The 57,671-nt window shown below is 57.9% G+C and carries 47 protein-coding genes and 1 tRNA gene (1 of these 48 running past the window's edge); 27 read left to right on the plus strand and 21 right to left on the minus strand.

Annotation, left to right across the window (positions count from 1 at the left end):
* On the plus strand, positions 1-1,463 hold a 1,463-nt coding region (locus H567_RS0103905; protein WP_028320400.1), incomplete at its 5' end, for an MSCRAMM family protein.
* 250 nt (positions 1,464-1,713) lie between these two features.
* On the opposite strand, the gene H567_RS0103910 is transcribed toward H567_RS0103905, so the two are convergent.
* A tRNA-Leu gene (locus tag H567_RS0103910) sits at positions 1,714-1,800 on the minus strand.
* Positions 1,801-1,946: 146 nt separating this feature from the next.
* Here H567_RS0103910 and H567_RS22995 point away from each other — a divergent pair.
* On the plus strand, positions 1,947-2,909 hold the full coding sequence (locus tag H567_RS22995; RefSeq protein ID WP_051184464.1) for a bifunctional riboflavin kinase/FAD synthetase: 963 nt from the start codon (positions 1,947-1,949) through the stop codon (positions 2,907-2,909).
* Positions 2,910-3,042: 133 nt separating this feature from the next.
* Positions 3,043-4,101, plus strand: a complete 1,059-nt coding sequence (locus H567_RS0103920; protein ID WP_051184465.1) for an FAD:protein FMN transferase — start codon at positions 3,043-3,045, stop codon at positions 4,099-4,101.
* Here H567_RS0103920 and hflX read toward each other — a convergent pair.
* From hflX to dnaJ, 9 genes are all read right to left on the minus strand, one after another.
* Positions 4,067-5,677 carry a GTPase HflX gene (hflX, locus tag H567_RS0103925; RefSeq protein WP_244155418.1) on the minus strand — a complete coding sequence of 537 codons (1,611 nt, stop codon included), beginning with the start codon at positions 5,675-5,677 and terminating at the stop codon, positions 4,067-4,069. The two genes, H567_RS0103920 and hflX, sit on opposite strands and share 35 nt — an antisense overlap.
* Positions 5,678-5,999: 322 nt before the next feature.
* On the minus strand, positions 6,000-7,367 hold the full coding sequence (gene dnaB, locus H567_RS0103930; RefSeq protein ID WP_028320403.1) for a replicative DNA helicase: 1,368 nt from the start codon (positions 7,365-7,367) through the stop codon (positions 6,000-6,002).
* A gap of 36 nt (positions 7,368-7,403) precedes the next feature.
* Positions 7,404-7,865, minus strand: coding sequence for a 50S ribosomal protein L9 (gene rplI, locus H567_RS0103935; protein WP_028320404.1), 462 nt, complete (start codon positions 7,863-7,865; stop codon positions 7,404-7,406).
* Between the two features lie 22 nt (positions 7,866-7,887).
* The gene (locus tag H567_RS0103940; protein WP_028320405.1) at positions 7,888-8,832 is read right to left on the minus strand and encodes a DUF2232 domain-containing protein; all 945 of its coding nucleotides are present in this window, start codon (positions 8,830-8,832) and stop codon (positions 7,888-7,890) included.
* A gap of 70 nt (positions 8,833-8,902) precedes the next feature.
* Positions 8,903-9,160, minus strand: a complete 258-nt coding sequence (rpsR, locus tag H567_RS0103945; RefSeq protein WP_028320406.1) for a 30S ribosomal protein S18 — start codon at positions 9,158-9,160, stop codon at positions 8,903-8,905.
* A 1-nt stretch (position 9,161) separates the two neighbouring features.
* On the minus strand, positions 9,162-9,554 hold the full coding sequence (rpsF, locus tag H567_RS23000; protein WP_051184466.1) for a 30S ribosomal protein S6: 393 nt from the start codon (positions 9,552-9,554) through the stop codon (positions 9,162-9,164).
* A 139-nt stretch (positions 9,555-9,693) separates the two neighbouring features.
* The gene (locus H567_RS29775) at positions 9,694-9,816 is read right to left on the minus strand and encodes a hypothetical protein (RefSeq protein WP_279614966.1); all 123 of its coding nucleotides are present in this window, start codon (positions 9,814-9,816) and stop codon (positions 9,694-9,696) included.
* Positions 9,817-10,129: 313 nt separating this feature from the next.
* Positions 10,130-10,429, minus strand: a complete 300-nt coding sequence (locus tag H567_RS23005; RefSeq protein ID WP_051184467.1) for a chaperone modulator CbpM — start codon at positions 10,427-10,429, stop codon at positions 10,130-10,132.
* 78 nt (positions 10,430-10,507) lie between these two features.
* Complete coding sequence (gene dnaJ, locus H567_RS0103965; RefSeq protein WP_028320408.1) at positions 10,508-11,647, minus strand: molecular chaperone DnaJ; 1,140 nt, start codon at positions 11,645-11,647, stop codon at positions 10,508-10,510.
* A 389-nt stretch (positions 11,648-12,036) separates the two neighbouring features.
* Here dnaJ and H567_RS23010 point away from each other — a divergent pair, with 389 nt between their 5' ends.
* The 6 genes from H567_RS23010 (at position 12,037) to H567_RS0104010 (ending at position 21,151) form a co-directional block, all read left to right on the plus strand.
* The gene (locus H567_RS23010; RefSeq protein WP_051184468.1) at positions 12,037-13,293 is read left to right on the plus strand and encodes a DNA recombination protein RmuC; all 1,257 of its coding nucleotides are present in this window, start codon (positions 12,037-12,039) and stop codon (positions 13,291-13,293) included.
* Positions 13,294-13,528: 235 nt separating this feature from the next.
* Positions 13,529-14,881, plus strand: a complete 1,353-nt coding sequence (locus H567_RS0103985; RefSeq protein ID WP_035253462.1) for a sigma-54-dependent transcriptional regulator — start codon at positions 13,529-13,531, stop codon at positions 14,879-14,881.
* Positions 14,882-15,453: 572 nt separating this feature from the next.
* Positions 15,454-17,487 carry an ATP-binding protein gene (locus tag H567_RS0103990; protein ID WP_028320411.1) on the plus strand — a complete coding sequence of 678 codons (2,034 nt, stop codon included), beginning with the start codon at positions 15,454-15,456 and terminating at the stop codon, positions 17,485-17,487.
* Positions 17,488-17,621: 134 nt separating this feature from the next.
* Positions 17,622-18,899, plus strand: a complete 1,278-nt coding sequence (gene hisS / locus H567_RS0103995) for a histidine--tRNA ligase (RefSeq protein WP_028320412.1) — start codon at positions 17,622-17,624, stop codon at positions 18,897-18,899.
* Between the two features lie 13 nt (positions 18,900-18,912).
* Complete coding sequence (aspS, locus tag H567_RS0104000; protein WP_028320413.1) at positions 18,913-20,715, plus strand: aspartate--tRNA ligase; 1,803 nt, start codon at positions 18,913-18,915, stop codon at positions 20,713-20,715.
* 157 nt (positions 20,716-20,872) lie between these two features.
* Positions 20,873-21,151 carry a PxxKW family cysteine-rich protein gene (locus H567_RS0104010; RefSeq protein WP_028320414.1) on the plus strand — a complete coding sequence of 93 codons (279 nt, stop codon included), beginning with the start codon at positions 20,873-20,875 and terminating at the stop codon, positions 21,149-21,151.
* Positions 21,152-21,616: 465 nt separating this feature from the next.
* Here H567_RS0104010 and H567_RS0104015 read toward each other — a convergent pair whose 3' ends face one another.
* The 5 genes from H567_RS0104015 to xseA all read right to left on the minus strand — a co-directional run bounded on the left by H567_RS0104015 (position 21,617) and on the right by xseA (position 27,111).
* Positions 21,617-22,402, minus strand: coding sequence for a TlyA family RNA methyltransferase (locus H567_RS0104015; protein ID WP_028320415.1), 786 nt, complete (start codon positions 22,400-22,402; stop codon positions 21,617-21,619).
* 17 nt (positions 22,403-22,419) lie between these two features.
* The gene (gene dxs / locus H567_RS23020; RefSeq protein ID WP_035253430.1) at positions 22,420-24,339 is read right to left on the minus strand and encodes a 1-deoxy-D-xylulose-5-phosphate synthase; all 1,920 of its coding nucleotides are present in this window, start codon (positions 24,337-24,339) and stop codon (positions 22,420-22,422) included.
* A complete protein-coding gene (locus H567_RS0104025) occupies positions 24,336-25,244 on the minus strand; it encodes a polyprenyl synthetase family protein (RefSeq protein ID WP_028320416.1) in 909 nt (302 codons plus the stop codon). The genes dxs and H567_RS0104025 overlap by 4 nt, the downstream gene beginning before the upstream one ends.
* Positions 25,237-25,476 carry an exodeoxyribonuclease VII small subunit gene (gene xseB / locus H567_RS0104030; protein ID WP_028320417.1) on the minus strand — a complete coding sequence of 80 codons (240 nt, stop codon included), beginning with the start codon at positions 25,474-25,476 and terminating at the stop codon, positions 25,237-25,239. The genes H567_RS0104025 and xseB overlap by 8 nt, the downstream gene beginning before the upstream one ends.
* 264 nt (positions 25,477-25,740) lie before the next feature.
* Complete coding sequence (xseA, locus tag H567_RS0104040) at positions 25,741-27,111, minus strand: exodeoxyribonuclease VII large subunit (protein WP_028320418.1); 1,371 nt, start codon at positions 27,109-27,111, stop codon at positions 25,741-25,743.
* A gap of 256 nt (positions 27,112-27,367) precedes the next feature.
* On the opposite strand from xseA, the gene H567_RS0104045 reads away from it, so the two are divergent.
* Positions 27,368-28,861: a pyruvate carboxylase subunit B gene (locus H567_RS0104045; protein WP_028320419.1), complete on the plus strand. Its 1,494-nt coding sequence runs from the start codon at positions 27,368-27,370 to the stop codon at positions 28,859-28,861.
* A gap of 198 nt (positions 28,862-29,059) precedes the next feature.
* On the opposite strand, the gene H567_RS26880 is transcribed toward H567_RS0104045, so the two are convergent.
* Positions 29,060-29,590 carry a TraR/DksA family transcriptional regulator gene (locus H567_RS26880; RefSeq protein WP_051184470.1) on the minus strand — a complete coding sequence of 177 codons (531 nt, stop codon included), beginning with the start codon at positions 29,588-29,590 and terminating at the stop codon, positions 29,060-29,062.
* A 127-nt stretch (positions 29,591-29,717) separates the two neighbouring features.
* Positions 29,718-30,002, minus strand: coding sequence for a hypothetical protein (locus H567_RS0104055; RefSeq protein ID WP_028320420.1), 285 nt, complete (start codon positions 30,000-30,002; stop codon positions 29,718-29,720).
* Between the two features lie 212 nt (positions 30,003-30,214).
* On the opposite strand from H567_RS0104055, the gene tmk reads away from it, so the two are divergent.
* From tmk to H567_RS0104110, 11 genes are all read left to right on the plus strand, one after another.
* Entirely contained in the window at positions 30,215-30,904 is a 690-nt protein-coding gene (gene tmk, locus H567_RS0104060; RefSeq protein WP_153306046.1) for a dTMP kinase, read from the plus strand.
* Entirely contained in the window at positions 30,883-31,911 is a 1,029-nt protein-coding gene (gene holB, locus H567_RS0104065; protein ID WP_028320422.1) for a DNA polymerase III subunit delta', read from the plus strand. Before tmk ends, holB begins: the two co-directional genes overlap by 22 nt.
* Before the next feature lie 163 nt (positions 31,912-32,074).
* Positions 32,075-32,908, plus strand: coding sequence for a PSP1 domain-containing protein (locus H567_RS23030; protein WP_035253431.1), 834 nt, complete (start codon positions 32,075-32,077; stop codon positions 32,906-32,908).
* Positions 32,909-32,919: 11 nt separating this feature from the next.
* The gene (metG, locus tag H567_RS0104075; protein WP_028320423.1) at positions 32,920-34,830 is read left to right on the plus strand and encodes a methionine--tRNA ligase; all 1,911 of its coding nucleotides are present in this window, start codon (positions 32,920-32,922) and stop codon (positions 34,828-34,830) included.
* Positions 34,830-35,600, plus strand: a complete 771-nt coding sequence (xth, locus tag H567_RS0104080) for an exodeoxyribonuclease III (RefSeq protein ID WP_028320424.1) — start codon at positions 34,830-34,832, stop codon at positions 35,598-35,600. Before metG ends, xth begins: the two co-directional genes overlap by 1 nt.
* 208 nt (positions 35,601-35,808) lie before the next feature.
* A complete protein-coding gene (locus H567_RS26885) occupies positions 35,809-36,939 on the plus strand; it encodes a glycosyltransferase family 2 protein (protein ID WP_051184471.1) in 1,131 nt (376 codons plus the stop codon).
* Positions 36,940-37,252: 313 nt separating this feature from the next.
* Entirely contained in the window at positions 37,253-38,797 is a 1,545-nt protein-coding gene (locus H567_RS0104090; protein ID WP_028320425.1) for a glycosyltransferase, read from the plus strand.
* Positions 38,798-39,341: 544 nt separating this feature from the next.
* On the plus strand, positions 39,342-40,403 hold the full coding sequence (locus H567_RS29520) for a methyltransferase domain-containing protein (protein ID WP_084516855.1): 1,062 nt from the start codon (positions 39,342-39,344) through the stop codon (positions 40,401-40,403).
* Between the two features lie 67 nt (positions 40,404-40,470).
* Positions 40,471-41,946, plus strand: a complete 1,476-nt coding sequence (locus tag H567_RS0104100) for a glycosyltransferase family 2 protein (protein ID WP_028320427.1) — start codon at positions 40,471-40,473, stop codon at positions 41,944-41,946.
* Between the two features lie 351 nt (positions 41,947-42,297).
* The gene (locus H567_RS0104105) at positions 42,298-43,701 is read left to right on the plus strand and encodes a protoporphyrinogen/coproporphyrinogen oxidase (RefSeq protein ID WP_028320428.1); all 1,404 of its coding nucleotides are present in this window, start codon (positions 42,298-42,300) and stop codon (positions 43,699-43,701) included.
* Between the two features lie 42 nt (positions 43,702-43,743).
* Complete coding sequence (locus H567_RS0104110) at positions 43,744-44,664, plus strand: glycosyltransferase family 2 protein (protein WP_028320429.1); 921 nt, start codon at positions 43,744-43,746, stop codon at positions 44,662-44,664.
* A 115-nt stretch (positions 44,665-44,779) separates the two neighbouring features.
* Here the strand turns inward: H567_RS0104110 and nth are convergent, their stop codons facing one another.
* Positions 44,780-45,442 carry an endonuclease III gene (nth, locus tag H567_RS0104115; protein ID WP_028320430.1) on the minus strand — a complete coding sequence of 221 codons (663 nt, stop codon included), beginning with the start codon at positions 45,440-45,442 and terminating at the stop codon, positions 44,780-44,782.
* A gap of 585 nt (positions 45,443-46,027) precedes the next feature.
* Here nth and amrA point away from each other — a divergent pair.
* The 3 genes from amrA (at position 46,028) to H567_RS23045 (ending at position 50,595) form a co-directional block, all read left to right on the plus strand.
* The gene (gene amrA / locus H567_RS0104125; protein WP_028320431.1) at positions 46,028-46,615 is read left to right on the plus strand and encodes an AmmeMemoRadiSam system protein A; all 588 of its coding nucleotides are present in this window, start codon (positions 46,028-46,030) and stop codon (positions 46,613-46,615) included.
* Between the two features lie 111 nt (positions 46,616-46,726).
* Entirely contained in the window at positions 46,727-49,309 is a 2,583-nt protein-coding gene (gene clpB, locus H567_RS0104130; protein WP_028320432.1) for an ATP-dependent chaperone ClpB, read from the plus strand.
* 212 nt (positions 49,310-49,521) lie between these two features.
* Positions 49,522-50,595, plus strand: a complete 1,074-nt coding sequence (locus tag H567_RS23045) for a ribonuclease Z (RefSeq protein ID WP_084516857.1) — start codon at positions 49,522-49,524, stop codon at positions 50,593-50,595.
* Here the strand turns inward: H567_RS23045 and H567_RS23050 are convergent.
* Positions 50,585-52,405: an ABC transporter ATP-binding protein gene (locus tag H567_RS23050; protein ID WP_051184472.1), complete on the minus strand. Its 1,821-nt coding sequence runs from the start codon at positions 52,403-52,405 to the stop codon at positions 50,585-50,587. The genes H567_RS23045 and H567_RS23050 overlap by 11 nt on opposite strands.
* Before the next feature lie 262 nt (positions 52,406-52,667).
* The gene (locus tag H567_RS0104145) at positions 52,668-53,819 is read right to left on the minus strand and encodes an acyl-CoA dehydrogenase family protein (RefSeq protein ID WP_028320433.1); all 1,152 of its coding nucleotides are present in this window, start codon (positions 53,817-53,819) and stop codon (positions 52,668-52,670) included.
* A gap of 471 nt (positions 53,820-54,290) precedes the next feature.
* On the opposite strand from H567_RS0104145, the gene H567_RS0104150 reads away from it, so the two are divergent.
* The 3 genes from H567_RS0104150 to H567_RS0104165 all read left to right on the plus strand — a co-directional run bounded on the left by H567_RS0104150 (position 54,291) and on the right by H567_RS0104165 (position 57,329).
* Positions 54,291-54,833 carry a helix-turn-helix domain-containing protein gene (locus H567_RS0104150; protein ID WP_028320434.1) on the plus strand — a complete coding sequence of 181 codons (543 nt, stop codon included), beginning with the start codon at positions 54,291-54,293 and terminating at the stop codon, positions 54,831-54,833.
* Positions 54,834-55,276: 443 nt separating this feature from the next.
* Positions 55,277-56,713 (plus strand): thiolase domain-containing protein, encoded by a 1,437-nt coding sequence (locus H567_RS23055; RefSeq protein WP_051184473.1) that lies wholly within the window; start codon positions 55,277-55,279, stop codon positions 56,711-56,713.
* Between the two features lie 22 nt (positions 56,714-56,735).
* Positions 56,736-57,329, plus strand: a complete 594-nt coding sequence (locus H567_RS0104165; protein ID WP_028320435.1) for a Zn-ribbon domain-containing OB-fold protein — start codon at positions 56,736-56,738, stop codon at positions 57,327-57,329.
* A gap of 105 nt (positions 57,330-57,434) precedes the next feature.
* Here the strand turns inward: H567_RS0104165 and H567_RS26895 are convergent, their stop codons facing one another.
* Positions 57,435-57,671, minus strand: partial view of a glycosyltransferase family 2 protein gene (locus H567_RS26895; protein ID WP_028320436.1) — the 3' portion only. Its footprint extends 567 nt past the window's final position; the window shows 237 of its 804 coding nt (coding positions 568-804); the start codon falls outside the window, past its right edge; it ends in the stop codon at positions 57,435-57,437.

The raw sequence follows: 57,671 nt of genomic DNA on the forward strand, positions 1-57,671 counted from the left end.
TCTGCCAGAACATCACCCTCCAGTCAGAACAAGACGCCACCGTCCAGTTCGGCAACTATCAACTCCCTGGTTCCGTCACCGCATTCAAGTTCGAAGACATCGATCAGGACAAGATCCAGGGCACCGACGAGGATCCCCTTTCCGGCTGGGAAATGACCCTCTACTCCGGCTCCGACTGCCAGAGCGGCGAGGAGATCGGATCCCCCGCCAATACCGACACCAACGGCAACGCCCTCTTTGACAACCTCACCCCAGGCGAGTACTCCGTCAAGGAAACCCTGCAGTCCGGATGGGCCGCTTCCACCAGCGTCTGCCAGAACATCACCCTCCAGTCAGAACAAGACGCCACCGTCCGGTTCGGCAATTACCAGCCTGCCACCATCACAGCCTTGAAATACTTGGATGAGGATGCAAATGGGGTGAGGGATACAGATGAATTTGTCATCCCAGATTGGGACATGCAACTTTACGAAGGGCACGGCTGTAATGATCAGAACGCGACAACAACAATCATGACAACTGACATGGAGGGTGTCGCCACTTTTTCGGACCTCTCACCAGGCGAATATTCCATCAAAGAAATCATCCCACCCGATGAAGGGTGGGTTGCCGTCAACGGAACTTGTCGTGACGTAACGTTGGGCCCAGGGGACTCCGTCCAGGTTGAATTCGGTAACCGGATCAGCGTTGGTGAAGTGAAAGGCCGCATCGAGGTGTTGAAGTTTTATGATTTGGACGGCGATGGGATCCAGGGCGACGAAGAACAAGATCTGCCCGGATGGACCATGAAGTTGTACGGCGGCTCTGGCTGCGCACCTGAACCCTCTCTGCAGGAAGCCGAGACCGGCCTCAATGGCACAGTCGCCTTCATAAACCTCGAACCGGGAACCTATTCCGTCCAGGAGGTGCTCCAGAGTGGATGGGAGGCCACCAACGGCACCTGCAAAGACGTCATTATCCCGGAAGAACCTGAAAATCAGACGGTAAGCATCTCTTTCGGCAACCGCGAACTGCGCAGCATCACAGCCCTGAAGTTTTACGACGATAATCTGGACGGCGTGAAACAGAATGATGAGGCCGTTATCGAACAATGGCCTATCACCCTTTATAAAGGGGATTCGTGTGAAGGTGACCCCTTGGCGCAGCTGTCGACCGATGACTACGGCGTCGCCCTCTTCGAAGATCTTTCCCCTGGGACCTACTCCATCCAGGAATTTGTTCCCGACGATTGGGAAACGTCAACCTCCGTTTGTCAGACAATCTCTATCGTGGAGAATAGTGCAGATATTCTTTTCGGAAACAGGAAGAAGGTCACCGATCCAAACGGCCCCCCCGCTCCGCTTCCGGTGCCTACGATGTCCCATTTGGGCCTGACGGTCTTTGCGCTTTTGGCTGGCGGCCTGGGCGCCCTGGCGGTGCGCAGGAAGGGCGCTTCACGGTTCAAGAAAGGCCCCGCAAGGTGATCCTGCTCCAGCACCCATCGGCTCAGAATATCGGTGGGTGCTGGTCTAAACATGTACAGATCCCCTCGCGGGAAGTGGACCGGCTGGTGCTTGACCCCTATGCCGAACCCGCAGAACAACTCCGAAAGGATATCTGGTCAGGAAGGCCTTTCAGTCAAAAGAATCGGAATTTCTTTAGCTTTGAAGGCGGTTTCCAACCAGCCATAAAAAAAGCGCAATCTGTGACAGATTGCGCTTTTTTTATGGCTGGTGGTGCCGAAGGCGAGACTCGAACTCGCACAGGCGTCCGCCTACTAGACCCTGAACCTAGCGCGTCTACCAATTCCGCCACTTCGGCACGCAAGAATGGGGTTGAAAATTTAGATCCTTGATACTATAGTTCCGCCTAAACGTTGTCAACACATTTATGCGGCTCTGACAGGCCGGCTGGGCAATTCGCGAGGATTGGCGCCGGCTTTGCATTTCAGGAACCAAGGAACAGCCATGACCACCCTGTACAGTCTGGACCAATTGGAAAACCCCCTCGTCAACCCTGTGCTGACCATCGGCAACTTCGACGGCGTCCACAGGGGGCATCTCGCCCTTTTCGACGCGGTCAAGAGCCGCGCCCGAGAGATCGATGGGCAGTCGGTCGTTCTCACATTCGACCCGCATCCCATCAAGGTCATGAAACCGCAAAATGCACCCCCGTTGATCACGCCCACAGAGCAGAAGCTTCAATTGATCGAGGTCGCAGGCATCGACGTGATCCTCTGCCTCCGCTTCACCCGGGAATTTGCGTCCCTTTCCGCGGCGGACTTCATCCAGAACATCCTGGTGAGAAAGATCGGCATCCGGGAATTGGTCGTCGGGTACGATTACGCCTTCGGGCGCAACCGGGAAGGGAATACGGCATCCCTGAAGGCTGCCGGTCGAAAATTCGGGTTCAAAGTCCACGTGATGGATCCGATCCGGATCGATTCAACCCTGGTTTCGAGCACCGCGATCCGGCAATTGGTGCAGGCCGGTCAACTGGATGAGGCGAAGAAACTTCTCGGGAGGAATTACCAGATCACCGGCATCGTAAAGACTGGCATGAACAGAGGTGGACGCCTGCTGGGATTCCCCACCGCAAACCTGAACGTGGTCGACGAACTCGTGCCGCAGCGCGGCGTCTACGCCGTGCAGGTGCTCACAGACAGCGGGAGCTATCAAGGCGTAACCAACATCGGGTACAATCCCACCTTCGAAAACAACGCCTTTTCCATTGAAACCCACATCCTCGATTTCAACGAAAACCTGGTCGGCAAGACGATCCGGGTCCGTTTCATCGCGCGCATCCGCCAGGAGCGGAAGTTCGAATCCGTGGCCGCCCTCGCTGAGCAGATCCGGAAGGATATCCTCCAGGCACAGGCGATTTTCGCCCGAAACCATGAGCGATCGGAGACCGAGCCCCCCGCCGCATGAGCGCTTTGGACAGGATTTTTCTTTCTGTTGGATCCTGCGGTTTTCGGTTGCATTGGATCGCTTTTTGGTATAGGTCTTCCCTGTGAGTTTTGCGTGGAAAAGAAATCCTGAAAAGGTGCTGGGAGGAAGCTATATGAAGACGACCAATCTGTCCGCCCTTCAGAAGGGCGTCGACCGGCGTACGTTCCTGAAGCTCTCAGGCATGCTGGGGCTTGGGGCGGCTGCGGTGCCTGTCCTTGCCACCCAAGCCGAGGCGGTCCGTTTCAATCGTGACGAACATAAGGTCTCCATGACGCGCGTCGCCATGGGCACCTTCGTTTCGATGACCCTCATCCATCCTTCCAGGGACGAGGCCCAGGAAGCCATGGGCCGCGCTTTCGACGAGGTTGACCGGCTGAGCCGTGAGCTGAGCCGCTTCGACGGCGCCACAGCCGTATCGCACCTCAATACCGAAGGAACCCTGCGCGATGTGCCCCCCGAACTTGCCGACGTCATTGAACGCTCTCTACGGTATTACCGCCTCAGCAACGGCTGCTTCGACATCACCGTCAAGCCGATCGTCGATCTTTTCCAGGCCTCTTTCGACATGTCGGGCCAGGCTCAGACCCTCGAACCCAACCTGGAAAAGGTCCTGCCTTACATCGGCGCCGACAAGATCCTCTTTTCAGGACGCACCTTGCGCTTTGCCGAACCCGGCATGGGCATCACGCTGGACGGGATCGCGAAAGGCTACATCGTCGACCGGGCATCGGAAGTTCTCACCCGGCTCGGCATCCGCAACCACCTCATCAATGCCGGGGGAGACATCAGGACCTGCGGCGCCAAAGAACACCACAAACCGTGGTCCATCGCCATTCAGGACCCGCAGAAACAGAAGCGCTACCCTGATGTCATCCGACTTGGCGACGGCGCCATAGCCACCTCGGGAAACTACGAGGTCTACTATGACCATGAAAAGATGTTTCACCACATCGTCAACCCGAAGAACGGCCACTCGCCGCTCCAAAGCAGCAGCGTATCGGTGTGCGCCGCCACGACGATGGATGCCGATGCCCTGTCCACCGCCGTCTTTGTCATGGAGCCCGCCCAGGGGCTGCGCTTCATTGAGACCTTGCCTCGGTGCGAAGCCTTCATCCTGACGAAGGCGGATAATAAGTTCAAGACTTCCGGGTGGGGGTGTCAGGCCATATAAGTTTCTCGATCATTTCGACAACCTTGACTAGAGTGGGAGGATGAAGCGCCGACACGGTGCACCCTCCCATTTTTTCGGCCAGGTCCTCCGCCTCCTGCGCCTCCAGGAGATCGGCCTTGTTCAACAGCTTGAGAACCGGCACCTCCTGCAGCGCCAAATCCGCCAGAATACGCTCCACGGTAACCGCCTGCTCCTCGAGCTGCGGATGGGTGATATCCATCACGTGCAGCAGCAGATCCGCATCCTGAAGCTCCTCGAGCGTCGCCGCGAACGCCTCCATCAGACTCTGCGGAAGATCGCGGATGAACCCGACCGTATCGGTGATGATCGCCTCGCGTTCCTCCGGGAAGCGCAGCCTGCGGCTGCTGGGGTCCAGCGTCTCGAAGAGGCGGTTGCGCGCACCAACCGCGCTGTGCGTCAGGGCATTCAGAAGAGTGGACTTCCCCGCATTGGTGTACCCCACGATGGAGATCACCGGCAGACGCCTCGCATTCCTCAAGCGCCTTCGACCGGCGCGCTGCACCTTGATTGCGCTCAATTCCCGGTTCAACGCGGCGATCCGGTCTCTGACCCGGCGACGATTGATCTCGAGCTTGGTCTCGCCCGGCCCACGGCCTCCGATCCCGCCCGTGAGGCGCGACATCGCGGTGTTCTTCGCCGCCAAACGCGGCAGCAGGTATTTGAGCTGCGCCAGCTCCACCTGGATCTTGCCCTCACGCGTCACGGCACGTCGCGCGAAGATGTCCAGAATGAGCTGACTGCGGTCGATGATCTTGAGGTCGGTGTATTTTGTCAGATGATCCACCTGGGCGGGGCTCAATTCCTGGTCGAAGATGATCAGTCCGGCTCCGGTCTGTAGACACTGGAGCACCAGTTCCCCCAGCTTCCCCTTGCGGATCAGAAAACGCGCATCAGCCTCCCGCAGGCGCTGCACCACCTTCGCGACGACATCGAGGCCGTCCGACCTGGCCAGTTCTTCCAGTTCATCGAGATGGCTTTCGGCCTTCCAGCGAGGTCCGGTCGTCACCCCTACCAGCAAGGCCTTTTCCCTCTGGTCCAGGGCATGGCCTCTTTGCTCTCTGACGAGTTCGCCTTCGAGGGATTGAATCATCGCCACGAAGTCGACCCTCAGCTGCCCGATGTCCGGGAGCTTTTCCGTCCTCCATCCCTGCCCGTTCACAGGATGTGGAAGAATATGTGCATAGGTGATCGCTCCGGCAATCCCCCGCTCGTCCACTTCCACACAGGCCATGGCATCCAGCGCAAGCAGCACAAGATCGGAGAGATCCTCCTCGGAAAGCGGCTCCTTCTCCAGGTGCGTATGGATGCAGCGAAGCCCGCACAGACGCCCCGAACCTTCGCGGTAACCGGATAGTTCCGGGATCCAGACATGGCTGTGGTCCCCCACCACCACATGGGACACCTCCCCTTTCCGGGTAAGCAGCAGGGCGACCTGCCGGTTCAGCTCCCGTGAAAGCGACGCCATCTCGCGGACCAGTTCACGCGATATCAACTCAGCCGGCGGCACCCTCCTGCGATAGAGGGTTTGAAGCCGCCGCTGCTGACCGGCCTTCAAGCCGCTTGTCTTGCCATGTATGGGATCGATAGGAGCCTCCATCCGAAAACGGCCGTTCGCGCCCCGGCCTTTCGAATCCAGATCCGCTGGAAACGCCTTGAAGCAAAGGGCCCTTGCACAGAGAAAATTTTGCTGTCCACAGAGGAACATATGAAGCGTGAACTGTCGGAAAATCGGTCAGGCATGCACGACATCCGCTTCACCCTGATCTGAACTCTTTCAGTAAAGGAAGACTGGCTTTGGCGGGATGGTCGCGTCGTTGTCTTCAAGGCCCTCCTTCGGACGGCCGCTGAAGAATCACCGGGAAGAAACAATCCGCCGCTCACTGTATCGGGAGGTCTTCTCCAGCGTAGTTTTCGAAGCGGGTCAACTCTTTCAGGAATGTCAACTTGAAGAAGCCGGTCGGACCGTTCCGCTGTTTGGCCAGGATGATCTCGGCCACGTTCCGGTTCTCTTCGGAATTCGGGTTGTACATCTCGTCACGATAGATGAAAACGATCACATCGGCGTCCTGTTCAATGGCCCCGCTCTCCCTCAAATCAGCCAACTGCGGACGTTTGTTCGGCCGGTCCTCCACCTTCCGGTTCAACTGGGAAAGGGCCATCACCGGCACATTCAGATCTTTTGCAAGCCCCTTGAGCGCCCGGGAGATTTCGCTGATCTCCATCTGACGCGACTCGGCGCTTCGCCGCCCCTGCACGAGCTGCAGATAATCGACGATGACCAGGCCCAGGTCCTGATGTTTCTTGAGCCGGCGGCACTTCGCCTTCATCTCCAGGACGCCGGCAGCCATACTGTCATCGATGAAGATCGGCATCTCGCACAGGCTGCTGGCGGCATGCGTAAGCTTGCCCCACTCCTCATCCTTTAGAAAACCTGTACGGAGCCTGGCGGCGTCGATGCCCGCATCGAACCCGAGCAGCCTGATCCCCAGCTGCGACCGGGACATTTCAAGGGAGAAGATGGCCACGCCTTTGCCGGTCTCTTTTGCGGCGTTGTAACCGATGTTGAGCGCGAGGGCCGTCTTGCCCATACTGGGGCGGCCGGCAACGATGATCAGGTCGGACGGCTGAAGACCAGCGGTCAGGCGATCGAAATCCGTAAAGCCGGTGGGGGTGCCAGTCACATGGCCGGGCTGCTGTGCAACAGCTTCGAGGCGCTTGAAGCTGTCCTTGATCACGTCGTTGAGCGGATGAAACCCTTCTTTGACCTGGGACTCAGCGATGTCGTAGACGGACTGCTCGGCCAGGTCGAGCAGGTCCTCGACCCGCTCCCAATCCTGGAAACAAGACTCTGAAATGGTGGAGCAGTGCCCGATCAGCTTACGCCTGACCGACAGTCCCTTGATGATCTCGGCATGGTGCACGATTCCCGCCGACGTCGAAACGGCCTCGACGAGATCGGCCAGATACCGGGCGCCGCCAATTCGTTCGAGACAATTCTTCCGAGTAAGGATCTGCGACAGGGTGATCAGGTCGATCGGTTCGCCGCTGTCATAAAGCCCGCACATCCCTTCGAAGACGGCCGCATGCGCCTCCCGGTAAAAATCATCCGGTGAAAGGATGTCCACGACCAGATTCATTGCGTCGTTGTTGATCAGGATACCGCCGAGGACCGCCTGCTCGGCCTCCAGATTGTGCGGAGGCACCTTCAAGCTGACCGGCGCTCTTTCCTTTTTGCTCACGGCCATGGGATCCAACTCACCGATCGCGCGTTCAACGCAGGGTTACTCTGCAGAGGTCTTTTCCTCAGGAACCACCGAAAGCTGCAGCATGCCGGTCACCCCGGGATAGATGCGGACCGGGACCTTATAATCACCGACCGACTTGATGGGCTTGTCGAGGAGGATCTTGCGACGATCCACTACAAAGCCTTTTTTCTCCAGTTCCTCTGCGATGTCCATTGCGGTAACCGACCCGTAAAGCTTTCCTTCCTCGCCCGCCTTCTGGGCGAAAGAAAATCCCATGCCCTCGAGCCTTTCCTTGAGTTGAACGGCCTCCTCCTTGGCTCGCAGCCGCCGGAGTTCGATCTTTTTTTTCTGAAGTTCGAAGGCCTTGATATTTTGAGACGTCGCGAGCACCGCTATCCCCCTCGGCACAAGATAGTTGCGGACATAGCCTTTGGCGACATCCACCACGTCCCCTTCCAAACCCAGTTCTTCCAAGTCCTGCCTCAATATCACTTTCATGAACAGACCTCCCTAGCGTGTCTCATGAATTTTCGAGCTCGTTTTTGCGCATCTTCCTGAAATCCATCCACTGATCGAAAAGGCCCAGGAGCGCCAGCAGCACCAGAAAAATCTGCTGCATGAAAATCAGGAAATAGACCCCGGCCCTGGCCCATCCGGGAACCCGATAGCGATTCAAGAAAAAAAGAATAATAGACAATCCATGGAATAAATAAACGGCCATGGCGACGATCAGAACGTTGACCGCCAGCACAGCCAGCGGCCCAGAGCCCAAAAACGTGAGAAACCCCGATACGATGAGGGCCCAGACCAACTGTTCGGGCGCATGCCAACGGTCCAGTGGCGCCGTCCCGGGAAGATCGATCCGGCGCGCCTTGAGGAGCACCCGGCCGGCGATCATGTTGAGCCACACCACGACCCCCATTCCGATCACCATCAAAGAAAAATAGATGCGCGCAAGCAGATCGAACAGGCTCTGCGAAAAGGCCTCCAACTCGCTTTCACCCAAAGCTGCAAGCCCCGCCGACTGGTAGGCCTCGATGCTCGCCTGCATCTGCGCCTCGAGATAGGCCAAAACCATCTCTCCGGGCCCCATGCCGCGCCGGGCCGCCAGGGCCACCAGCAGCGTGATCCCCAGGAGGGCCATCACGCCGGTCGTCAAAAAGATAACGCGCCCCGGGGCATAGCCCTTTTCCGTGAAAGCCGCCAGCATGAACCCGAGGGCGCCGAATTCCACACCGAAAACCGCGATATGGGCCCCTCCCCCCAAATGCGCCGCCAAGGCGATCAAGGCAAGCACCAGCACCGTCAGTTTGAGACCCTGACGGAATCCGAGCTTGATGGAATAGTAAAAGAAGGGCAAGGGGGCCAGGAGGCTGAACAAAGGCCCGAACAGAGGAAGCCAGACCGGCATGGACAGCAAGAGACCGGCCCACCCTGCGCACCCCAGTACGTCTATCGGCTTCATGGGAACTCTGGCGTGTGGTTCCAACAACGTCGGCTTGCTCAGGCGACAGCCCCCGCTTCAGGCCTCTTCGTCAGCGCAGGGTTGACGTCGTGTAAGGCAGCAATGCTATATTTCGAGCCTGCTTGATCGCAACCGTCAGCATCCGCTGGTGTTTTGCACAGTTGCCCGAGATCCGGCGCGGCGTGATTTTTCCCCGTTCGGTGGTGAAATGTCTGAGGGTCTTGACGTCTTTATAATCGATGACAAGGCTGCTGTCGGCGCAAAACCGGCACACCTTCCTTCTGTGGAAGGTCCTCTTGAATCTTCCTCTCTCACGATTGAATGCCATGCTATTCCTCTCCTTCTCCTGATTCCTCTTCGGCTTCCGATTTAGGTGTTTCCTGCGACTTCGTCCGGGCCTCCTCCGCCTGCCGCCTCAATGCCTCGGGATCCGCATCTTCGCCCAGCTTGACGGTCTGGTACTTCAGGACACGGTCATCGAGCCGCATTTCGCGCTGTAATTCTTCCGGGACACGATTTTCCCCGCAGAATCGGAGCAGCACGAAACTCGCCTTGTCAAATTTCTTGACATCATAAGCCAAAGGCCTTCGGCCCCAGTCCTGCACCTCGATCACCTCACCGCTGTGCCTGCCGACGATGTCGACGAACTTTTTGGAAACACTCTGGTAGTCTTCTTCCGCCAGATCCGGGTTAATCAGGTAGAGAGTCTCGTAATACCTCATCCCAAACGGTCTCCTTTCGGACTTCCCCAAAAAGGGGGCATTTTGGTCCCCGCCTCAGGCCAGCTTACAGGCAGGCTGGCTTTGCAGGGACAAGGAGCAATTCAAAAATAGATATTTATATAGGTGAAAGAGTCAGAAGTCAATTAGTTTCCGTCCGGAAATGGTCTTTTTGCCCAATCTCGGCGTCAATCTGCGCGTTTGTTTGGGCGGCGACCTGTAGGCTGCCTCCGCGCAAACGCTTGATTTCCTTGATATTGGTCAAACCGGGACCCGCCGCGAAGCGGTGGGACTGAGCACCCGAAGGGTGTGAAGAAACCGGGACCCGCCCCGAAGCGGTGGGACTGAGCACGCGCAGCGTGTAGAGAAAAATTCTCATTTCCGGCCTGGAAACTATTGCGCTTTCAAAGTTTTATTTCCGGACGGACACCAATCAATTTCAGAAGAGAGAACCCTTGTTCGGAATGTTCGCCGGGAGGTCGCCCATAGGCGCCCTCCCGACGAAGATGTCTTGACGCGGCAGGGAGGACCGTCACCACATAGGCGCCAAACGGGGAGCGCTTACAGCAATTTGAGCCTCATTTCTTGAGTTGTCCGGCCAATTCCTCGAGGATTGCATCGAACTGCCGGCGCATATCGATCATGTTCTGACGCATACGCAAAATGACCTCCACCCCCGGAAGGTTGACCCCCATGTCCTCCATGAAGATCTTCGTCAGCCTGAGGGTTTCCAGATCCCCGGCGCTGAAGAGTTTGGCGGCGCTTCCCTCGGTGCATAGCGGACAGACGATCTCCTCGGATTCGAGTTCGGACAGAAGGTCCTCATCCAGTTCAAAGGCCTCGATCACTTCCGTAATCGTCCAGTATTCTTTGGTCATTGTCGGACCTCTCCCCAAAAATACCAGGTTCAGGCCGCAGATTCCGGTCTGGCCTTCTCGTGCAGCCTTCCTATTCTTTTAAAAGCGAATCCCTTCCCGGATGTCTTCCTGGTAAAAGGACGAAAGGGCCTCCGCGGCCTTCAGGGCCTGCTCGTCATCGGTTTTGGGCACCTTCACCACCAGTTTCAACATCAGATCGCCGTATGCCTTGGTTTTCGGGTTCTTCGCACCCTTCCCCCGCAGCTTGAGGGTCTGCCCGCTCTGGCTGCGCGGCGGCACCTTGACCTTCACCGCCCCCTTGGGAGTGGGAACCGTCACGGTGCCGCCCTTGATCGCCTCCGTCACAGTGACAGGCAGATCCATGTAAAGGTTGTCATCCTCGCGCCTGAGCAAAGGATGAGGCTTGATGTGAACGATGAGGAACAGATCGCCCGGTGGGCCGCCGTCCATTCCCGGCTCTCCCTTCCCGGCAACGCGCACTTTGGACCCTTCTTTCACCCCCTCGGGTATCACGACGCGGATCCGCTCCTCCCCCATCGCCTGTCCGGTGCCGCCGCACTGCGGACACGGCCGTCCGATCTGACCATGCCCTCCGCACTGCGGGCAGGGCTTGGTGAAACGCATGGGCCCTTCGGCCACATTGATCCGTCCGGAGCCACCGCACGCAGGACAGGTGGTCAGCTTGGAACCGGGGTCCATCCCGGAGCCCTTGCACAGAGCGCAGGCCGTCATCTTCTGCATCGACAATTCAGTCTCGAAGCCTTTTAAGGCGGAGATCAGGTCCACTTCCATGGGATGTTCGATATCCCTGCCCCTTCGGGGGCCGCGTCCCTTGAAGGCCTTGCCCCCGCCCCCCAAATCGAAGATATCCCCGAAAATGTCCTCGTAGCTTTGATACCGGCCGAACTCCGGCCCGGCCCGGCCCGCGCCGGCCTGCTGTTTATAGGCTTGCTGCCAGCTTTTGTATTCCCTGGCCTTTCCTGCGTCGAAGCCGGACTGGAGCCCTTCCTCACCGAACTCGTCGTAAAGCTTCCGTTTCTCCGGGTTCCCGAGGCATTCATACGCCTGCGAGATCTCCTTGAAGGTCTGCTCCGCCTCGACATTTCCGGGGTTGATATCAGGGTGCCATTTTCTTGCAAGCTTCCGGTAGGCCTTCTTGATCTCCTCCTGGGTAGCTGTGCGCGAAACACCGAGGATCTCATAGAAATCTCTTGCCATGCAGTCTTACCTCGCGCGTGTCTGGGGACCGAATATGTTAAAAAATCTTAAGGAACCTGCGAGCGGTTGTCAAACAAATGAAGGGCGAAGCCAAACCGGGAATCACGCGGTACGGGATTGAAACGGGAGTTCTTACATCTTACATCTCTGGAAAACTGGCCACGTATTTGGGGTCTACCTCAAATCTCTGAAAAAGTGGTTCCGCGTTTGGGGGCCATCTCAAGCCTGCAGGTTTTCAGACCCTCATTGTTCGGCCGCCAAACAAATCTGAGCCCATCCCCGGCAAACGCATCCGCATCACCGAAAAAACTTGATCTCAGATAATATCGATATATGATTCGATCTTCAGCGAAACGCCGTTCAAAAACCATCTGGAATTTTATCAGCTTATGGTTGCCTTTCATTCCATCGACTGGATCTTTCTCTGCGGCGCCTTGTTGGCCGGTTTCTTCCTTGGCTTAGGCACGGCCGCCGCGATCAAGACGTTCAGGCTCAAATCCGCCCGAGCCATTGCAGAAGAGATATACCGTGAAAACGAAATGCTCCGCCGGGAAGGGCAGGAAACCCTCCTTTCGCAGATTGAAAGCGCCTTCGCCCGGCTTTCGGTGGACGCGCTCGAGCACTCGACCCATGCATTCCTGAATCTCGCCGATGCCCGGTTCAAGGAAGAGAGGACGCTGAGCGGCAGCGAACTCGAGGCGAAAAAGGGCCTGATCGATGTCCAAATCAGCCGGATGTGCGGCGAACTCGACAAGATCACGGAGCTGATCCGGGCATTGGAGCAGGAACGGCATCAAAGCTACGGTGCGCTCGACAGCCGTTTGAAATCCTCCCAGGAGCAGATGCGTGATCTTCTCGAAACGACTCGCGCTCTGCGGGAGGCCCTGGCCAACAACAAAGCCAGGGGCCAGTGGGGAGAAAGAATGGCCGAAGACGTCCTGCGGTCATGTGGCTTAAAAGAAAACATCAATTATTACAAGCAGAAATCGAAAGCGGGCGGCGGATCGCGACCCGATTTCACCTTTCTCCTGCCCCAGGGCCGCCGTTTGAACATGGATGTAAAGTTCCCGCTGAGCAATTACCTCAAGACCCTGGAAGCCGCCTCCGACCTGGAAAAGAATCTGCGCCAGAAAGATTTTCTGAAAGACGTCCGCGCCAGGATCAGGGAGGTCACGACACGGGACTATATCGACCCTGAACAGCACACTCTCAACTATGTCCTGTTGTTCATTCCCAACGAACATATCTATGCACTGATCCACGAACAGGATCCGGAACTGATCGAAGAGGCCATGAGAAGCAATGTCATCCTTTGCTCGCCGCTGACCTTGTTTGCGGTCCTGGCCGTCATCCGCCAAGCCGTCGAGCAGTTCACCCTGGAGAAGACGACTGCGGAAATTCTGACGCTGATGAGCACCTTCAAGCAGCAGTGGGAGCTGTTCTGTGAAAAAATGAGCCTCCTCGGCCGCCGCATCAACGAAAGCCAGAAGGAATTCGAGGCGTTGACGACGACCCGGCGCCGGCGCCTCGACCGATCCCTCGATCGCATCGAGACCCTGCGCGCCGGATATCTGGAAAAAAGCGCGGCGCCCCACGAAATCGAATCCTTTGCAGACTCGCAAGACCGGTCCGAACAGCCTGGCTAGAAAATTTATGGGCAAAGAGGGGAAGCTGGGTTGCACCGGAAAAGCCCTTCCGCATGGAAACCAAGTCGAAAAATCGTGGCACAAAAACGCCGCAGTGACGGGGGATGAGCCAAAGGCGGCAGGGATATGTTTTTCAGCAATCGATTTTTTCTTCGAGTGAAATAGCTCTTACTGCTTGACTCTCATAATTATTCCTGTAAAGAAATAGCATTTCTCACAGATGACAGGGGGCGTGATGGCGGAAAAGCGAAAAGGCAGAGTCTTAATTGTAGATGATGAGAAAGGGATCAGGCAGGCATTGAAGATGGTGCTGCAGGAAGACTACGAAGTCATCCTGGCCGCTTCCGGAGCAGAGGCCGTTGATGCCTTTACGCAAAACGCCTTCGACATTGTCCTCCTCGATATCCTCCTGCCGGATTCAAACGGTCTCGATCTCTTGAAGACCTTCAAAGAGACAGATCCGAACACGGCGGTGGTCATGGTAACAGCGGTCAAAGAGATCAAGACCGCTGTACAGGCTATCAAGGCCGGCGCCTACGAGTACATCATCAAGCCGTTCGTCGTCGATGATCTGCTTGCGGTTCTAGACCGGGCGCAAGAGAAAAAGAAGTTGCTCCAACAGGTGTCCTACCTGAAGCACGAACTCCAGCGCTACCACCTCTTCGAAAAAATGATAGGAAAAGACCCGAAGATGACGGAGGTCTTCGACCTTATCGCGACAGTGGCATCCAGCGACGGAGCAGTCCTGATTCAGGGGGAAAGCGGAACCGGCAAAGAACTCGTTGCCAGAGCCATCCATCATTTAAGCTCTCGCAAGGACCAGCCCTTCGTGGTGATCAACTGTGCCGCCATCCCGGCCTCCCTGATGGAATCGGAGATCTTCGGCCACCAGAAAGGGGCGTTTACAGGCGCCGTATCGAGCGTAATGGGGAAGTTCGAGGTCGCTGACGGAGGAACGGTTTTCCTCGACGACATCGACTGCCTTGAAGTCAGCATGCAGGCCAAACTTCTGCGCGTTATCCAGGAAAAGGAATTCGAACGGGTTGGAAGCAACAAGGTCCTCAAAGCGGATATCCGCTTTGTGGCGGCCTGCAACAAGGAAATGCAGACTTTGATCCAGGAAGGGCGTTTTCGCGAAGACCTTTTCTACCGCTTGAATGTTTTTCCGATCAAACTCCCTCCACTGCGCGAAAGGCGGATCGACATTCCCCTGCTTCTCGAGCACTTCCTCGACTGCCATGCCCAGCGCACCGGAAAACCGGCCAAGCGGTTCTCAGACGAGGCCCTTGCCCAGTTGACGGCCTACCAATGGCCAGGCAACGTTCGCGAACTTCAAAACCTCGTCGAAAGGCTTTTTACCATCACCAAGAGCGATGTCATCGGAGTCGAAAATTTATTCGGGCTCAGCATCGCAGGCAAGCAGCTTCACGACATGACGCTTCGGGAAGCCGTCAATGACTTCGAGAAGGATTTCATCACCCAGGTGCTGGCCCGCGTCCGCGGCAACCGCAAGAAGGCGGCGGAGATACTTGGTATCCATCGGAATACGCTCCTCGCGAAGATCAATGAACTGGGCATCGAAGCTTGAGAGGCTGTGATCATCCCTGCTCCGGGTGCCGCCGCTCAGGGGTGCTCCTTGCAACGAAAATAAACTATTTTCCCTCCGGAAATAGTCTTTTTGCCCACTCTCGGCGACAATCTGCCTATTTGCTCGTGCGGCAGCCTACAGGTGGCCTCCGCGCAAGCACTGAATTTTGCGATGGGACTGAGCACGCGAAGCGTGTGAAGAAAAGTTCTCCTTTCAGGATTGGAGACCGGGTTCTGTCGGTCAATCATTCCCGAAAGGACACCACACGAGATCGGGCCGGTTGCATGCCTATTTTCTTGTACACAGTTTTTCCCTGCATCCGCGGCCTCCCGTCGAAGGGGCGCCTCGTGCAACCCTTACCGAAGCCGGACCGGTCGTGGCCTTTTTCGGCGGCTTTTTCGATGCCGATTTATCACCTGCATCCTGTTGTTTTCAGGCATTGAAATTGCTTGCAGGTAGGACGCAGATCCTGCCGGCCGGCAATCCTCGCGGTTGAGCGTGGCCCCCGGAACCGACGGCAGCCGAGGTGCAAGTTCTTTGATACGTATGGAAAATCTCATCGGGGTGCATGAATGGAAACACAGGCCAGCTGCGTCAACATCAAACCCGTTCTCGAGTATCTGAAGAATGCCACCCCTATCGTTGATATCGCCGAATTCGTCCGGGGCCTCGATCCTGAAATCGACGCCCTCGAAGACCCGATCGAATACCTGACCGACCCCAACAACTGGATCTCGAGCATTGTCCTCGTAAAGATCCATCAACGCGCGCGCACCCTTCTCAAAGACCCTGAAATCTCTTTCAAGATCGCCCGCTTCGCTATAGAGAACAGCTCCCTCGGCTATCTTCAGAAGGTCGCCATAAAAATCTTTTTTTCACCCAAGAACGGCCTCCGGCATATTCAGCGGATCAACGATAAGTTCAGCCGGACCAAGCGCATCGAACTACACGACATGGACAGGAACAGTGCGGTCATACGGCTCCACTGGCTGCCGGAACTGGTGCTCTCGAAGGATATCTGCCTCTACAACCAGGGGCTGTATACGTATATCCCGACCATCTGGGTGAACAAACCCCTCGAAATCAAGGAAACCTGCTGCTACTTCAGAGGTGCGCCTTATTGCGAGTATCATCTTCGCTGGCCTTTCGCATACCGATTGCGTCACTATTTCTCGAGATTTTTCACCTCGAGGGCTATGCTGAAAGAGATCATCACCGAACAGGAGAAGGACAAGGAAATCATCGTCAGGAAATACGAAGAAGTGAATCAACTGAACCTGCAGCTCAGCAGCAAGGTCACCCAGCTTATCGCCATTCAGGAAACAGGGAAGGCCATCCTGAGCATCCTCGAAAAAGATCCGCTTCTGACGGCCGTGATCAATATCCTCGCCAAGGCTTGCAGCATTTGCCGCGCACTCATCATGATCACCGACGATACCGGTGAAAGATTGCATTATCTTCATGCCTGGGGTTTTGAAGGCGAAACGCCGGATTGGATGAAAAATTACACGGTCCCGGTTGAACGGAGGGGCAACATCCTGACCAAGGTCGCCAGGGAGGGTCTGGAATGCCATCTGCCGGAGGTCCGCGGCGAGCAGCTCAAGAAGGAGCGTTTCTTCTCACGGGAAAACAAGCCGATCGCCATCTATGCCTGCCCGCTCATCACGGATGCAAAGGTGATCGGGGTGATCGCCATCGATGCCCCAGCCATCCGCGGGGTGGCCAAGGAAACCCGGGAAACCCTGAAGATCTTCGCCCCCTTTATGGCGATCGCGATCGGAAACGCCAAGCTTTACTCCCGCCTGAAATCCCAGATGGAAGAACTGCGGAACTCCCGGACCCTTTTGAACCAGGCGGAAAAATTCGCCTTTTTGGGACACTTGGCGGCCCTCCTGGCCCATGAGATCAAAAACCCCATGACGGCTATCGGGACCTTTATCCAGATGCTGCCCGAAAAGGCCCACAGCAGTTCCTTCATAGAAGATTTCTACGCGGTCGGGATGGAGGAAGTAGCCCGCATCAACAATCTGATCACCCAACTGCTCGACCTGGCAAGCAGGAAGGAAAGCCACTTCGAACCGGCCGATCTGAACCCCCTCTGCGAAAAGATGGTGACGCTCTTCACGCCCCAGGCGAATGTAAAAAGGATTCGACTGCAGCTCGACCTGGATCCTGAACCCTGCATATTCCCAATGGATGAGGAAAAGATCAGACAGGTCATCCTGAACCTCCTTTCCAATGCCGTCGAGTTCACTCCCAACAATGGAACCATCACACTGAAAACGCGGCGGTTGATTCAGCCCGGACAGCCGCCGGGCTTCCTCCTCGAAGTTCAGGATTCAGGCGCAGGAATCAACCCCGAACTCTTCGGCAGGATCTTCGATCCCTATTTCACCACCAAACACAGAAGCTCCATCCGCCAAGGAACCGGCCTGGGACTGTTCATCGCTCAACGAAACGTCCAGGACCACAGCGGCACCATCGAGGTAGAGAGCCGCCCGGGCCGCGGAGCACGCTTTGTCATCCATCTTCCGGAACATAAAGAAACCCCTTCCCCTGAAACAGTACATTCATCCGCCTTTTTTCAAAAAAGCAATTCCCAATAACCTCCAAAAATGGTATAAAGTAGAGTTTTAAATTTCACGTGAGACCTGCGCGCTCAAGCCTCCTGGCGAAGACGAGCCGCTGTTCGAAACCGGGCGTCCTGTCGTGGCGCCATGTGAAATGGGGGGATTTCCCGTTGGAATTTGCGACCATTAAAGGATTCAAAGATATCCTGCCTGAAGAAATACCTTACTGGCAGGAGACCGAGGCCGTTGCGCGCCGGACATTCCAGGTATCGGGTTTTCAGGAAATCCGCACCCCGTTGATCGAGGCGAAGGAGCTTTTTGCCCGCAGCATCGGCGAGGAGACCGACATCGTTTCGAAGGAGATGTACACCTTCCAGGACAGCAAAGGGCGAGGGCTCTCGCTGCGTCCGGAGGCCACCGCTTCGGTCGTCCGGGCCTACATCCAGAACCGTCTCTACCAACAGGATCCCGTTCAGAAGCTGTTCACCATTGGCCCGATGTTTCGCCATGAACGGCCGCAGAAGGGCCGGTTCCGGCAGTTCCATCAGATCAACGCCGAATTTTTCGGGGACCCCGGGCCCAAGAGCGACGCGGAAATCATCGTCCTCGCCGAATCGCTTTTCCACGCCTTTGGACTGCGGGACCTCACGCTGCTGGTCAACTCCCTCGGCTGCCCGACCTGCCGCCCCGATTTCCGGGCGGAGCTGCAGATCTATCTTCAGGACCGCGAGGACAAGCTTTGTACGGACTGCCGTCGGAGAAGCCACACCAACCCGCTGCGCGTCCTCGACTGCAAAGTACCCGGGTGCCGGGAGACCGTGGCGGACGCCCCCCTGATCCTCGATGTGCTGTGTGATGACTGCCGCAGGCACCTCGAAGGGCTTCAGGAATACCTGGACCTGTCGGGGGTGGAATACACCCGGGCCCCGCGTCTGGTCCGCGGCCTCGATTACTACACCCGGACAACCTTCGAGTTTCAGACCGAGCGGCTCGGCGCCCAGAATGCGGTTGCCGGGGGAGGCCGCTACGACGGACTGGTCCAGCAGCTCGGGGGGCCCGACCTGCCTGCCATCGGTTTTGCGGTGGGAGCCGAAAGGCTGATTGCTCTCCTCCAGGAGCTGCGCCCCTGCCCGGCCGGGAAGCCGGATCTCTTCTTGGCCGCCTTGGGCGAAGCGGCCGAAAAGACCTGCTTCGGCTGGGCAACCGCCTTGCGCAGGGCAGGGTTTTGGGCGGAGATGGGTTACGGCTTCAAAGGGCTCAAGGCCCAAATGAAGAAGGCCGACAAGCTGGGGGTTTCGACCGCACTCATCCTGGGGGAAAACGAGCTCGCCGAAGGGCAGGCCGTCCTCCGGGATATGCAAAGCGGCCGGCAGGAAACGATCGGCACCCGCGATATCGTCCCGCTGCTCGTCAAACGGCTTACCGAAAATCCCATTTCCCGCGCATAAGAGGGCGACAACCATGCAAATCGACTCCATGAGCACCTGGCAGAGAACCCACAGCTGCGGGAAACTGCGTGCATCCAACCACGGCGAAGAAGTGATCCTGATGGGCTGGGTCAACAGCCGCAGGGACCTTGGACAGCTGATCTTCATCGATCTCAGGGACCGGGAAGGAATCACCCAGATCGTCTTCGACCCGCAGGCGGATGCCGAAAGCCATGCCAAGGCGCACATTCTGAGGAACGAGTGGGTCCTGGCCGTGCGGGGCGAGGTCGTCAACCGCCTGGAAGGGCAGGAAAACAAGCAGATTCCCACAGGCGGTATAGAGGTTCGAGCCCTCGAGCTGAAGATCTTGAACCACACCGAAACCCCTCCTTTCCAGGTCGACGGCGCCGTCGACGGTTCGGAGACCCTGCGCCTGAAACATCGCTATCTCGAACTGCGGCGGCCCCAGATGTTGGCCACCTTCAAGAAACGGCACCGCATCGCGGCATTTATCCGCGAATATCTCAACCGGATGGGCTTTCTGGAGGTGGAGACCCCCTTTCTGACGAAGAGCACCCCGGAGGGAGCCCGCGACTACCTGGTTCCCAGCCGTGTCAACCGCGGATGCTTCTACGCCCTTCCCCAGTCCCCTCAGCTTTTCAAGCAGCTCCTGATGGTGGCGGGCTTCGAACGGTACTACCAGATCGTACGCTGCTTCCGCGACGAGGATCTGCGCGCGGACCGCCAGCCGGAATTCACCCAGGTGGACCTGGAGATGTCGTTCGCTACGGAAGAGACGGTCATGTCGGTCTTCGAAGGCCTGATGATCGACCTTTTTCAGGAGGTCCAAGGGGTCGAGATCCCGGCACCCATCGGCCGCATGGACTACCGGGAGGCCATGGAGACCTACGGCACGGACCGGCCGGACCTGCGTTTCGGAATGGAGATCCGGGACCTGACGGAGCACGCCCGCAAAACGGATTTCAGGGTGTTCCGGGACACTGCCGCCGGGGGCGGTGTGATCAAGGCCATCCGGGTGCCTGGAGGAGCCGCCGCCTTTTCGCGGAAAAACCTGGATGAACTGGGAACCCTCGCCGTAGAATGGGGGGCAAAAGGCCTGGCCTGGGCCAAAATCACTCCTGACGGCTGGCAATCGCCCCTGGATAAATTTCTGAAGTCAGAAGAGAAAGGGGCCATCAACGCATCGATGGAAGCCCAGCCGGGGGACTTGATCCTTTGCGTGGCCCACGAGCGGAGCATTGTGAACGAGGTCCTCGGGCGGATGCGCACCCATATCGCCCGGGAACGCAACCTCATCCCGTCCGACCGCTGGTCCTTCCTTTGGGTCACCCGCTTCCCGCTCTTCGAATTCGATGAGGCCGAGGACCGCCTCGCGGCCGTCCATCACCCTTTCACATCGCCGCTCGAAGAAGACGTCGCAGTCCTTGAAACCGATCCGCTGGCAGCGCGGGCACGGGCCTATGACCTCGTTCTGAACGGTTCGGAGATCGGCGGCGGAAGCGTGAGGATCCATCGCCTCGATCTCCAGCAGCAGATTTTCAAGCTCCTTGGAATCAGCCCCGAACAGGCTCAGGCGAAATTCGGGTTCCTCCTGGAGGCCCTCCGGTACGGTGCACCGCCCCATGCCGGGATGGCCATCGGGTTCGATCGCCTGGTTGCCCTGATGACTGGAGCGCAGTCCCTTCGGGAGGTCATTGCCTTCCCGAAGACCACCAGCGCCTCGTGCCTTCTGACCGAGGCACCTTCGGAAGTAGACCCAAGGCAACTCAGCGAACTCGGCTTGGCCCTTGTCGCTGAGGAGGAAGCGGATCAATGAGCCGCCACAGTTGGAATTTACTCTCTGCCACCGAGAATAATGGGGTGCAGCACTTGATTTTTCCAAATACCTGCGCATTTTTCTTGACAACGTGTTTGCCTTTCGGCATAAACGCTGATTCGAAATTTGTATTTTTCAGCGAAAGGATGTGATTGACATGCTTTGCACAACCGTAAAGGAAGGCGTCGAGTGCGCCTTTATGGAGAAGAAGGGCTGCCAGTTCAATGGAGGCAGCTGCCATCCCATCGTCGAGCAGTGTGAGGGCTGCCAGAGGATCAAAGAATTCCCCACCGGGAAATACTGCGCCGTCTTTCCCGATCCTGCAGCGAAATGGCGCTTCTCGAAATGCAATATGGCCACCCACGTGAAAGAAGCCCCCAAGAAAGCGGACGCCAAGATCAACCCCCTGAAGGCTTCCAAACGCGGAAAACACTGATCAGCCCTTCGCAGCTGCGTTTTCGCCTCTGACGATCGACCGGGCTCTTTTGCAAGCGCCGGAAAGTAGTTTTATACCTTTGAAATGGCCAGGCCGATAGTTGCCCATAGGGAGGCGGGCTGGCGATCTGCGGTTATTTTCACGCCTAGGAGATGAACCGCTTCCGAAAAGCTCCGCTCATCCGTCACCTGCGGAACATGATGCTACGCTCCCGAAGCCGATCGCGATAACCGGCCGTTGAAAAATGTCCATTTGCCGCGTTGCACTCAGCCTGTGACAGGACGGCGCACTTCAAGTGCGCCGTCCTGCACGGGATTGTGCAAACCTTGCATCTGGTCGCCTTGTAAAGCCTTGTGCTGAAGGGAATTCCAACGTCTTGATGAGAGTCGCGCAGGTTCCACAGGGTGACGCCGCTTCAGGATGGCCGAATCCACAACCAGGCCTTCTCGCATTGCGCCATTTCTGTCAAACCGCTGTATCGGATCCCTCGGCGGGGCCCGAGGTCTCCGTGCGCTTCAGGCAGACCAGGAACTCGCGGTTTCCTTTAGGTCCCAGAATGGGAGACGGGATCGCTTCCAGCGGTGTCCATCCCGTTGCCTGAAAAAAGCCTGTCAGGTCCTCCACCACCCGGCGGTGGCATGCCGGGTCACGGACCACGCCCCCTTTGCCCACCTCGTTTTTACCCGCCTCGAACTGCGGTTTAATCAGCGCGATTATGAAAGACGAGGGGGCCAGGAGCCGCGACACCGGGGGAACAATGATCTTGAGAGAGATAAAAGAAGCATCGATCACGGCCCCATGAACGGGGCCGGGAAGGTCGCCCGGCAGCAGGTACCGGGCGTTGGTGCGCTCGAAGACGAGGACCCGGGGGTCCTGACGGAGCCTCCAGTCAAGCTGCCCATAGCCGACATCGACGGCCAAAACCCGGGCAGCCCCCCGCTGAAGCAGGCAATCGGTGAAGCCGCCTGTCGAAGCGCCTACGTCGAGGAGGGTCAGTCCATCGACCTGAATCGAAAAATGATCGAGGGCGGCCTGGAGCTTGAGCCCGCCACGGCCGACGTAGGGATGCGGGCGCCCGACCACCTCGATCGCGGCGGACGGCGCCACGAGGGTGCCGGCCTTATCCGCTGCCCGTCCATCCACCCGGACCGCGCCCGCCATGATCATCGCCCTGGCCTTCTCGCGGCTCTCCGCGAGCCCGCGCTCCAACACCAGGCGGTCGAGCCTGATCCTGTCCGGGCGTTCCGTCATGCCGCTCTGCACACCCTTCATTCGCCGGAGCGATCGCTCTTTCCCGTCCGCCACTCCAGAGCCTCGCCGGCAATCCCTTCTGCAAAAAGGCCGCAGCGTTCTCTCAGCACGGCCGCGGGTCCATGTTCCACAAAGCGGTCCGGGAGGCCCATCCGTTTGATCCGCACACCGTCGAGCCCTTTGTCGCTCAGCAGTTCCAGGACAGCGGAGCCGAAGCCCCCCTGGAGGGCATTCTCCTCGACAACCAACACATGACCGCAGTCCTCGGCAAGCTGCGCGATCCGCTCATCCAGAGGCTTGACAAAGCGGGCATTGAAGACCCCGGCGGCGACCCCCTTTTCCTGCAGCAGTCGGGCGGCTGCCATGGAAGGCGCCACCATGCTTCCTATAGCGACGATCAGGAGATCCTTTCCTTCCTTCAGCAATTCCCCGCGGCCTATGTCGATCCGGTGAAAATCCGCTTCGATCGGGGCTCCTGTCCCCACACCCCGCGGATAACGCACCGCCACAGGCCCCGGTTGCTCCAGGGCGGTGTAAAGCATGTGCCACAATTCGTTTTCGTCCTTGGGGGCCATGACGGTCATATTCGGCAGCATCCTCAAATAGCCGAGGTCGAACATCCCATGATGGGTCGGACCGTCCTCCCCGACCAGCCCTCCCCGGTCTATGGCAAAGGTGACGGGGAGATTGGGAAGGCAGACATCATGGATGATCTGGTCGTAGGCGCGCTGCAGAAACGTCGAGTAAACCGCGACGACCGGTCTGAGCCCTTCGGTCGCCAATCCGGCTGCGAATGTGACGGCGTGCTGCTCCGCAATCCCGACATCCATGAACCGCTCAGGGTACTTTTCCGCGAACTCCACAAGCCCGGTCCCCTCCGGCATGGCCGCGGTAATCGCGAAGAGCCGCTCGTCCCTCGCACCCAAATCCATCATGGCCCGCCCGAAGACCTCGGTATAGGTCGGGGCCGGCTTGGCTGCGCCGGATGAAGGGGTTCCGGTTGCAATCTCGAAGCACCCGACGCCATGGTAATGGCATGGATCCTTTTCGGCCGGTTCGTAGCCCTTCCCCTTGACGGTCAGGGCATGCACCAGCACCGGACCGTCGAGGTGCTTCGTGTTTTCGAAGGTTTCGATCAGCCGATCGAGGCGGTGGCCGTTGATCGGACCGATATACTTGAATTTGAAGGCCTCGAAAAGCATGCCGGGCGTAAAAAAGGTCATGAAGGAGTCCTCGCTCTTCCGGACCAGGTTCAACACGCTCTCCCCGACACCGGGCAGCGATCCGATGAACCGCTCGAGATCCTTCTTCACCCCCACGAAGCGCCTGCCTGTCATCTTGCGGCTCAGAAAAGAGGAAAAGGCCCCCACGTTGGGAGATATGGACATATCGTTGTCATTCAGGACCACGATCAGGTCCCGCTCCGTGTGGCCCGCCTGATTGAGCCCTTCGAAGGCCATGCCGGCCGTCATGGAACCGTCGCCGATGACGGCGATGACCTTGTTGCGCTTTCCATATATCTTGAAGGCCGTCGCGATTCCGAGCCCGGCCGAGATCGACGTGCTGCTGTGGCCAGTGTCGAAGGTGTCATAAGGGCTTTCGGCGCGTTTAGGAAAGCCGCTGATGCCGCCGAGTGTACGCAGCGTGTGGAACTGTTCGCGACGGCCGGTGATCAGTTTGTGGGCGTAGGACTGATGACCCACATCCCAGATGATCTTGTCCCTTGGCGCGTCGAATACATAGTGAAGCGCCAAAGTCAATTCCACCACCCCGAGGCTCGGCGCCAGATGCCCACCGGTCCTGGATACGGTCTCGATGATGGTTCTGCGAATCTCCTGCGCCAGTTCCTCCAACGCCTTGATGGGGAGCCTTTTTAAATCAGCAGGAGAATGGACGTCCTTGAGCCGCTTGGTCGTTTCTTTCTGATTCTCGCTCATCTCTTTCTCTGGATGATGTAGGCGGCCAAATGCCGCAGGGGTTCCGCAGCCTGATCGAAATCCGCGATGACCTCGACCGCTCCCTCCACGAGCCCCTTCTGGACCCGCCTCGCCTCCTCCAAACCCAAAAGGGCCGGGTAGGTCATTTTCTGCTTGGCCGCATCGCTTCCGATCGGTTTGCCCATGATCTCCTGATCCCCCTCGATATCGAGGATATCGTCAGAAATCTGAAAGGCCATACCGATCTTCCGCCCGTAGCTTTCGAGGGCGGCCACATCCTTTTCGGCTCCGCCTCCGAGGACGGCCCCCGAGACAATGGCCGCCGTAATCAGATCACCGGTCTTGTGCCGGTGGATGAAATCGACGATCGCGGGGTCCGCCGTCCGGCCTTCCATCTGAATATCGACGACCTGCCCCCCGACCATGCCGTTATAGCCGGATGCATGCGCGATGACATGGATCGCCCGCAGCAGCCGGTCGACGGGAAGCCCCGTGATCAGCTCCGCCCGGGTCATGATGTCGAACGCCTCCGTCAGCAGACCGTCTCCGGCGAGAAGCGCCAAGGCCTCGCCGTACACCTTGTGGCTGGTGGGCTTTCCCCGCCTGAGATCGTCATCGTCCATGACCGGCAGATCGTCGTGGATCAGAGAATAGGTGTGAATGCACTCCAAGGCGCAGGCGACCGGCAAGACAGCCGCTCCGCTGCCGCCTACCACCTCGGCCCCGGTGATGCAAAGGATGGGCCGGAGGCGCTTGCCTCCTGCGAAAAGGCTGTACGTCATCGCATCCACGATGTCCGCCGCGAGCCCTTCCGGCGCAGGGAACATCCCCCGCAGCGCCCTGTCCACCATGTCTCTCTTCGCCTTTAAATAGCCCTTGAAATCAAAGACGGATGCATCAGGCATCACCGTCCTCCTCCCTGTCGAACGGAACCGTGCGAAAACGCTCTTCACCCTCCTTGACGAGCAGGGCCACTTTTTTCTGCGCCTCCTCCAGTTTTCCGGAGCAGAATTGCACCAGTTTCATCCCTTCCTCGAACGCCTTCAACGATGCATCGAGCGGAAGCGCACCCCCCTCGAGGCCCTTGACGATCTCCTCCAAACGCTCCATCGCCTTTTCAAATGTCTTTTCCGGCATCGATCCCCCTCCGAAGCCTGCACGAACGTAATCACCCTGCGCAGGCCTCCCCTTTACTACGGGCTGCCGACCCTGTCAATCCGGTAGCTTCAATTCCTCCGGAAATAGACTTTTCAGCCAATCTCCACATGAATCCGCGCGTTTGCCTGCGCGGAGACCTGCTGGCCGCCTCTGAACAAACGCTTGATTCCCTTGGCATCGGCAAAACCGGGGTCCGCCGCCAATCGGTGGGACTGAGTACGCGAAACGTGTGCAGAAAAATCCTCATTTCCGGGTAGCTGGATCTGACTCGGCCTTTTCCACCCGGGCCTCCAGGCTCCCCGCCCCAAGCAGTATTCTGATGCTTTCGCCTTCCTCGATATCGGCTGCATCCCGCAAAACGCTCTCCTCCGGCAGCCTGAAGGTGATGCTGTATCCTCGCTGCAACGCCGCCATGGGGCTCAGGTCCCTGAGGCGCCCCTGCACGAGATCGAGCGCGTAACGCAAAGACTCGAGGCGCCTTTCGGTTTGGGAGACGAGGTTCGCTCGAGCGAAAACGAGTTGCTGCCGGTCCCTCTCGATACGGGCCGCGGGCGCGTAAAAGCGCAGGGAGCGGCTCTCCGATCGCAACCGGCGGTCGTCCTCTTCGAGCCTCACCTTCATCCGCCGCACCAGGCGCCCCTGCAGGTCGTCCAACCGGAGCCACCAGCCTTCGACCAGCCTTGCCGGGGCTGCGACCGAACGCTGCAGCGCCTTCAGCCTCGCTTCCTGCATATCCAGAAGATAACCGATCGACCGGAGAAGCCGCTGCCGCCAGTCTCCAAGGCGGCGCGCCAGCTCCTCCTTTTCCTTCACGAGTATCTCCGCCGCCGCTGAGGGGGTCGGGGCCCTGACATCGGCGGCCATATCGGCAATCGTCCAGTCGGTCTCATGGCCGACCGCCGAAACGACCGGGACGCTCGAGCGCCTGATCGCCCGCGCCAATTCCTCCTGGTTGAAGGGCCAGAGGTCTTCCAGGGAGCCGCCTCCCCGGGCGATGACGATCACATCGGGCCGGACATACCGGTCCGCCGCTTCGAGCGCGGCCTGGAGATCGGGAAGGGCTTCCACCCCCTGGACGCGGGACGGCACGACCACCACCTCGAGGTTCGCGAACCGGCGGTGGATGATCTTGAGGAAGTCCCTCACCGCGGCGCCGGTCGGCGAGGTCACGAGTGCAACGCGCTGCGGCAGAAAAGGCAAGGGCCGTTTGAGCGCCGTGTCGAAAAGGCCCTCGGCGGCAAGCTTGCGCTTCAATTGTTCGAAGGCGAGGGCCAGGGCGCCGACCCCCAACGGCTCCAGATAATCCAGGAGGAGTTGGTACTCTCCCCTCGGGGCGTAGACCCCGATCCGTCCCTGCGCCAGGATCTTCATGCCGTTTTCGGGGACGAATTTCAGACAACGCGCCTGCGGACGGAACATCACCCCGCGGATCTGCGCCCGTTCGTCTTTGAGGATCATATAGTAATGACCGGAGGCGGGGGCGCTGAAATTGGATATCTCGGCCTCCAACCAGATGAAATCGAAACGGCTTTCGAGCAGGGACTGGATCTCCCCGGTCAGTTCACTGACCCGGTAAACCCTGGGCCCCTGCTGTCCGCTGGACGTCAAACCCATTCAGTCACCCTGCGAGGATCCAGTCGACCCAACCCTCTCGAAGAGCGGGATCCCCTGTTTCGTTCATCACCCTTCCCGAAATTCCTTGACCAGTCGACCTGATTTAAAATAGCATATCTGATCTTGCAGCATTTTGTTTCTCCTGGTCGCATTTCGCCCCCGCTGCCGGGCGGCATCCTCCCCCCGAACCACATCAGACCGCTTGCACATCATGGGAAACAGGTGCCAACCGAATCTTATTATTGGAGGTTTCAAGATGGACAACTTTCTGGAAAGCGGCCCCAAAAACCCCCTGAAGATTCAGGATAACACCTTTCGTGACGGTCATCAATCACTCCTGGCCACCCGAATGCGGACCGAGGATATGCTGCCCATAGCCGAAAGGATGGATCAAGTCGGCTTCTGGGCCATGGAGGTCTGGGGCGGTGCCACGTTCGATTCGATGCATCGTTTCCTAGGCGAAGACCCCTTCGAACGGATCAAGACCCTCAAGAAGCATATTCGAAAGACCCCCTTTTCCATGCTCCTCAGAGGTCAAAACCTCGTCGGGTACCGCAACTACGCAGACGACGTCGCACGGCTCTTCGTCGACAAGACCTGCGAGGCGGGGATGGACGTCTTCAGGGTGTTCGACGCCCTGAACGACTTCCGCAACTTCGAGACCGTGGTCGAACGCATCAAGGCCAACGGCAAGCATTTTCAGGGGACCATCTGCTACTCTCTGACCGAGCGCCGGATGGGGGGAGAGGTCTTTAACCTGGACTATTACACCCAGAAGGCAAAAGAACTTCAGGACATGGGTGCCGACACCCTGTGCCTGAAGGATATGGCCGGTATCATGTCCCCCTTCGACATCGCCAAGCTCATCACCGCTCTGAAGAAAGAGATCACCATCCCGATCCACCTTCACACCCATTACACGAGCGGGATGGCCTCCATGGTTTACCTGGAAGCCGTCAAGGCCGGCGTCGACATCGTTGACACATGCCTCGCCCCCTTCGCCTTGCGCACATCCCAGCCTGCGGTGGAACCCATCGTCGCGACGCTTTTCGAGACCGTCCGGGACACCGGGTTCGATCTCTCCCTGCTTCTGGAACTCGGGGAGCACATCGAAACGGTGGCCCCCAAATATCGAGATTACCTTGCCAAACACCGCATGTCGGTCATCGACACCGGCGTCCTGCAGCACCAGGTGCCCGGTGGAATGATCTCCAATCTGGTCAGTCAGCTGAAGGAAGCGAAGGCCCTCGACCGGCTGTCGGAAGTCTACCGGGAAGTGGCGGTGACGCGGAAAGAACTGGGCATGCCGCCGCTCGTCACCCCCACGAGCCAGATCGTTGGCGTCCAGGCGGTCTTGAACGTGCTTTTCGGGCGCTACAAAATGGTGACGAACGAGGTCAAGGATCTCGTCTACGGGCTGTACGGAAAAACCCCGATCCCGGTCGACCCGGAGGTTCAGAAGAACATCCTGAAAGGGTACAAGCGGGGGGAGACACCCGTAACCGGGCGGGCGGCAGACTATCTTGAGCCCGAACTCGACAAGGCCCGCCAGAATGCCGGGGACCTGGCGAAAAGCGACTTCGATCTCCTGATCGTCGCCCTCTACCCAAGCACCGGGGTGCGCTTTCTCAAATGGAAATACGATCTGGAAGAGCGCCCTAAAGAGGTTGCAGCTAAAACCCTCGAAGATATCCGCAAAGAGGATGAGGCCATGGCTGCAGCCATCGAACAGGTCTGCAAAGCGATGTAAACCGCGCCGGTCGAACCGCCGCAGGTCCTTGCCGGAGGTTTGAAGGATCAAAATGTTTTGGGGGCGCCGGCCGGCGCCCCCATTGTTTCATTCGGTATTTCGGGTCATCAGAAGCAAACGCCCTTCCCGACCCCTAAAGCTCCCTCGAGGATTCCCACACAAACAGCTGCGCTTCAAAGCGTCCGAAAGACCGGTTCATCACATGTCCGAAGTGGATTCCTCGAGCTCCGCTGCATCTCCATCCACACCTGCGCTCAGATCCATCTCATAAAGGGAAAGATCATCCTCCACCTCGTCGACCCAGCCGATATCATCCCACTCACGCTTTTTACCCAGCCCGGAGCGGTGGGCAGCCAAATCGCGCATGTGGGAAAATTTTTCGAGGTCGCTTTGGCAAACCACGCAGAGTGTGGTCTCCGGCACGATCAAAAGCCTTTCCATGGGAATCTGCTCGCCGCATTCCTCACACAGGCCGAAACTCCCATCCTTCATGACCTTCCTGATCAGCCGCTCGATGTTTTTCAACTCCCTTGTCTTCCGCTCGATCAGGCTGTAATTGCTGCAGGCCGAAATCTCCCGCTGCGCGTGGTCGGTTTCATCGTTGCTGTTGTCATCCGAAAAACGATCGTAAAAATCCTTCTGGTTGGCAACCAACTGCCGCAAGGTCTCCTCGTACTCCAGCTTTCGGCGCTCGAGTTGATCCAAGAAATCCTTCCTGCTTTCCTGCATGGCGCCTCCCTCCGGAAAAGTCCCCTCTTTGATAAGTACCCCCAAGTAGCTCACCTCGATAAAAAAATGTTAAAATTCTAGATCTTCTTCCTGAAGCGTCGGAATAGTAGCCACTTTTGAAAGTTTGTCAATAGAGAAAACGCCTTGAAGGTAAACACGGGCTCTTTCTCCTAAAAAACCGACCGGGATGCTCACGTTTACTGCCAGGCCAAACAAAGGCCGCCCTCTCAGGCCATCCTTTTGCCCCTTGCCTGCCGATGCCCTTTTGACCTATAATTCCTCCCATCTTCAAGAGGGTTTCCATCGGGAAATGGTCTTTTTGGCCAATCTCGGCGTCAATCTGCACGTTTGCTTGTGCGGCGACCTGCAGGCCGCCTCCGCGCAAACTCTTGATTTCCTTGATATTAACCAAAAATCCTCATTTCCGGATTGGAAACCGGGTTCTGCCGGGAAATCATTTCCGGATGGATACAAGAGGGCTTTTTCTTCACCGGCCTCAGCGGTCAGCCCACCGTTTCGCGCCGTATTCCGGTTCGGACGCGGGCTGTCCACCCAACAGAGCCGGAATCTCTATCCATTGCCGGGGAGCAGCAGTGAGATGATTTTGCTTATAAACAAAGGACGTTGGCCGTGTTCATAACCTTCGAAGGAATCGAGGGGTGCGGCAAATCGACCCAGGCCAGACGACTCGCCCGCCGCCTGGAGGAGCGCGGTGTTCCGACCCTGTTTACGATTGAGCCCGGCGGGACGCGCATCGGCGGGGACATCCGGCGGATCTTGCTGGATGCGCGCAACTGGGATCTCTCCCCTCTGGCGGAGCTTTTTCTTTACGAGGCGGATCGCGCGCAGCATATTTTCGAGGTCATCGACCCGGCCCGCGAAGCCGGCCAATGGATCGTCTGCGACCGCTTCTATGACGCCACCACGGTTTACCAGGGTTATGCCAGGGGGCAGGACCCCCTTTTCGTTGCGTCGCTGAATCGTACGGCCACGCGCGGCCTCACACCGGACATCACTTTCCTTCTCGACTGCCCCGTCGGCGCAGCGCTGGCGCGCGCGCGGCAACGGGAAGCAGAGGTGAACCCCGCCGGCCCCTCGGGCCAAGACCGCTTCGAGAAGGAGTCCGAGGCCTTCCACCAGTCCGTCCGCGAGGGCTATCTGGCCCTCGCCCGTTCGGAAGGGCTCGGTGGGCGGTTCCGCGTCCTCGACGGAATGTTTTCCATCGAACGGCTGGAAAACGAGATCTGGTCCGTGATCCTTCCGCTGTTGCCAGCCCTCCCAAGCAAGAAACCATGTCTTTTTCCGACATCATAGGTCAATCGAGGGCGATCCGTTTGCTCCATCAAGCCATGGAGCGGGATCAGATGCCCCATGCCTACCTTTTCACAGGCATCCGGGGCGTCGGCAAGACCTCGACCGCACGCGCAATGGCCATGCACCTGAGTTGCGCTGCTCCGGCCGAAGAAAAAGGGTGCGGACGGTGCGCGCCCTGCAGGCAGATCCTCGGCGGAAACCACCCGGATCTGCTTTTCGTGCAGCCTGAAGGCGCGAACATCAAGATCGATCAGATCCGCGGCCTGAACCGCAGACTCGCCTTCGCCCCCGTTTCGGCACCCTACCGCATCAGCGTGGTCCAGCAGGCGCAGGCCATGACAGAGGAGGCCGCCAACGCTTTCCTGAAAACGCTCGAGGAGCCCCCTCCCCGCAATATTCTGATCCTGCAGGCCGTCGAACCAGGAGACCTTCTCCCGACCATCGTTTCCCGCTGCCAGCGGATCGCCTTCCAGCCCCTCGATGCACAGGAGATCGCCGTCTGGCTGACACAGCATCGCCAAACCGAACCCGAGTCCGCGAGGACCGCGGCTGCGATCTGCGGTGGCAGCCTTGGGATGGCACTGAAAATGGTGGCAGGCCCCTTCCTCGAAAAACGCAGAAACTGGCTGCACCAGTTGATGGAGCTCTCTTCGAAGCCGGTGGATGCCGTTTTCTCGCTTGCAGCGGAATGCGCCGCCGAGGATGCGAAGGGGCGCCTCGAGCATTCCGAAAACAATCTGCCGGGGCTGCAGGATCTTCTGTCTGTATGGGAGAGCTGGTACCGTGACTTGCTGCTCCTGCGGACGGATGCGACCGATGAGCTCCTGATCAATCGTGATTTTTCACGGCAGTTGAAAAAGAGTTCCGAACAGTTTAAAATAAAAAGTTTAATGGACAGCATCTTCAGGCTGGACCGGGCGCGGCGCGATATCTTGAAAAATCGCAACACGGGCCTCGTGTTGACCCATTTGATCTTCGGTCTGAGAAAAGGCTCCACGCCGCTGTGAAACCCGCCTTGCGCGCTGAACCCCAGACCGATGGGCCGGGTCTTTCCGATTCGGAAACGGAGATGGCCGATTCACAGGGATAACATGCCGCTTCAGCGCGGGGGCGCCTGAACGGCGGCCCGAAGACAATGTGGAAGGCATCGATGAAACAGCAGGAAACACGATGAGCAAGATCGTCGGCATCCAATTCAAACCCGATGGGAAGATATACGAATTCGAATCGGGGCACTTTGTTTTGAGCAAGGGCGACAAGGTGCTGGTAGTGACCGAAGAGGGTCCAGCTGTCGGGTGCGTCTGCACGGAGCCGCGAAACCGCCCACCGCAGCTTCCTTCAAAGCCGCTGCAGAAGGTCTTTCGGCTCGCCACGGATGAAGAAATCAGCCGTTTCGAGGAGAACGCGCGTCTGGAGCAGGAGGTTTACGAAGCCTGTCTCGAGCGGGTAAAAGCCAGGGAGCTCCCCATGTGCCTCGTCGGCGTGGAACGCAGGTTCGATGGCAGCAAATTCATCGTTTTTTTCACGGCGGACGGACGAGTGGATTTTCGTGCCCTGGTCAAGGACCTCGTCAAAAAATTCCGCACCCGAATCGAGATGCGCCAGATCGGTGTACGTCATCAGGCCAAGATGGTCGGCGGCCTCGGCACCTGCGGACGCCCGCTCTGCTGCGCAAGCTTCCTCAGCAACTTCGAGCCCGTGACCATCAAGATGGCGAAGGAACAGAATCTCTCGCTCAACCCGACCAAGATTTCGGGCATGTGCGGAAGACTGATGTGCTGTTTGTCCTACGAACACTCCTTCTATGAAAAGATGAAGAAAAACCTGCCGAAGATCGGCAAAAAGGTCTCCACGGATCAGGGCGAAGGGCGGGTAGTCCGGCAGAACGTGCTGCTGGAGACCCTGACTGTCGTCCTCGAATCGGGGGAAGAAATGGAAGTGGGCATCGGCGATTTGACGAAAGACGGCCTCTTCAGAAAAAAGAAGAAACCACCAAAGGAGTAACCAGGATAACCTTGTCGACCTTTTATATCACCACACCGATATACTACGTCAACGCGGAGCCGCATCTCGGGCACGCCTACTCGACGATCGTGGCGGACGTGCTCAATCGCTTTCATCTCCTGCGCGGGGAAAAAACCTTCTTCCTGACCGGAACGGACGAGCACGGAGACAAGATCGTGAAGGCCGCAGAGGCCGCGGGCGAATCCCCGGCTGATTACGTCGACCGTATCAGCGCGATGTTCCGCCGACTCTGGCCCAAACTGAACATCTCCCATTCGCATTTCATTCGGACCACCGACCCCGCGCACAAAGCCGTTGTCCAGGCCATCCTGACCCGCGTGAAAGATCGGGGGGACATCTATTTCAGCGAATATGAAGGTCTTTACTGCTACGGCTGCGAGCGTTTCTACACCGAACGGGAACTGGTGGACGGGAAGTGCCCGGATCATCAGACGCCGCCCGAGGTCATCCGGGAGGCCAATTACTTTTTCAGGATGAGCCGTTACCAGGATTGGCTCCGCGATCATATCGAGCGGAACCCGGGCTTCATCCGTCCCGAACGGTATCGCAACGAGGTGCTCTCGTTTCTGAAGGAGCCCCTGGAGGATCTCTGCATCTCCCGCCCCAAATCCAGGCTCGAGTGGGGCATCCCCCTGCCCTTCGACGACCGTTTTGTCACTTATGTCTGGTTCGACGCCCTGATCAACTACATCTCCGCCCTCGATTACCCTGACGGCGAGGGCTTCAAGACCTTCTGGCCCGCAGCGCAGCACATCATCGCCAAGGACATCCTGAAGCCCCACGGCATCTATTGGCCCTGCATGCTGAAATCGGCCGGAATCGAACCCTACCGGCATCTGAACGTCCACGGCTACTGGATCATCGACAAGGGCAAAATGTCCAAAAGCTTGGGGAACGTGGTGAAACCCCTCGACATGGTGGACCGCTACGGCCTTGACGCCTTTCGTTATTTTCTGATGCGCGAGATGGTTTTCGGGCTGGATTCCGACTTCAGCGAAGAGGGCTTCATTGCGCGCGTCAATGCGGACCTCGCGAATGACCTCGGGAACCTGGTCAGCCGCAGCGCAACGATGGTCAACAAATTCTTCGACGGGCGATACCCGGACACGCAGGGGCCGACGCTGCCGATCGATGACACCCTGAAGGCCCATGCCCTTGGGCTCGTAGGCCGTTATACCGCATATATGCTCGAGCCCGCCTTTCACAAGGCCCTGATGGCGGTCTGGGAGGTCATCAACCAGGTGAACAAATACATCGACGAAACCGCGCCCTGGGTCCTCGCCAAATCCGACCGCGGGCGCCTCGGCACCGTCATCGCCCACATCCTGGAAACCCTTCGGATCGTTTCGGGCCTGCTCTGGCCGTTCATGCCCGAATCCGCCGAGAAGATCCAGGCGCAGCTCGGCCTTCCCCGCTCAGGCCGCGATCTGACGCTCTCCGACCTCGAGGGCTGGGACAAAAAGGGCCTCTTTTCGGCCATTCGCACGGGCCCCGCCCTTTTCCCCCGAATCGAGGCGCGCAAACAAACGCCGGCGGCCGCGTCGAAACCGGCCAAAAAGGACGAGCCCCTCCCCGAGAAACCCGTCATTTCTTATGAGGACTTCGAAAAGGTGGACCTCAGGGTGGGGACCATCCTCACCGCCGAGGCCATCCCGAAGTCGAAGAAACTGCTCAAGCTGACGGTGGATGCCGGAGGGGAGCGCACCGTCGTCGCCGGGATCAAGGAGCATTACAGCCCCGAGGACCTGCCTGGGAAACAGGTCCTGATCGTCGCCAATCTCGCCCCGGCCACCTTGATGGGAGTCGAATCGCAGGGGATGATCCTGGCCGCATCCGATGAAAACGGCCTCCACATCCTCCTGCCCGAACGCCCCAAGAAACCCGGCACACGCGTCAAGTGATGAAGATCGCGACCTTCAACACCAATTCCGTCAGGGTCCGGCTGCCTTCACTCATCCAATGGATGAAAAGCCAGCAACCGGACCTGCTTTGCCTTCAGGAAATCAAGGTCCAGGACAAGGACTTCCCCGCCGCGGCATTCGAGGAAATTGGATACCGTTCGGTTTTTAAAGGGCAGAAGACTTACAACGGCGTGGCGATCTTGAGCAAACTCCCCGGCGAGGATATCCGCACGGCCCTTTATGGCACCGATGACGAAGAGGCCCGTTTCGTCGGCGGCCGCTACCGTGATTTTCACCTCGTCAATGTCTATGTCCCCCAAGGTTTCTCGACGGACAGCGACAAGTTCGCCTACAAACTCCAATGGCTCGAGGATCTCCTGGCCTACATCCGGGAGCACTTCACTCCCGCAGACCCCCTCCTGGTCGTGGGGGACTTCAACGTCGCGCTCGACGACCGGGATGTCCACGATCCAAAGCACCTTGCCGGGCAGGTCGGCTTTCACCCGGAGGAGCAGAAACGCCTGCGCGCCCTGCTCGACTGGGGGCTCACCGACCTCCTGCGCCGGTTTCACGAGGGCGGCGGCCTGTATACCTTCTGGGATTACCGGGTGCCCAAAGGGTTCAAACGCAATATCGGCTGGCGCATCGATTATATCCTGGGCACGCCCCCCATGGCGGAGCGTGCCATAAACGTCTGGATCGACCGCGAGGCGCGGGGCGCCGACAAGCCATCGGACCACACCTTCCTTGTTGCTGAGTTCGAAGGGTGAGCTTGTTTAAGTGCTTACAGCTTCGAGAGAGTTTGCTCTGAGAACTGCTGAATCTCTCTCCTTAGTGGAATGGTTTGGCCTGGCCGATTCCAATTGGAAAATCGTTTCAATGGCACCGACCGCCTAAATGCATAACACTATTCAATACCGATCGGCTCCTGATGCGCGCCTTCTATTGGCGAGCAGTCGATAACAGTGTGAATCAACTATGACTTCTTTCGCTATCACCATTCCCAACCTTAATCAAAGCCGTTTTCTGACGACCGCGCTCGAAAGCCTGCGGCATCAAACAGCACCTTTCGAGATCGCCTTGATGGATGGAGGGTCCACTGACGGCTTTCCACATGTCGCCGAATATTACACGGATATCATCACTTATTCGCGATCAGGGAAAGACGGGGGCCAATCCGCCGCCATTAAAGAGGGGTTCGATAGAGTATCCGGAGATATAGTAGCCTGGCTTAACGCAGATGACTACTATTTTCCTGACACCTTGAGAAAGGTAGCTGATTGCTTCGATAAGAACCCGGATGTAGACGTCATCTATGGCAATGCGGTCTTTGTAACCCCGGAAGGATTCTTTCTGTCATATTATCCTTCTGTAAAACATTGCCAAGATATTTCCGAAATATACAAGGCGTGCATTATCTGCCAGCCGGCATGCTTTGTCAGACGTAGGGCCTACGATGAAATTGGAATGATAAATACATCCTTGGTGTACACCATGGATTGGGATCTTTGGTGCAGGCTTGCTAAAAAGGGGGCTAAATTTCTCTACCTACCAGAAGTATTGGCCGCTGTGCGCTATTATGAGGGCACTAAGACATTAAGTTGCAGCATGAGACGTTATTGGGAGATATACCGCATTGAGCTTCTTTATAACCATTTCATCCCGTTTGTTACTATTGAATTCATGGATTACGATGTAATCGTTTTAAATAAACAAACAAAAACGACAAGGGCATTCAGGCAGTTTTATAACAAGGTCTACGCACCTTTTAAATCCACATATCGCAAGCTTTTTCAGCGTCAAGATGTCTCCTATGAAGGCCTATTGTATGGATTTCACCGGTGGGATCAGATCGTTGAAGGAACGTGCAAAATTTATCTTCCTTGGTATGAAAAACAATTTTGGCGGAATCTCAAATTAAAAGCAGCACCATTGGATTTCAATTATGAAATCAGCATAGACGGCAGGAAAGTTAACGCTCCAACCTTGGAGGATAATACCCTTATTCAACCTATACCCCCATCGAATGGACACGCTCACGAAATCAGAATTTCAAGAACGGGGGAAAAGCCATGGCGGTTTGGCTCTCTGACTAGCGATCTCGCCTAAAGCCTTTAGAATCATAAATGATTACTTTATGCCTTTTTGTGGAGTCATTTTATAAAAACAACTTTTGAAGGAGTAAACACCCGCATCCCCTTTTGAAATCATGACCACTTTTAAACTACTGCTGGAAAAACGTATCATCAGGCGCTTCAGGCGAAGTCGCGCGTTTTCTCGCTTCAAGGGAACTCTAAACCGGCATGTGGCCGCTCCATTTCTGAGAGGAATTCTTCATCCTTCAGGCATACAGGAACATCGATCTTTCCCCGCTTTACGTCTGCTCTGGGACATGCCAAACCCTCCTCTCCTGAGCGTATTGATGCCCATCTATAAGCCCGATCTTGGGCTTTTCAAAAAGGCCGTTTCGTCCGTTCAAAGACAATGCTACCCCAATTGGGAGCTCTGCCTTGTCGATGATGGATCCAATGATGAACACCTCATCAGTACGTTCCAGAACCTGGAAGGGGATGCACGCATCAAGGTTTTTCGTTTCAAAATGAACGAGGGAATCTCCGCCGCTATCAACAAAGCCGCAGCATTGGCCAACGGTTCATACTTCGGAGTCCTGGACCAGGATGATGAACTGCATTCGAGCGCTTTATTGGAATATGCACGGGTCATAACCCGCAATCCTGAAGTGGATATCATTTATTGTGATGAAGATAAAATCGATGAAAAGGGTCGTTTCTGCTCCCCTTGGTACAAATCCGACTGGAATCCCGATATGGCGCTCTCTTTCAACTATGTCATGCATTTCGTGCTCTATCGATCCAGTCTTTTTCGGGCCCTCGGAGGCACTCGGACTCGTTTCGACGGATCGCAAGATTATGATCTTCTTCTGCGGGCTGTCGAAAAAACCGGTCATATTCACCATATTCCCAAAATCCTCTACCACTGGAGAATCAGCGCGGGGTCCATCGCCGGCGGACCGGAGGCAAAACCCCATGTATTCGTGAAAGGTTTGGCTGCGCTGAATGACGCCTTGCACCGCAGGGAGATCCAGGGCTCCGCCGAACACGCTCCCGATGCATGGAAAGGCGTTTACCGTGTTCGCAGAAAAATCAATCGCCCCCATACAACGAGCATCCTCGTTCTTCTAACCGGCAATCCTGATCGACCATTACCACTTTTCAGGAGCATCGCTGCCCTCATTCCGAGTGCTGATAGAGAAATCATCTGTATGGATCCGTCCATCCCCGAAGCCGGCAAAACAACCATGGTTCATAATATCCCCATCACCTGTGTTGCATCTCCCGACAAAGCGCTGAATAATGTTCCGGCTTATTTCAATGCGATGGCCCGAAAGGCTCGAGGGGATTTCCTCCTTTTCCTCGATGACACCATGGAAATTCTCTCTTCCGAAACACACTTCGCACTGCTCGAGCAAGGTCAGCGTTCCGAGGTCGGTGCCGTTGGCGGCAAAGTCTTTTACCCAAATGGGTTCCTCGAACAAACGGGCATCATCCTGGGTCCTTTTGGTCTTTTCGCTTATGCCAATCGAGCCAGTCCGGATGATGTGGGGTATGTCGGTATCAAACGTATGATCGCAAACTACAGTGCCATAATGGGACTCGGCATGATGACCCGCCGACTGCTTTTTTTTGAACTTGGCGGCTTCGACGAACAGTATGACAACTATTGCTGGGATGCAGATTACTGCCTTCGGCTCCGCGAGCGACGTTTCCTTATCACCTCTACCCCATACGCAACTTTCAGGCACCATATCCCTGCTCGGCCAACACATCTTGGGATATCCAGCCAAGACACTGCAATTTTTAAAAAAAGATGGCATCACGTGATTGACAATGACCCTTATTTCAACAAAAATCTTTCGCGTTTACGTGAGGATTTTTGGCCTGGATAATATTGACTATGTATTTCCACCCATTCAATATATTTTTTATATAACATTTCGTATTACTGAATTTTCGAATCACAAAATAAAATATCATTCAAACCAGTCAATTCATATTTATTGATTTTATAGTCTATGTGCAGTTTTAATCTACTGAGTTTCCGGCCGGAAATGATCTTCCTTTCTGCATTGGAAACTTCGTTTTGATGGATAATTCTTTCCAGGCGGACAAACAATAATTACCAACCCGGAATGGCCCTGTGGAATATTTTTGTCCCTGCCCTACCGGGAAATAACTTGCGTCTATTCGGAAATAAAGCTTAGAAAAAACAATAGTTTCCAGGCCGGAAACGAGGACCTTTCGCCAATATCAAGGAAATCCAGTGTTTGCGCGGAGGCGACCTGTAGGTCGCCGCACAAGCAAACGCGCGGGTTGAAGCAGAAATTGGGCAAAAAGACCATTTCCGGACGGAGACTAACTTATGTCTGACTTCATTCTGTAAGTGCAGGGAACTGCACCAACGCAGGCTCAACGGAAATTTTCGGGATAAAAATGAATGAAATTTTGAGCCCCTGGCTTGAATCCCTTCGATGCCCCGACTGTGACGCCCATCTTTGTGCAGACCATCACGCATTGCTTTTTTGCCGAAATTGCGGGAGGATTTTCGATTCCAATGACGGGATCTGGAATCTCCTCCCCACCCGCGTTTCCCACAAGCAGGAAAAGGATAGAGAAAAGACCGGCTGGCTTTACAAGACCAAGGCGGCGGAGCAGGGGGGATGGAGCCACCCGGCTGAACACTATCTGGCATTACCCGATCACCCACACCCCTATTATCAGGCAGCACTGCGGTATCTGCAGATTGTCATCGCGTACGGCCGACCCTGGTATGGACGGCGCACTCTCGAACTTGGGGCAGCCGAATGCTGGGGCACCCGCCATCTGGTGGAAGCCGGGGCGGTGGGGGTAGCTCTGGATTATGACCCTCATCGTATGGTATACGGTCAGATATTGCTGGACAGGCTTCCCGTTCAATTCCTTCGGATTCAAGCTGATGCTGAAAACCTGCCTTTTGCCGATCAATCATTCGAACGAGTATTCTGCTGCTCTGTCCTGCATCATTTTCCCGATCTCGAACGCGCCGTGCGCGAAATATCCCGCGTTCTTCGCCCTGGAGGAATCTTTTTCGCCATCCACGAAGCCTATCATCCGCCTTACTACAGGCGTCAGAAAATCATACAAATGAGCGAAGACACGGCACACAATCTTTCTGTCGGGATCAACGAGCAGTCCTACACTGCAGCTCATTACCGGCGCCTTTTTCATCGTGCCGGGCTCAAAGCCGAGTTTATTCAACCCGGGTGGGATGTGCGGGAAGACAACGGCGGTCTTCGCATTGAACCAGGCATAAACGTCTACTCAAGGCATTCTCCTCCGTCGGCGCTGTCCGCCCGTGAATGGCGCAGGGGCCTGGTCGGGTTTCTCTCCAGGCTCATCCTCAAGACCAGGATATGGAAAATCTTATCATCTCCTTCGATTTTCCCCCTCCTACGCTTTCAGCTCTTGAATTGGACGGTCAGAGAAAAAATCCTTGTCGGGAAGAAACCGATCTAGCAGGAGACCGTCGTGGTTCGGCTTTTCCACGACCTCCCCGCGATTTAAATGACAGGAGAGGCATCTTTTGGCAACCAGAGGACTTCACCAGGAGAATGAAAAACCGGCGCCTTTCATCTCCATCATCATAGTCACTTGGAACAAGAAGAAGGATGTTCTCAATCTCCTCGAAGCGCTTTCCAAACTCGATTACCCGGTAGATCGCCTTGAAACGGTGCTCGTCGACAATGCATCGACCGACGGCACCACTGAACAAGTCCATCTGAAATACCCGGCCGTCCATATTCTGAAGCATCCTGAGAATCTTGGGGGGTCGGGTGGATTCAACGCGGGCATGCGTTGGATTCTTGCAAACAGACCGAACTCCGATTACTTGTGGCTATTGGACAACGACGTTCTCGTACCCCCTGAATCTCTTGACATGCTGGTCCGTGCGCTTGAGTCCCGACCAGACGCAGCCGTCTGCGGCTCCAAAATTCTCGACCAGCAGAATCCCGAAGAACTGATCGAGGTCGGGGCGTATATCGATTACCGGCGCGGTGACATCCGTCAAAACAGGGGAACAACCCATCAGCAACCGGGGACAGACGGCATCGAAGAGGTCGACTATGTCGCCGCTTGCTCCCTGCTCGTCCGGGCCTCTGTCTTGAAAAGCGTAGGCCTATGGCACGAGGATTTCTTCATTTATTGGGACGATATGGAATGGGGCGTACGCTTCAAGACTTTCGGATACAGGGTGCTGGCTACACACCATTCGATCGTTTATCATCCCAGCTGGGCAGGCAGAACCTCCGACAAATCCGTTGTCTGGAGGAACTACTACCGTGCCCGAAACGGGCTGTGTTTTTTCAATCATTACTCCAGCGGCCTGAAAAGAAGGCTTATCCTGGGACGAATGATTCTGCGCTTCCACCTGATCGGAGCAAACAACTGTCTTCGTTCTGAAACCGCCGTTTCCGATGCGTTCTCCGAAGCCATCGACGATTTTTTCAGGGGGCGTTACGGCAAGAAAAGCCTTTCGTTACCGGAGTCCAATCTCGAAAGATTTATAAAGATCAGGAGACCTGAGGACATTTTTGTTTTTTTGCCTCGAGAGACGATGGTCCAGATGGCGGAGCCGATCCTCGCTCAGCTTCTCCTGTACGAAGGTGCGTTCCGCCTGCACCTTATTGTATCCAACACCGAGTGGAAAGACCGGCCTTCTCTTTTCCATAGAAACAACCTTCTGACGTTCAAGCCTAATGCATCCGGCGGCATCACCATGATCGACAAGATGCGGCTTCTTTTATCGATCCGCAGTAAGATGAATAGGAATCCTCTGTTGATCACGCCGCCCCTCACACCCCGATTTCTTGCGATGACCGGTCTCCCTATCGCAAAAGTGGATTTTGAAAAAGGCGAAACGATCACTATCCAACAGTTGAACGTCCCCCTCCTATTGCGCAGCTCCTGCAAAACGGTCTGGGACGTCTTCAGGGCGCTGCTCGCACCCCCGAAAAGGATTTGGCGCATTTCTGAGGCCATTGACCCGGATCCCTCGTGACATAGTCTGCATGCCTGTGTTATGTAGGGTCCATCCGAAAATGAAGCTTCCGAATACGAAATAGTTCCAAGGCCGGAAACCAGGATTTTTCTTCACAAGCTGCGCGAGCTCAGTCCCACCGCTTCACAGCGGGTCCCGGTTCAGCCAAAATCGAGAAAATCAAGCGATCGCGCGGAAACGTATGAATCATCCACCGCACAAGCACGCAAGCAGATTGACGCCGAGATTGGCCAAAAAGACCATTTCCCGGTAGAATCCAGTTTCCAATCCGGAAATGAGGTAGCTTACGAGCCTTCTTCCTTATGTGATGAAGCGAATCTTCAGAAACGCTAAGATGTAACGGATCTGCTTATGCGCGTTATCGTTCTCGGAGGCGGCCCTTGCGGCCTCGGTGCAGCCTGGCGTTTGCATGAACTCGGACACACGGATTGGGCCCTGTACGAAGGAGGCCGGAATTGGGGCGGGCTCGCAGGCTCCGAACAAGATCACGAGGGTTTCTGGTGGGATTACGGAGGGCATGTCCTCTTCTCCCATTACCGCTACTTCGATCGTCTGATGGCCGAGCTCCTGGGAGACTCTGACGGTTGGGTATTGCACCGGCGCGAATCCTGGATCTGGATCCAGAACCGCTTCGTCGCCTACCCCCTGCAACAAAACATTCGCCACCTGCCGAAGGAGGTTCTCTGGCCGTGTCTGCAGGGTTTACTCGATATTCACAATGTTCCCTCCGCTGCCCCACCACGCCATTTTGACGAGTGGATCGAGGCAAACTTCGGCCGGGGACTGTCTGATTGCTTCATGCGCCCCTACAACCGCAAAGTGTGGGCCTATCCTCTTGAAGAGATGGACTGGAATTGGATCGGTGAGCGCGTCGCCCCGACCAATCTAGCCGCAGTCCTTCGGAACCTGATTTTCGAAAAGGATGAACGCTCGTGGGGCCCCAATGCCCAATTCCGATTCCCCCGGCTCGGTGGAACCGGATCCATATGGCGGACATTGGCTGCAAGGCTTCCTGAAAACCAAAGATCTCTCGAGAAAAAGGCCGTCAAGCTCGATCCGGCCAAGCGAACCCTGCTCTTCGAAGATGGGACCATCGACGGGTATGACCGGTTGATCAGTTCGATTCCCCTGGATGCTTTGCTCGCCATGATCGATGGAGACTCCGGCCTGCCGGGCGGAAGCGGACTGATCCACACCGCCACGCATGTCGTAGGACTCGCTTTGACTGGCAATCCGCCGGAGGAGCTTGCGGACAAGTGCTGGATGTACTTTCCTGAAGACGAGTGTCCCTTTTACCGCGCCACCGTTTTCAGCAATTATTCTCCCAACAATATTCCGGATGTTGACCGCTTCTGGTCCCTGCTTCTCGAGGTCAGCGAAAACGCGCAACCGGCGGGAACACATCACCCGCCGGAAAAAATGACCGATTCAGTCATCCAGGGGGCAATCAACACACACCTGATCACCGACCGTTCATCCATCCACCACACCTGGCACCGCCGCCTCCCTTATGGATACCCTGTCCCGACTGTCGGACGCAACGCGGTTCTTTTCCCGCTGCTCCGGCAGCTTGAAAACCATGGGATCTATTCACGCGGCCGCTTCGGAGCCTGGCGTTATGAAGTGGGAAATATGGATCACAGCTTGATGCAGGGCGTCGAAGGCGTCAACAGCCTCCTGGGCGCCGGCGAAGAACTGACCTTATGGTATCCGGCGATCGTCAACGCCCCGCATCCATCCGGTTCGAGACGCTGAGGGAGAGAAAAACTCGATGCCTGTTTCTTTTTGGTTTTGCGCATGATCGACGTTGTCATCGTCACTTACAACCGGAAACCGCTCCTTTTTCGCAATCTCGACCGACTGGAATCCTCTTCGCTGATTCGAAAAGTGATCGTGGTAGACAATGCCTCCGCGGATGGCACTCTTGGAGAAGGCAGGGTCCGCTATCCTGATGTCCACTGGATCGCGTCGACCGCCAACGAGGGCTGCATCGCCTGGAACCGGGGCATGGAAGCCGTCAGAACCCCATGGGCATTGATCCTCGACGATGACTGTTTTGTTCAGGATGACCCGCTCGAGCAAGCCTGTGCATTCGCGGCACGCACGCCGTCCATCGGGCTGGCAGCATTCAATGTCATCAGCGAGAAAACCGGCTCATCAGAGTGGGGCGCAACCATTGACGGCATCCGTACCGCCACGGATTGGCCCAATGCGATCGGCGCCTGCATGCTCACCAACACCCAGGCATTCCGCAACGTCGGCGGATACAAAGATTTTTTTCTGTGCTTCAATGATCTGGAACTGGCTCTCAACTTGTGGCGAAACGGCTACCGTGTCGTTTTCCATCCGGACTGGACAGCCTGTCATCTCGGGCCCCGGCCGGCCCCTTCAAAACGGCGCTTCGCCTACGAAATCCGCAATCTGCTCTGGACGGCATGGGGGCATCTGGATATGCCCTTCTGCTTCGCCCTCACTCTCAAGTTCGTTTCGGCGGCCATCTTCGACCTTTCGGGGCGTCGCCTCCACGAGCAAATCCTGCGGCCTGCCTGGACGGGGATCCAAAAAGGGTGGCTGATGCGCGACAGGTCCAAACCGAAAGTTCCTCCTCATATCCGCAGACTTCTTTTCAAGAACCTGTTTCTGAGCGGCCGCACCCGGTCTCTGAGGAACCGTCTGATGCCCCCCCTTCAGCCACGATCAGTCAAAGATCATGATTGACCTTTCCCTGGAGCAGGTTTGCTTCTGAAAACCATGTTCTGTAAGCCTCACATTCGGCGTCCTGTTTTCAAGTCAAAAAGACGCGCCAACTCCGCGGGCAACAGGCATACGGAGGTCATGTCATCTTTGCAGCCGGACAAAGATGGGCGACCGGGCAGCGTTCGTGGGCAGGATTGCGGGCTTTGCAGATTTCCCGCCCGTGGTAGATGAGGATGTCGGAGAAGCGCCTCCAGCGCTCTTTTGGCAGGAGGCCGGCGAGATCGGTTTCGATTTTGTTGGGGTCCGTGTTGGTCGTGAGGCCCAGCCGCTGCGCGAGGCGTTTCACGTGGGTGTCGACCACGACGCCCGGGACATCGAAGGCGGCCCCCAGCACGCAGTTGGCAGTCTTCCGGCCTACTCCGGGCAGCTTGAGAAGCTCCTCCATCGTGCCGGGCACCTGCCCGCCGAACCCTTCCACCAGCCCCTTGCAGGCGCCTTTGACGGATTTGGCCTTGTTGCGGAAAAAGCCGGTGGGGCGGATGTCTTCCTCCAGTTCCTCGATGGGAACCTTCACATAATCTTCGGCGCTGGGGTATTTCCGGAAGAGCTTTTCGGTCACCTGATTCACCTGTTTGTCGGTGCACTGGGCCGACAGGATCGTAGCGATCAGCAGCTCGAGCGGGTTTTTGAACTTGAGGGCCGTCTTCTCCTGGGTGTAAAGCGGATCGAGGATCTCGAAGATCCGCGCTGCGCGCTCACGCTTTTCCTCCCGGGTTTCTGCTTTCTTTGGCTTTGCCACGGTCGATGTCCTTTCGATAGGGGATTGCTTCGTTCGCTTGACGATCTTCTCTTCGACCACCCGTGCCGCCAATCATACCCCACTGCGCCCGAATGCGGCAGCAAAAACGCCGCGCCCATAGTCCGAAGGATCATGTTCGATTTCCACCCTGTTGTCCAAGACAAAGACTGCCCAAAAGAGCGTGAAATCCTCCCCCCACGATCAGTGGAGGCACCGGGGACCGCCTGGAAGGGGTGTGCGTAGGCGCAGCGTCTGAAGAAACCGGGCTCCGCCTCGATGAAGGGGTAGCACTGAATCCCTGGAAAGGCCCCGGTTTAGAGCGGGTACAGGAAGAGCCCACAATGCCTGTCAAGGCGCCGGTACAGCCCCAAGGAGTGCCCTGAGACCGGCTCCAAGGCCGGCAAAGAAACGTTGACACAGGGGCGTATGGTCTTATGATGATGATGTGAATTTAGAAGACGCCGAGGATTTCTGGAAGGCCGGGACTCCATGCCTGGCGGAGGATCTCTTTTCCGATGTCGTCTTTCGCACCGAGAGGACCCTGCAACCGCCAAGACCTGCCATGCACGAGAAAGGACATAGCCCATGGAACGCGAAGATCGACTCACTTCCGAACAGGGGCGTTATCTGATCGATGTCGCCCGCAAAACGATCGAAAAGGCCCTGCGCAAGACCCCGGCGGAGCCCGACTCGAGCGGCGGACGCCCGGACGCCGGCCTCTTTCACGTGCGGCGAGGGACATTCGTTACGCTTACCAGGGACGGGCAGCTGAGGGGCTGCATCGGACATATCGCCGCCCAGGCGCCGCTGATCGAAAGCGTCCGTGAAAACGCCCTCAGCGCCGCCTTCCGAGACCCGCGGTTCCGCCCGCTCTCGGCCGATGAACTCGACCGGATCGCCATCGAGGTCAGCATCCTGACCGAGCCCCAGCCCCTGGCCTACACCGATGCCGCTGATCTCCTCGCCAAACTGCGGCCCGGCGTGGACGGCCTCATCATCAAGAAGGGATACCACCAGGCGACCTTCCTCCCCCAGGTCTGGGAACAGTTGCCCCGGAAGGAGGAGTTTCTGACCAACCTGTGTCTGAAGGCCGGTTTGGACCCGGAAGCCTGGCGCAAAGGAGACCTGGAGGTCCTGACCTACCAGGTGCAGGCCTTCGAAGAAGAATCCTGACGCTGCAAGCTTGGTTGACATAGGATCGATCGTTCCTACTTTGTTAAAGTGAATTGAGCGTAAGCCAATAACGCACCTCACTTCGTATCACTCCCAGGAGGAATCGGATCTATGCGTTTCGATAAATTTACCCTGAAGGGACAGGAAGTCATTCAGGCCGCACAGCAGCTTGCCGAGCGTTTTGGACATCAGCAGATCGAACCGGAGCACCTCGCAGGGGCCATCCTCGATCAGAAAGAAGGCGTTGTGCCGCCGCTCCTGGCCAAGATCGGCGCGGATCGGCAGCAGCTCGCCCAGGCCTTCGAAGAGGCCCTGAACAAGATGCCGAAGGTGTCCGGCGGCGGCTACGGCCAGGCCTATATATCCCCCAGGACCAAGGCCGTCCTTGACAAGGCCTTCAACGAAGCCGAGCAGATGAAGGACGAGTTCGTCAGCCTCGAGCACGTGCTTCTGGCCATCGCGGACGAGTCCCAGGGCGAGGCGGCACGAATCCTCGCCCGGTCCGGCGTCACCCGGGACGCCATCCTCAAATCCCTCGTGGACATCCGGGGCGGGCAGCGCATCACCGACCAGAATCCGGAAGACAAATACCAGGCCCTCGAGCGCTTCAGCCGGGACCTGACCGCCATCGCCGCCAAGGGGTCCCTCGACCCGGTGATCGGACGGGACGACGAGATCCGGCGCGTCGTTCAGGTCCTTTCCCGCCGCACGAAGAACAACCCCGTCCTGATCGGCGAGCCGGGGGTCGGCAAGACCGCCATCGTCGAAGGCCTCGCCCAGCGGATCATTCAGGGCGACGTCCCCGAGACCCTCAAGGACAAGCGCGTCGTGGCACTCGACATGGGCGCCCTCATCGCCGGGGCCAAATACCGCGGCGAGTTCGAGGACCGGCTGAAGGCCGTCCTGAAGGAGGTCACCGACAGCCACGGCGAAATCATCCTTTTCATCGACGAGATGCACACCATGGTGGGCGCGGGCGCGGCCGAAGGCGCCGTCGACGCCTCCAACATGCTCAAACCGGCGCTCGCCCGCGGCGAACTCCACTGCATCGGCGCCACCACCATCAAAGAATACCGCAAGTACATCGAAAAGGACGCCGCGCTCGAGCGGCGCTTTCAGCCCGTCATGGTGGAGGAGCCGAGCGTCGAGGACACGATCTCGATCCTGCGCGGCCTGAAGGAGAAATACGAGGTCCACCACGGCGTGCGGATCAAGGACTCGGCGCTGGTGGCGGCCGCCACCCTCAGCCATCGCTACATCACCGACCGGTTCCTGCCGGACAAGGCCATCGATCTGATCGACGAGGCCACGTCGCGCCTCAGGATCGAGATCGACAGCATGCCGGCCGAGATCGACGACATCCAGCGCCGGATCACCCAGCTCGAGATCGAGCGGGAGGCCCTCAAGAAGGAGAAGGACACGGCCTCCAGGGACCGGCTGGAAAAACTCGAAAAGGAACTGGCCGCCCTCAAGGGCGAGACGGAGGGCATGATTGCCCACTGGAAGCAGGAGAAGGAGGCGATCGCCAATATCCGCGCCATCAAGGAAAAGCTGGAGAACACCCGCTCGGAGGCGCAGCTTGCCGAGCGGCAGGGCGACCTGACCAAGGCGGCGGAGCTCCGTTACGGCACCCTGATCGAACTCGAGCGGCAGCTTGCCGAGGAAAACCGGAAGCTGGAGGAACTGCAAACCGGGCAGAAGATGCTCAAGGAGGAGGTCGACAGCGAGGACATCGCCGAGGTGGTGGCCAAATGGACCGGCATCCCCGTAGCCAAGATGATGGAAGGCGAGCGGGAGAAGCTTCTCAAGATGGAAGACCGCCTCGCCCAGCGCGTCGTCGGGCAGCATCAGGGGATCGTCGCCGTGGCCAACGCGGTGCGGCGGGCCCGATCCGGGCTCCAGGACCCCAACCGACCGGTGGGATCGTTCATCTTCATGGGCCCGACGGGCGTCGGGAAGACCGAACTCGCCCGGGCGCTGGCCGAGTTCCTCTTCGACGACGAACAATACATGGTCCGGATCGACATGTCCGAATACATGGAGAAGCACTCGGTGGCCCGCCTGATCGGGGCCCCTCCGGGCTACGTCGGCTATGAGGAAGGGGGCTACCTGACCGAGGCGATCCGCCGGCACCCCTATTCGGTCATCCTCTTCGACGAAATCGAAAAGGCCCACCCGGACGTCTTCAACGTGCTGCTGCAGATCCTCGACGACGGCCGGATGACGGACGGCAAGGGGCGCACCGTCGACTTCAAGAATACGGTTTTGATCATGACCAGCAACGTCGGAAGCCAGTGGATCCAGGAACTCGGCGGCCGGGACCCCGAAGAGGCCGAAAAGCGCGTCATGGAGGCCCTGCGGGCCACCTTCAAGCCGGAGTTTCTGAACCGGATCGACGAGATCGTGATTTTCAATGCCCTCGGCACCGAGGAGATCAAGAAGATCGTCGAGATCCAGGTGAACCTGCTGGCTAAACGCCTGGCGGCGACCAAGATCACCCTCTCGCTGACCGATGCGGCCAAGGCCTTCATCGCCCGCTCAGGGTTCGACCCCGCGTACGGCGCGCGCCCCCTCAAACGGACGATCCAGCACCTGATTCAGGACCCCCTGGCCGTCAAAATCCTGGAAGGGTCGGTCAAGGAAGGGGATCACGTCACCGTCGATCTGCAGGACGGTCAAATCATCTTCCATTGACGGCGTATTGAAAAATGGATGGCTGCGGTCCGGGTAAAAATCGTAAGATGCCGGAGCCGTGAAATCCCGAGAAACGCGGCGCACAAAAGTGTGCCGCCGGAACGGGGAATCCGTAAACCGAAGCAGATAGTAGATTTCCAACAGCCTGCTGAATCCGCAGCGCCCGGACACCCCTCCGCCGAAAAGGGGAGGGATGCCCGGGCCTCCTTTCGATGAAACCATCTTTTCTACCACGGCTCATCAATCCGCCGACGGAGGACCCGGGGCTCTTCGTTCCCTTCCGTTTCAAGCGAAGAGCCCTTCTTTTCGACCTTGGCGATCTCGGACGCCTCTCGCCCCGCGACCTCCTCAAGGTGAGTCATGTCTTCGTCAGCCATGCCCATGTCGACCACTTCATCGGATTCGACGCGCTTCTCCGCGTCCTGCTCGGCCGTGAAAAGACCCTGCACCTCTATGGGCCCCCGGATTTCAGCCGCCATGTCGCCGGCAAACTGGCGGGCTACCATTGGAACCTGATCCACACCTACCCGCACGTCCTCGCCTTCGAGGTCCACGAGATCCACCCCGGCGAAATGCGCACCACCAGCTTCTCCTCCCGGAACGCCTTCCGCGTGTCCGGCCCGCAGCAGACCACAGCCGCAGGCGGCGCGATCCTCGTGGAGCCCGGGTTCACGGTCTCCGCCGCTGTCCTCGACCACAGGATCCCGTGTCTCGCCTTTGCGATGGAAGAGCGGTTGAAGGTGCAGATCATCAAGGAAGGCGTCGAGGCGCTGGGGCTCCCGGTTGGCCCCTGGCTCACCCGGTTCAAGGCAAGGATTCAGGAGCGCCCGGACCCGGGCGAACCCTTTCGGGTCACGTGGAAAACTCAGCAGGGGGGAAGCGGAGAAAAGATCTTTCCGATCGGGGAGCTGTCCCAAAAAATTGCACGGACCGGGCGGGGAATGAAGATCGCCTATGTGACGGATGCGGCAGGCTCCTCAGAGAACGCCTCCCGCATCACCGCGCTGGCAGCCGATGCCGACATCCTCTTCATCGAAGGGGCCTTTCTCTACGAGGACCTTTCCGTCGCCCGCAAGACGTTCCACCTGACTGCGCGGGAGGCCGGGGCCCTGGCGAGGAAGGCCGGGGCAAAAAGCCTCCAGCTTTTTCACTTCTCCCACCGCTACACCGGGCGCGAAACCGAGCTGCCCGACGAAGCCCTGGCCGCCTTCAACGATGACCGGCCCTTACGCAACGGGAAGGCTCAGAACGCAAAAGGACCCGCAGGGACCTCCGTCACTCGATGAACTGCATGTCGTGGAGCTGGCTGAAACGGCCTTTCCGGGCCATGAGGTCCTCCCGCGTGCCGGACTCGATGATCCGCCCGCCCTCCATGACGTAGATCCGGTCCGCCTTCCGGATGGTGCTCAAACGGTGGGCCACGACGAGGATCGTCCGCGTCCCCCGCAGGTTGTCGATCGCCTGCTGCACCATCCGCTCGCTCTCCGCGTCCAGCGCCGAGGCCGCCTCGTCCAGAATCAGAATGGCGGGATCGACCATGATCGCGCGGGCAATCGCGATGCGCTGCCGCTGGCCGCCGGAAAGCAGGGTGCCCCGGTCGCCGATGACCGTCTCGTACCCTTTCGGCTGCGCCATGATGAACTCGTGCGCATTGGCATCCCTGGCCGCCGCGATCATCGCCTCCTCCGGTGCATCCGGACGGCCGAAGCGGATGTTGTTGGCGATGGTGTCGTGGAAAAGCAGCGTTTCCTGGTTGACAATTCCGATCTGCCGGCGGAGCGATTCGAGTGTCACCTCGCGGATATCCCAGCCGTCGATGGTGATGCGCCCCCCGGAGACATCGTAGAACCGCGGGACCAGATCGAGAAGCGTGCTCTTGCCGGCGCCCGTCGACCCCACGAAGGCCACCATCTCCCCGGCCCTGACCTCGAAGCTGAGGTCCTTCAGGATCATCTCCCCCGGATCGTAGCCGAACCGGACCTCCTCGAATCGGATGGCCTCGCCGTGCCGTGGGAGTTCCCGCGCCCCGGGCCGGTCCTGGATCTCGGGAACGGTCTCGAGGATCGTGAAGACGCGCGCCGTCGCCCCCTGCAGGGTCCGGAGGTTGTTGCTGACCAGGGCCAGACGCTTCACCGGGCTGTAGACCCGGGAAAAGGCATAGACCATGGACATCAACTCGCCGAGGGAGTGGTCGAAGTAGATCTTGCCCGCGATCAGAACCCCGGGCAGAATCAGGAAGACCACCGAATCCATCATTGGACCGAGCCCGAGGTGCCAGCGGTTCCATCGCATCACCTTGCGGTAAAGCTCTTCGGCTTGGCGTCGGAACTTGCCGGTCTCATCCCCCCCTCTGAAGAACCCCTGGATCACCTTCATGCATCCGAGGCTTTCCTGGTAGACGGCGGTCACCTCGGCGGTGGCGTCCTGGACCCGGCCGGAGTGCTTCTTGACCTTGCGGCCGAACATCCGGACCAGGCCGACGATCACGGGCCCCACAAAGAAGACCAGGAGCGTCAGCTTGTAGTTCATAAAGAAGAGATACCCGAGGAAGACCAGGGCCGTGATGGGGTGCTCGATCAGACCGAGAAGGATGTCCGAGACCAGTTGCTGCATAACCGTGAGATCGGCGGTCGAGCGCGCGATCAACTCCCCGGATTTCCGTTTGTTGTAGAAGCTCAGAGGCAGGCTGACGAACTTTTCGAAAAGGTCGATCCGGAGGGAGCGCACCGCCCGGTTCGAGAAGGCGGCGGCGGCCAATCCGCTCAAGTAGGTGGTGATGGACTTGAAAAAGACGGCCGCGAACGCGACCAGGGTCAAAATCACCAGGAGGTGATTGGGCGAGACGCCGTCGACGATGACCTTTTCGGTCTTCCGCCAGCCGGTCCAGGACCCGCCCTCGAAGCTGATCCAGGGGATCTTCCACGAGACCGGATCGGTTCCGCTCTTCATCCCTTCGTCGACGAACGGCTGAAGGAGATAGGCCGGCACGATCACAAACACCGCCGAGACCGCCGTCAGGAGCAGGGCGCACACAACAAGCCCCCTGTGCCGGCGCACGTACCCGGCAATCTCCTTGCCCAAAATAAAATTCAGCATGGTACCTTTTAATGTTCGTCCGGCCGCTGCTCTTGCCGCTTCCACCTGGAACCGCTCTCTTCCGGACCCGTGGCGCCGCCGCTCCTTGCCCTGCAGGCCCAAACCTGACGGAAGCGCATTGCGCGTCCCCCACAAAGGCTTGGACACCCGGCTTCCTCAGGGATCTGCACCCCGCACCGATCCGGAAAGCTGACCCCTGAGAGCCGTCGCACGATTCGACAGGATCGCGCGTGTGCCGGCGGCATTTCCTGGACGCGCTGCGTCACAGGGCGCCGATCAGCCTCGCGATGACGATCCGCTGAACCTCCGAGGTCCCCTCCCCGATCTCGAGGAGCTTCTGATCCCGATAAAAGCGCTCGATATCGTACTCCTTCATCAGCCCGTAGCCCCCATGCAGCTGCACGGCATGGTTGGCGGCCCGGTACATGACCTCGGAGCAGTAAAGCTTTGCCATCGCCGCCACCTTCGAGAATGGCTGATTGTTGTCTCTAAGCCAGCAGGCCTTGTAGAGCAGGAGCCGAGCGCACTCGATCTCCAGGGCCATATCCGCCAGCTTGAAGGAATTGACCTGGAAATTGGCGATCGGTTTGCCGAACTGAACCCTTTCTTTGCTGTATTTCAGGGCCATCTCGAAACAGCCCTGCGCCCCCCCGAGCCCCATCGCCCCGATGGAAAGCCTCCCACCGTCAAGGGTCTGCATCATCTGATAGAAGCCGTGGCCGCGCGGTCCCAGGCGATTCTCCTCAGGGACCCGGCAGTCGTCGAAATAGAGCTCGCTCGTGTTGGAGGCGCGCCACATGAGCTTCCCATGCATCTCGCGGGTCTCGTAGCCCGGGGTTCCCTGCTCCACCAGGATGCAGGAGAGTTCGGGCCGGCCGTCTTCCCGGGTGCCGGTGCGGCAGAGGACCGTAGCGCCGGCGCTGATGCGGGTCGACGCATTGGTGATGAAGATCTTGCTGCCGTTGATGACCCACGAGTCGCCGTCGAGCACCGCGTTGGTCCGAGAGTTGCTCGCATCCGAACCGGCATTCGGCTCCGTCAGCCCGAAGCCCCACAGGGCCTCGCCCGAGCAGAGCCGGGGGAGGTGTTTCCGCTTCTGCTCCTCGCTGCCGAAGTAATAGAGCGGCCCGATCCCGAGCGAATTCCCGGCTGCCACGGTGGCCGCATGGGAGCCGTCGACACGCGCCATCTCTTCGGTGGCGATGATATAGGAGAGGTAATCCATGCCCTGGCCGCCGTACTCTTCCGCGACGAACATCCCGAAGAGCCCGATCTCGGCCATCTTGGACATGGTCTCGTAGGAGAACTCCTCCCTTTCGTCCAGTTCCCTCGCTACCGGCTTGATCTCCTTTTCGGCAAAATCCCTGACAGACTTGCGCAGGATCTCCTGATCCATGGAAAGACTGAAATCCATAAGCCCTCCTTCCAGTCATTGGGGTCATTCCGGAGGGACGACCACCCGTTGTCGCCAATCAACACAGGGCATCGCGGGAGTTGGACGGTCTTCCCCCGCAGCAGCGCCCGGCCTTCCAGCCTGCGGATTCAAACGACCTGTCTACCATGTCAGCCTCAGAAGGGGACTGATTCTGGGCATCATATAGACATAGCTATTCATGGTTGTCAATGAGAAAAAAGATTACGTTAAACTATGTCAAAACATATTTAAAGAAATTCCCTTTGTTCCCTTAGCCCTCTGTTGTAAAAACCACCAAATATTGTAAAACAAATCCTGCTCCAACCGGAAAATGACATGGCCACCCAGAATATTGTTCTTTCATAACCGGTTCGACCTGATGAATTCCCTTGACAACTCCCTCCTTTCTTCAGTATATCAAATATTAGGTATTTTAAAAAATATTTTCGCCCCTGGGACGGGAAGCACCCTATGAACCTTGGCACCCTGATCCGCCGCCATCGAAAAGAGCAGAAGCTGACCCTCAAGGCCTTGGCCCACAAAGCCGGCATCTCCGAGGGGTTTCTGAGCCAGGTCGAAAACAGCGTGCACTCCCCCTCCGTCGATACACTCGTCAGCCTGTGCCGGGCGTTGGGGGTCAACGCCGGCGATCTGTTGAACCAGGTGGAAGAGCAGGAAAGGCTGACCGTCATTCGCAAGGACCAGTGGGACGAACAAGAACTCCCGCACAGTGGCTTCGTCACGAGGCGCTTTTTCGCGCCGGAAAACCGCACCGTCATCGACTGCGCCGTCCTGATTCTCGACCCCAAGGCCTCCATTCCGGCAAGGAAAAACATCCGCAACGGACAGGAGGTCCTCTGCATTCTGAAAGGGTCGCTGGAACTCTTGCATGGAGACCAAACCCTTCAGCTCCACGAAGGGGACTCCGTTCAATTCTGGACGGACAGCGGCAGCCAGCGCATCGCCAACACCAGCGGCGCCGCTGCCGTCGCCCTGTGGGTAGGGACAATTTAATGCATCTGGAAATGGTTTTTTCGGCCCACCTCGGCGTCAATCTTCACGTCTGCTTGTGCGGCAGCCTACAGGCCGCCTCCGCGCAAACGCCAGATCGCCTTGATATTGCCGGGTTGGAAACTGGGTTCTGCCGGAAAGGAAGTCCTTCCCGGATGGGGACGATCCGATTCGCAGAAGTGGGAATGAGCACCGGAAGGGTGCGAGGAAACTGGGACCCGCCGCGAAGTGGTGGGATTGAGCACCGGAAGGGCATGAAGAAAAGATCCTTATTTCCGGATTGGAAGCTGCGTTGTACCGGAAGATCATCTCCGGATGGATATCAGGGAACAAGGGGAAGGGGAAAAGTCTGCCTGCCCGCTTGCTTGTGAAAACGTTCTTTTATTGGACTGCACGCGGCCCGATGAGAGCGCCGCCGTGCCTTGGGAGAGAAAGGAGGACGGAACTTGATTACCTTCAGCGACAGACAATTGAAGACACCGAAGCTTATGAGGCCCGTTTACCTCGTCACCGCCGGGCAGTCGAAATTCGACCGCGCCATCCCCGAAAAGCGGACCGAAGAGCTCTGTATCGACGCCTTGGCGATGGCCGCCCGCCTCATCGACAAGACCCCGGCCGAGCTGAAACGCTACATTCACAGCTGCTACTACGGCCATTTTGCGGACCACTTCGGCGACCAGCTCCTCGGCGAGGCCGTCATCCATGACCGCCTCGGCCTGGACCCGCTCGGCAACATCGGCATCAAGACCGGCGGCGCCACCGGCGGGTCGACCCTCTGGGAGGCGGTGAAGGCCGTCGCCTCCGGGTATTCGGACTGCGTGCTCGCCATGGGCTGGGAGCGCATGGACGAGGTCCCGACGGATGAAGGGAACCACCTGATCTCCTGCGCCGCCGACAAGGACTGGGAAACGCCGCTGGGTCACATCTACACCGGTTATTACGCCGTCATGGCCCAGAAGTACTGGCAGGTCTTCGGCCGCGAGGAGGAGTCCTTCCGCCGCACGCTGGCGGAGATCTCCGTCAAGCACCACGGCTACGCCCGGTTCAATCCGTTCGCCCAGGCGCCGATGAAGATCACCGTCGAGGACGTCCTCAAGTCCCCCGTGGTAGCCTACCCGCTGCGGGCCTTGGACTGCTGCCTCATGAGCGTCGGGGCCGCCTGCGCCATCATCTGCGACGAGGACACCGCCATGGAGCTGACGAAGGGCACCAAGAACAAGCCCCTCCGGATCTGGGTCGCCGCCGGGAGCCACACCCTGCGGCCCGCCTGCCGGCGCCACATGGAGATCCCGCTCCTCCCGCACGAGAAGGCCGACCAGTATGCCGACCTCGGCGAACGGTTCCCCGGCGGAGAGCGCTATCCGGGCTTCACCGGCTTTTTGGGCGCCCGCATGTGCACCTACTACGGCTACAGGATGGCCGGCATCCACAACCCCATGGATGACCTGGACGTGATCGAGCTTCACGACGCCTTCACCATCAGCGATGTCCAATCCTACGAAGACGTTGGCCTCCGGCCTTACGGCGAGGGGCGCGACTACGTGGAATCGGGCGACTGCTACCACACCAACCCCCACACCGGCAAGCCCGGCCGTCTGCCATCGAACCTCTCCGGCGGCCTGATCGGCTGCATGCACGCGGTGGGTGCCACCGGCATCATGCAGACCTTCGAGATCGCGCTGCATCTCTGGAACCGCTGGGCGGAGCTCCACGGCGATCCGGACATCTGGAAGGCCTTCAACCGCAAGAAGCCCGATGACTGGCAGGATCTCCAGGTGAAGGGCGCCAAGCGCGGCATGGCCATCAGCCACGCCGGGGTCGGTTCGCATGTCACCGCCACCATCCTGATGGACCCGGACCATCTCCTGAAACCCGATGCCTGATGAATGAGAGGAGGACACCTCGATGAGCATATTTGGAACCGTCGTTGTCAAAAGGGGGCAATACAAGATCAAGGGGGACTTCCACACCATCACCCCCAACATGCCGATCCGCAGCGAGGACGAGAAGTGGCATCTCGTCGGCGTCACGAACCCGAGATGCATGACCTATATCCACACCTACGGCGGCGAGGCCGTCTTTTTCGAAAACCTGTCCAAAGGCAGGATCCACGGCAGCCGCTGCGACAACCCGGACTGCGAGTTCCCGGGCACCGTCTACCTGCCGTTCCGGATCCACTGCCCGGACTGTCTGCAGCGCAGCACGGTCGTGGATCTGACCGAAGTCTGCAAGACGACCGCCACCATCCACACCTTCATGGTCTGCGAGCGGTCCGGGGCCTTCAACACCCTCGACAAGCCGATCAAGTTCATCAACGTCGAGTTCGAGGGCGTCTCGACGATCCTCATGAGCTACCTTTCGGTCGGCGACCCGAAGATCGGCATGCGCGTCGTCCCGATCTTCCAGACCCTGGAGCCGACTTACACCATCACGGACCTGTCCTGGGTCCCGGAAGGCACCCCTTCCTCCAAGCTGCCTAAGGGATTCACCTTCGGCTAACCTCTATCGACGGGATGGAGCTGAAAACAGCCCATCCCGTCCCGCACAAGCAAACGGGCCCGTCGACATTAGGAAGGGCAATATGGACCGTTCTCGTATGGGACGCTACCGTTTGATCACCCGCCGCATTCCATACTTCGATAGAGAAACGATCCAAAAAAACGGAAGGGCCGGAAGCGGAAGACGCCCTGAGCGGTAAAGCTTGAGATACACCTCGAGCTCTCCGGCTTCCATTTCGTCAAGATCCCCGCTGACGCCTCCTCCGCCATAAAGCGCCTTGAAATAGAAGGCCAGAGGCAGATCGAGCAGCCATGCCTCCTGACCGCCCAGAATCATCTCCAG

Source organism: Desulfatiglans anilini DSM 4660 (assembly GCF_000422285.1).
In the GTDB taxonomy this organism is placed as follows: domain Bacteria; phylum Desulfobacterota; class DSM-4660; order Desulfatiglandales; family Desulfatiglandaceae; genus Desulfatiglans; species Desulfatiglans anilini.

Coding starts and splice junctions, on each gene's coding strand:
- xseB (WP_028320417.1), bottom strand. CDS start 25,476: ATGCCGGAAAAGACATTTGAAAAGGCGATGGAGCGTTTGGAGGAGATC.
- H567_RS0104110 (WP_028320429.1), top strand. CDS start 43,744: ATGATCGACGTTGTCATCGTCACTTACAACCGGAAACCGCTCCTTTTT.
- clpB (WP_028320432.1), top strand. CDS start 46,727: ATGCGTTTCGATAAATTTACCCTGAAGGGACAGGAAGTCATTCAGGCC.
- xseA (WP_028320418.1), bottom strand. CDS start 27,111: ATGGGTTTGACGTCCAGCGGACAGCAGGGGCCCAGGGTTTACCGGGTC.
- H567_RS22995 (WP_051184464.1), top strand. CDS start 1,947: ATGACCACCCTGTACAGTCTGGACCAATTGGAAAACCCCCTCGTCAAC.
- H567_RS23005 (WP_051184467.1), bottom strand. CDS start 10,429: ATGACCAAAGAATACTGGACGATTACGGAAGTGATCGAGGCCTTTGAA.
- H567_RS0103990 (WP_028320411.1), top strand. CDS start 15,454: ATGGAAACACAGGCCAGCTGCGTCAACATCAAACCCGTTCTCGAGTAT.
- xth (WP_028320424.1), top strand. CDS start 34,830: ATGAAGATCGCGACCTTCAACACCAATTCCGTCAGGGTCCGGCTGCCT.
- rplI (WP_028320404.1), bottom strand. CDS start 7,865: ATGAAAGTGATATTGAGGCAGGACTTGGAAGAACTGGGTTTGGAAGGG.
- H567_RS0104015 (WP_028320415.1), bottom strand. CDS start 22,402: ATGACGGAACGCCCGGACAGGATCAGGCTCGACCGCCTGGTGTTGGAG.
- H567_RS0104105 (WP_028320428.1), top strand. CDS start 42,298: ATGCGCGTTATCGTTCTCGGAGGCGGCCCTTGCGGCCTCGGTGCAGCC.
- H567_RS0104090 (WP_028320425.1), top strand. CDS start 37,253: ATGCCCATCTATAAGCCCGATCTTGGGCTTTTCAAAAAGGCCGTTTCG.
- H567_RS23030 (WP_035253431.1), top strand. CDS start 32,075: ATGAGCAAGATCGTCGGCATCCAATTCAAACCCGATGGGAAGATATAC.
- H567_RS0104045 (WP_028320419.1), top strand. CDS start 27,368: ATGGACAACTTTCTGGAAAGCGGCCCCAAAAACCCCCTGAAGATTCAG.
- H567_RS0104150 (WP_028320434.1), top strand. CDS start 54,291: ATGAACCTTGGCACCCTGATCCGCCGCCATCGAAAAGAGCAGAAGCTG.
- rpsR (WP_028320406.1), bottom strand. CDS start 9,160: ATGGCATTCAATCGTGAGAGAGGAAGATTCAAGAGGACCTTCCACAGA.
- H567_RS23050 (WP_051184472.1), bottom strand. CDS start 52,405: ATGCTGAATTTTATTTTGGGCAAGGAGATTGCCGGGTACGTGCGCCGG.
- dnaJ (WP_028320408.1), bottom strand. CDS start 11,647: ATGGCAAGAGATTTCTATGAGATCCTCGGTGTTTCGCGCACAGCTACC.
- aspS (WP_028320413.1), top strand. CDS start 18,913: ATGCAAATCGACTCCATGAGCACCTGGCAGAGAACCCACAGCTGCGGG.
- H567_RS0103940 (WP_028320405.1), bottom strand. CDS start 8,832: ATGAAGCCGATAGACGTACTGGGGTGCGCAGGGTGGGCCGGTCTCTTG.
- dnaB (WP_028320403.1), bottom strand. CDS start 7,367: ATGGCCGTGAGCAAAAAGGAAAGAGCGCCGGTCAGCTTGAAGGTGCCT.
- H567_RS23010 (WP_051184468.1), top strand. CDS start 12,037: ATGGTTGCCTTTCATTCCATCGACTGGATCTTTCTCTGCGGCGCCTTG.
- holB (WP_028320422.1), top strand. CDS start 30,883: ATGTCTTTTTCCGACATCATAGGTCAATCGAGGGCGATCCGTTTGCTC.
- dxs (WP_035253430.1), bottom strand. CDS start 24,339: ATGAGCGAGAATCAGAAAGAAACGACCAAGCGGCTCAAGGACGTCCAT.
- H567_RS0104145 (WP_028320433.1), bottom strand. CDS start 53,819: ATGGATTTCAGTCTTTCCATGGATCAGGAGATCCTGCGCAAGTCTGTC.
- H567_RS29520 (WP_084516855.1), top strand. CDS start 39,342: ATGAATGAAATTTTGAGCCCCTGGCTTGAATCCCTTCGATGCCCCGAC.
- H567_RS0104010 (WP_028320414.1), top strand. CDS start 20,873: ATGCTTTGCACAACCGTAAAGGAAGGCGTCGAGTGCGCCTTTATGGAG.
- H567_RS0104165 (WP_028320435.1), top strand. CDS start 56,736: ATGAGCATATTTGGAACCGTCGTTGTCAAAAGGGGGCAATACAAGATC.
- H567_RS0104025 (WP_028320416.1), bottom strand. CDS start 25,244: ATGCCTGATGCATCCGTCTTTGATTTCAAGGGCTATTTAAAGGCGAAG.
- H567_RS0103985 (WP_035253462.1), top strand. CDS start 13,529: ATGGCGGAAAAGCGAAAAGGCAGAGTCTTAATTGTAGATGATGAGAAA.
- H567_RS0103920 (WP_051184465.1), top strand. CDS start 3,043: ATGAAGACGACCAATCTGTCCGCCCTTCAGAAGGGCGTCGACCGGCGT.
- H567_RS26880 (WP_051184470.1), bottom strand. CDS start 29,590: ATGCAGGAAAGCAGGAAGGATTTCTTGGATCAACTCGAGCGCCGAAAG.
- amrA (WP_028320431.1), top strand. CDS start 46,028: ATGGAACGCGAAGATCGACTCACTTCCGAACAGGGGCGTTATCTGATC.
- H567_RS23045 (WP_084516857.1), top strand. CDS start 49,522: ATGAAACCATCTTTTCTACCACGGCTCATCAATCCGCCGACGGAGGAC.
- rpsF (WP_051184466.1), bottom strand. CDS start 9,554: ATGAGGTATTACGAGACTCTCTACCTGATTAACCCGGATCTGGCGGAA.
- H567_RS26885 (WP_051184471.1), top strand. CDS start 35,809: ATGACTTCTTTCGCTATCACCATTCCCAACCTTAATCAAAGCCGTTTT.